The 45,199-nt window shown below is 65.9% G+C and carries 36 protein-coding genes and 5 pseudogenes (1 of these 41 running past the window's edge); 24 read left to right on the forward strand and 17 right to left on the reverse strand.

The features are described from left to right. Both ON32_RS05370 and ON32_RS27575 read right to left on the reverse strand, forming a co-directional pair. Positions 1–352 carry the 5' end (the start) of a cytochrome P450 family protein gene (locus ON32_RS05370; RefSeq protein ID WP_373284275.1) on the reverse strand. It extends 890 nt beyond the left edge of the window, so only the first 352 of its 1,242 coding nucleotides appear in the window; the start codon lies at positions 350–352; its stop codon lies beyond the left edge, outside the window. A 46-nt stretch (positions 353–398) separates the two neighbouring features. Then, positions 399–1,301: pseudogene (locus ON32_RS27575) on the reverse strand (LLM class F420-dependent oxidoreductase). A gap of 59 nt (positions 1,302–1,360) precedes the next feature. On the opposite strand from ON32_RS27575, the pseudogene ON32_RS29870 reads away from it, so the two are divergent. Next, positions 1,361–1,546 (forward strand): annotated as a pseudogene (locus ON32_RS29870) (MerR family transcriptional regulator); the annotation flags it as partial. 200 nt (positions 1,547–1,746) lie between these two features. On the opposite strand, the gene ON32_RS05380 reads toward ON32_RS29870, so the two are convergent. Next, positions 1,747–2,898, reverse strand: coding sequence for a YihY/virulence factor BrkB family protein (locus ON32_RS05380; protein ID WP_083874066.1), 1,152 nt, complete (start codon positions 2,896–2,898; stop codon positions 1,747–1,749). A gap of 133 nt (positions 2,899–3,031) precedes the next feature. After that, complete coding sequence (locus ON32_RS05385) at positions 3,032–3,517, reverse strand: MarR family winged helix-turn-helix transcriptional regulator (protein WP_245550814.1); 486 nt, start codon at positions 3,515–3,517, stop codon at positions 3,032–3,034. Between the two features lie 334 nt (positions 3,518–3,851). Between ON32_RS05385 and ON32_RS05390 the strand changes: the two genes are divergently transcribed. From ON32_RS05390 to ON32_RS05400, 3 genes are all read left to right on the forward strand, one after another. Next, positions 3,852–5,303: a bifunctional lysylphosphatidylglycerol flippase/synthetase MprF gene (locus ON32_RS05390; protein WP_083874068.1), complete on the forward strand. Its 1,452-nt coding sequence runs from the start codon at positions 3,852–3,854 to the stop codon at positions 5,301–5,303. A 714-nt stretch (positions 5,304–6,017) separates the two neighbouring features. Next, positions 6,018–6,470, forward strand: coding sequence for a TraR/DksA C4-type zinc finger protein (locus ON32_RS26860; RefSeq protein ID WP_157224083.1), 453 nt, complete (start codon positions 6,018–6,020; stop codon positions 6,468–6,470). Positions 6,471–6,582: 112 nt separating this feature from the next. Then, a complete protein-coding gene (locus tag ON32_RS05400; RefSeq protein WP_040789158.1) occupies positions 6,583–7,047 on the forward strand; it encodes a hypothetical protein in 465 nt (154 codons plus the stop codon). Between the two features lie 12 nt (positions 7,048–7,059). Here ON32_RS05400 and ON32_RS05405 read toward each other — a convergent pair whose 3' ends face one another. The 6 genes from ON32_RS05405 to ON32_RS05430 all read right to left on the reverse strand — a co-directional run bounded on the left by ON32_RS05405 (position 7,060) and on the right by ON32_RS05430 (position 13,710). Then, the gene (locus tag ON32_RS05405) at positions 7,060–8,427 is read right to left on the reverse strand and encodes a cytochrome P450 (RefSeq protein WP_157224084.1); all 1,368 of its coding nucleotides are present in this window, start codon (positions 8,425–8,427) and stop codon (positions 7,060–7,062) included. A gap of 278 nt (positions 8,428–8,705) precedes the next feature. After that, entirely contained in the window at positions 8,706–9,554 is an 849-nt protein-coding gene (locus ON32_RS05410) for an LLM class F420-dependent oxidoreductase (protein WP_040789160.1), read from the reverse strand. Positions 9,555–9,706: 152 nt separating this feature from the next. Further along, positions 9,707–10,828 carry a CaiB/BaiF CoA transferase family protein gene (locus ON32_RS05415; RefSeq protein ID WP_040789161.1) on the reverse strand — a complete coding sequence of 374 codons (1,122 nt, stop codon included), beginning with the start codon at positions 10,826–10,828 and terminating at the stop codon, positions 9,707–9,709. Then, positions 10,825–11,454, reverse strand: coding sequence for a TetR/AcrR family transcriptional regulator (locus tag ON32_RS05420; protein ID WP_040789163.1), 630 nt, complete (start codon positions 11,452–11,454; stop codon positions 10,825–10,827). The genes ON32_RS05415 and ON32_RS05420 overlap by 4 nt, the downstream gene beginning before the upstream one ends. 1 nt (position 11,455) lies before the next feature. After that, complete coding sequence (locus tag ON32_RS05425; protein ID WP_040789235.1) at positions 11,456–13,054, reverse strand: class I adenylate-forming enzyme family protein; 1,599 nt, start codon at positions 13,052–13,054, stop codon at positions 11,456–11,458. Positions 13,055–13,071: 17 nt separating this feature from the next. Beyond that, positions 13,072–13,710 (reverse strand): nitroreductase family protein, encoded by a 639-nt coding sequence (locus tag ON32_RS05430; protein WP_040789237.1) that lies wholly within the window; start codon positions 13,708–13,710, stop codon positions 13,072–13,074. Positions 13,711–13,853: 143 nt separating this feature from the next. Here ON32_RS05430 and ON32_RS05435 point away from each other — a divergent pair, with 143 nt between their 5' ends. Next, positions 13,854–15,800, forward strand: coding sequence for a flavin-containing monooxygenase (locus ON32_RS05435; protein ID WP_040789165.1), 1,947 nt, complete (start codon positions 13,854–13,856; stop codon positions 15,798–15,800). A 120-nt stretch (positions 15,801–15,920) separates the two neighbouring features. Here ON32_RS05435 and ON32_RS05440 read toward each other — a convergent pair whose 3' ends face one another. Then, positions 15,921–17,369: an amino acid permease gene (locus ON32_RS05440; RefSeq protein ID WP_040789167.1), complete on the reverse strand. Its 1,449-nt coding sequence runs from the start codon at positions 17,367–17,369 to the stop codon at positions 15,921–15,923. A 221-nt stretch (positions 17,370–17,590) separates the two neighbouring features. On the opposite strand from ON32_RS05440, the gene ON32_RS05445 reads away from it, so the two are divergent. After that, positions 17,591–18,292, forward strand: coding sequence for a GNAT family N-acetyltransferase (locus tag ON32_RS05445; RefSeq protein ID WP_040789169.1), 702 nt, complete (start codon positions 17,591–17,593; stop codon positions 18,290–18,292). Positions 18,293–19,160: 868 nt separating this feature from the next. Next, positions 19,161–19,313: a hypothetical protein gene (locus ON32_RS28710; RefSeq protein ID WP_157224085.1), complete on the forward strand. Its 153-nt coding sequence runs from the start codon at positions 19,161–19,163 to the stop codon at positions 19,311–19,313. 89 nt (positions 19,314–19,402) lie between these two features. Here the strand turns inward: ON32_RS28710 and ON32_RS05455 are convergent. Continuing rightward, positions 19,403–20,314: pseudogene (locus ON32_RS05455) on the reverse strand (polysaccharide deacetylase family protein). 431 nt (positions 20,315–20,745) lie between these two features. Here ON32_RS05455 and ON32_RS05465 point away from each other — a divergent pair. The 8 genes from ON32_RS05465 to ON32_RS05500 all read left to right on the forward strand — a co-directional run bounded on the left by ON32_RS05465 (position 20,746) and on the right by ON32_RS05500 (position 29,439). Beyond that, positions 20,746–21,789: a fused (3R)-hydroxyacyl-ACP dehydratase subunits HadA/HadB gene (locus ON32_RS05465; protein ID WP_051132890.1), complete on the forward strand. Its 1,044-nt coding sequence runs from the start codon at positions 20,746–20,748 to the stop codon at positions 21,787–21,789. Between the two features lie 431 nt (positions 21,790–22,220). Next, a complete protein-coding gene (gene mtnA, locus ON32_RS05470) occupies positions 22,221–23,858 on the forward strand; it encodes an S-methyl-5-thioribose-1-phosphate isomerase (RefSeq protein WP_083874085.1) in 1,638 nt (545 codons plus the stop codon). Positions 23,859–23,875: 17 nt separating this feature from the next. Further along, positions 23,876–24,451, forward strand: coding sequence for a 1,2-dihydroxy-3-keto-5-methylthiopentene dioxygenase (locus tag ON32_RS05475; protein ID WP_040789176.1), 576 nt, complete (start codon positions 23,876–23,878; stop codon positions 24,449–24,451). Further along, positions 24,448–25,131: an acireductone synthase gene (mtnC, locus tag ON32_RS05480; protein WP_040789179.1), complete on the forward strand. Its 684-nt coding sequence runs from the start codon at positions 24,448–24,450 to the stop codon at positions 25,129–25,131. Before ON32_RS05475 ends, mtnC begins: the two co-directional genes overlap by 4 nt. A gap of 361 nt (positions 25,132–25,492) precedes the next feature. Further along, on the forward strand, positions 25,493–26,062 hold the full coding sequence (locus ON32_RS05485) for an STAS domain-containing protein (protein WP_373284274.1): 570 nt from the start codon (positions 25,493–25,495) through the stop codon (positions 26,060–26,062). Between the two features lie 94 nt (positions 26,063–26,156). Further along, positions 26,157–27,005: a nucleotidyltransferase domain-containing protein gene (locus ON32_RS05490; RefSeq protein ID WP_051132892.1), complete on the forward strand. Its 849-nt coding sequence runs from the start codon at positions 26,157–26,159 to the stop codon at positions 27,003–27,005. Positions 27,006–27,909: 904 nt separating this feature from the next. Beyond that, positions 27,910–28,401 (forward strand): transglycosylase SLT domain-containing protein, encoded by a 492-nt coding sequence (locus ON32_RS05495; RefSeq protein ID WP_040789245.1) that lies wholly within the window; start codon positions 27,910–27,912, stop codon positions 28,399–28,401. A gap of 402 nt (positions 28,402–28,803) precedes the next feature. Beyond that, entirely contained in the window at positions 28,804–29,439 is a 636-nt protein-coding gene (locus tag ON32_RS05500) for an AAA family ATPase (RefSeq protein ID WP_040789181.1), read from the forward strand. Positions 29,440–29,515: 76 nt separating this feature from the next. Here the strand turns inward: ON32_RS05500 and istB are convergent, their stop codons facing one another. Beyond that, entirely contained in the window at positions 29,516–30,307 is a 792-nt protein-coding gene (gene istB / locus ON32_RS05505; RefSeq protein WP_040789182.1) for an IS21-like element helper ATPase IstB, read from the reverse strand. Beyond that, positions 30,304–31,917 carry an IS21 family transposase gene (istA, locus tag ON32_RS05510; protein ID WP_040789247.1) on the reverse strand — a complete coding sequence of 538 codons (1,614 nt, stop codon included), beginning with the start codon at positions 31,915–31,917 and terminating at the stop codon, positions 30,304–30,306. The genes istB and istA overlap by 4 nt, the downstream gene beginning before the upstream one ends. 218 nt (positions 31,918–32,135) lie before the next feature. Between istA and ON32_RS05515 the strand changes: the two genes are divergently transcribed. Then, positions 32,136–33,416 (forward strand): alpha/beta hydrolase, encoded by a 1,281-nt coding sequence (locus ON32_RS05515; RefSeq protein WP_245550816.1) that lies wholly within the window; start codon positions 32,136–32,138, stop codon positions 33,414–33,416. Between the two features lie 82 nt (positions 33,417–33,498). Here the strand turns inward: ON32_RS05515 and ON32_RS05520 are convergent, their stop codons facing one another. Beyond that, positions 33,499–33,783, reverse strand: coding sequence for a hypothetical protein (locus tag ON32_RS05520; protein WP_040789185.1), 285 nt, complete (start codon positions 33,781–33,783; stop codon positions 33,499–33,501). A 3-nt stretch (positions 33,784–33,786) separates the two neighbouring features. On the opposite strand from ON32_RS05520, the pseudogene ON32_RS30775 reads away from it, so the two are divergent. After that, a pseudogene (locus tag ON32_RS30775) lies at positions 33,787–33,909 on the forward strand (hypothetical protein); the annotation flags it as partial. On the opposite strand, the pseudogene ON32_RS30665 reads toward ON32_RS30775, so the two are convergent. Beyond that, positions 33,864–38,192 (reverse strand): annotated as a pseudogene (locus ON32_RS30665) (cation-translocating P-type ATPase); the annotation flags it as partial. The pseudogenes ON32_RS30775 and ON32_RS30665 overlap by 46 nt on opposite strands. 72 nt (positions 38,193–38,264) lie before the next feature. Further along, a complete protein-coding gene (locus ON32_RS05530) occupies positions 38,265–38,687 on the reverse strand; it encodes a hypothetical protein (RefSeq protein ID WP_040789189.1) in 423 nt (140 codons plus the stop codon). Positions 38,688–39,048: 361 nt separating this feature from the next. Here ON32_RS05530 and ON32_RS05535 point away from each other — a divergent pair, with 361 nt between their 5' ends. The 7 genes from ON32_RS05535 to ON32_RS05565 all read left to right on the forward strand — a co-directional run. Continuing rightward, positions 39,049–40,179, forward strand: coding sequence for a 4Fe-4S dicluster domain-containing protein (locus ON32_RS05535; protein WP_040789192.1), 1,131 nt, complete (start codon positions 39,049–39,051; stop codon positions 40,177–40,179). Next, complete coding sequence (locus tag ON32_RS05540; RefSeq protein WP_083874073.1) at positions 40,166–40,684, forward strand: Crp/Fnr family transcriptional regulator; 519 nt, start codon at positions 40,166–40,168, stop codon at positions 40,682–40,684. Before ON32_RS05535 ends, ON32_RS05540 begins: the two co-directional genes overlap by 14 nt. After that, positions 40,681–41,538 carry an FAD/NAD(P)-binding protein gene (locus ON32_RS05545; protein WP_083874075.1) on the forward strand — a complete coding sequence of 286 codons (858 nt, stop codon included), beginning with the start codon at positions 40,681–40,683 and terminating at the stop codon, positions 41,536–41,538. The genes ON32_RS05540 and ON32_RS05545 overlap by 4 nt, the downstream gene beginning before the upstream one ends. Next, complete coding sequence (locus ON32_RS05550) at positions 41,538–42,311, forward strand: NADH-quinone oxidoreductase subunit B family protein (RefSeq protein WP_040789194.1); 774 nt, start codon at positions 41,538–41,540, stop codon at positions 42,309–42,311. Before ON32_RS05545 ends, ON32_RS05550 begins: the two co-directional genes overlap by 1 nt. Continuing rightward, entirely contained in the window at positions 42,295–43,587 is a 1,293-nt protein-coding gene (locus tag ON32_RS05555; protein ID WP_040789195.1) for a Ni/Fe hydrogenase subunit alpha, read from the forward strand. The genes ON32_RS05550 and ON32_RS05555 overlap by 17 nt, the downstream gene beginning before the upstream one ends. Next, a complete protein-coding gene (locus tag ON32_RS05560; RefSeq protein WP_040789197.1) occupies positions 43,584–44,054 on the forward strand; it encodes a hydrogenase maturation protease in 471 nt (156 codons plus the stop codon). The genes ON32_RS05555 and ON32_RS05560 overlap by 4 nt, the downstream gene beginning before the upstream one ends. Before the next feature lie 254 nt (positions 44,055–44,308). Next, the coding region (locus ON32_RS05565) for a universal stress protein (protein ID WP_083874077.1) at positions 44,309–45,199 on the forward strand (891 nt) is incomplete at its 3' end.

Consider the following 45,199-nt stretch of genomic DNA (forward strand, 5'->3'; position numbering starts at 1 on the left):
GCCGATAGCGGGAATGGGTGGCGCCGTCGCTACGCCGCGCATTCGGCCGCCACTGCATGAGCGGCAGCACCGGACAGTCGGCGGGAACATCACGTTGCCACGCTCGCGGATCGGCCGGAAAATGGTCCGGGTCGTTGAATATCCGTACCGCGGTGTAGTAACCGATCACCAGCGTGGCCGGCACACCCGGCGCCAACTCCACCGGGACCAACGACCCGTATCGTTCTCGCATCGCGCGATAGGCGCCGTGCGGGTCCGCCGCGAACTCGGGGACATACAACGGAATCCGTGGATCGTCGGTATTGATGGGCGACCCATGCGACATCGGGCCGGGTCGATGGTCGGGACTCATCATCGAATGTACTTTAGCCGGGGCTCGGGAAAAGGCCACCGAAAGATCATGAAAATGCCAGTCGTCCCTGTTGTGAACAGCAGCGATTCTCGGACCGGGGCGAGTGCCGGCCGTACCCACGGTCACCTCCTATACCGTGGCGCACATCGGTCAACCGGTCCAGTTCACGCAGCGTCGCATCGCGCGCAAGCACCGAGACGATGCCGAGCAGTGTGCGTGCCAACCGCTCCAGATCACCGGGGCGCGGCCGGAACACTGTCGCGATGACCGGCATCGGTGGTCGGCCGAGGCGGTCGGCGACCCGCCGCAGTTCGATGATCCCTTTCTCCAGTTCGTCCAGCAGAATCCCGACCGGGGCCAACCACCCGTCGGCGTGGTCGAGGATACGGTCGTGCGTGGACGGACCCCAACCGCCCAGCCAGATCGGTGGGCGTGGTTGTCGAATCGGTTTGGGCCAGGAATACAGTGCGTCGAAATCGACGAATTCACCGTGAAATTCGGCCTACTCATTCGTCCAGATCTCCGTCATCTCCGGCAGCCTGTCCCGCTGCAATGCGACCCGGGTTCGGGGATCGGTGCCGTGATTGCGCATTTCCTCACGGAGCCGGCCGACACCGACGCCGAGCTCGAGTCACCCTCCCGACGCCACATCGAGACTCGCCACTTCCTTGGCGAGGATGATCGGGTCGCGTTGAACTACCAGAGTGACCGCGGTGCCGATCTGCAATCGCCGTGTCACCGTGGCGGCGAACGCCAACGAGACGAGCGGGTCGAAATTACGGTGGTAGCCCCGGGGAATATCGCCTCCGCCGGGATAGGGCGTAGTGAAGGTTGTCGGGATATGGGTGTGTTCGGCTACGAACAACGACTCGAAGTCACGTTCTTCCACCGCGCGGGCGAGTTCGCCCGGGCCGATGCTTTCGTCGGTGATGCCGGTGAAGATTCCGATCCGCTGCGGGTACGGTAAACGTTGACATCAGCGTCAAGGTCGAGGTCGAGACGAGCGATATGCGAATAGGCGAACTCGCACAACACGCCGGCGTGAGCACCCGGGCGTTGCGTTACTACGAGCAACAGGACCTACTGACCTCTGCGCGGCACAGCAACGGGTACCGAGTTTTCGATGGTTCCGCCGTGGAGACGGTGCTACGTATCCGGGCTCTTCTGGCGGCAGGACTGTCCACCGATGTCATCGGCCGGGTGCTGCCGTGCACACGAGACAGCAGTCCGCGTATCGAGCCCTGCGCCGAGGTCGTGGCACTTCTGCGGTCGCAGATCGACCGGATGGACGCCCTGGCCGCGGATCTGAACCGTTCTCGCGATCTACTCGCCTCGATCCTTCACGATTCCGGTATGCCCGTCCCGGAGACAGGTGAAGGAACAGGGCCGGTCGCTCACGGCGACCGCCCCGCATTTCGGCCGTATCCGTTCCCGCCGGACGAGCTCACGACACGAGCCGACCATCCACGTCGAGCGGCCCGGACCGCTTCCTTCTCCACCTCGTCGAGCTTGCGGGTGTCACGCGGTTCGGCGAACGGCTGCACGTCCTCGGGCAGCCCCCGAGCGATGGCCTTACCGTGGTCGAGTTCGGCATTGACCTCGGCGCCCAACAACAACGCGATATTGGTCAGCCACAACCACACGAGGAAGATCACCACCCCCGCCAATGACCCGTAGGTCTTGTCGTAGGCGGAGAAATTCGCGATGTAAACCGCGAACAATCCCGAAACGATCAGCCAGATCAGCACCGCGATGACACCACCGGGGCCGATCCATTTCACCCCGCCCTGTCGGGCATTCGGACTGGCCCAGAACAGAATGGCCAGCAGCACCGAGATCAGGACGAACAGCACCGGCCACTTGGTGATGTTCCATATCGTCACCACCGTGCTCCCTACACCGAGAAAGTCACCGAGTTGTCGAGCGACCGGCCCGCTCGCCACCACGATCACGGCGCTGAGCACCAGCAGGATCACCGCGACGAATGTGACACCGACCCGGATCGGGACGGTCTTCCAGATCGGACGCCCCTCCCCGATGCCATAGACGATATTGGAGGCGCGCATGAACGCCGCCACATAGCCCGATGCCGACCACAACGCGACGGCGAGACCGAGGATCGCCCCGAGGCCCGCGCCCTGCTTGTTGGCCTGCGCCTGGGTGATGAGGGTGTGCACGAAATCGGCACTCGAGCCCGGCGCGATCTGCTGCGCCTGGTCCACGAGCGTGTCGGCGGCATTCGGCCCCAACAGGCCGAGTAGCGAAACCAGGACGATGAGCCCCGGCACGACCGACAACACCGCGTAGTAGGTGAGTCCGGCGGCCAGGTCGGTCACATTGTCACGCCGCAATTGCCTGCCCGCACGTTTGACCACCGCGAGCAGCGAGGGCGTCGACAATTCGGCCGGGCTGCTCGGCTCGTCCGGGTCGAGATCCGGCCGGGCTCCGGTGACGGTCGCACGACCTCGTGCCTCGGTGCGGCGCTGCGCATGCGGCGGGGCCACGGCCCCGTCGGGTCGGTTCGATCCGTCGCGCTCTACGGCCATGTCGGTTCGCCTCGCTTACGCACGCCTGTCGGTCACACACGGGGTGGAAACACGACCGCCCTGTACGAGTGGTGCCCGCAGCGGCGGTACCGAAACACTCCTCGACAGGGATACGGATTCCGCCCCGATGTGGTCATGTGCCCGCGATGGAGGCGCCCAACGCCTTCAACGCCGGTATCGCGGCGAGGATATTGCACAGCTCTTCCGCGGACAGACCGGCGAGATGCTCGGTGATCGAGGCGGTCATCCGCCGCTGACGTTCGATCATGTACGCCCGCCCCTTGTCGGTGAGCTCGATCAGCGTCGCCCGACCGTCGGCGGGGTCCTGTTTGCGGCGAACCATTCCATCTTTTTCCAGCACGCTCACCAGGTTCGTCATCGACGGCTGTGTCACACCCTGCAGTTCGGCCAGGGCGGTGATACGTCGCGAACCCTCACGTCGGAGGGTGGACATCGTCGATGTCGCGGTCATGCTCATCTCCCGCGGTTGTTTACGCAGTAGCAGCACGAGCAGCGAATACAACGCCTCGGCGAGCTCGTGCGCAGCGGCATCGTCGCTCGGCGAGTGCCGTTGCTCGGGAAGTGTGGTCGTCACCGAGGTCGAGCTGTCACCATCCACCCCACGAGTCTATTCGACCCGCCATACCATATAGCCAAATCTATATAAATTGGCTATATAAATTGCCTATATAGTTGCGGTATTTCGCCACACCCGGGACACCGTCGAACGTATACTTCGAGTGTTCGTCCAGGTGTCGACAACCGATCCATCTGCGCGGATGTATCCACTCGGACAAGCGGCCCACGCACGGTATCGATACGGGTCGGTTCTATCCGACGACCTGCGTCTTCGCGGCACCGGGACCGTCGGCCCCTGACGCGCTCGGGATACGCGGTCCCCTCGGCCACCGATAGAACATCGAGGCCGGAGGGAGAACCGTCGGGAGGACCACATGGCAGAACGGTCACGGCAGCGAGAACGCCATTACGGGCGAAACCACACAGGAACGCCGCGAGGCAGCGCACCCACCGGCCATCGTGCCGTTGCATTCACCGCCCCACCCGCGGCACGGACGGCGGCGATCACCGCAATTCTGGCGGCCGACCTGATTCTGATCCACGAATCGGATATCACCACCGCCCGGCCCGATCATTCGTGGTTCATCGCTCTCGTCCTGTCCGGACTGTTCGTGGTACGCGGACTACGCCTCCGCCGCCCGATCACGTTATCGCACGTCACGGCCTCGATACTGCTGCTGGCCATCGCGCACACCGCCTACCGGGTACACCACCCCGGTATGGGTTTTCTCCTGCTCGCCGCAACCGGCTGCGTCCTGACCCTGCCGCAGGGCAGCCGGCCACAGCCCGAGCGCCTCGACAGAGTGGTCGAACTCGTCGACCGCACCGAAGGCGACCCGCTGGCTCCCTTCGCCCTGCACTCGTCCAAGGCGTACTTCTTCAACGAACGATCCACCGCGGTCATCGGATACCGGGCCCGCTTCGGTATCGCCGTCGTCGGCGGCGATCCGGTGGGCGACCGCGCCGCATTCCCCGAACTGATCACGGCGTTCTCCGAGTTCGTCGCCGACCACGGCTGGCGAATCGCGGTACTGGGCGCAAGTCCCGAGGTGGCCGAACTGTGGCGGCTACACGCCGTCGAGCAGCGCGGACTGTATCCGATACCCATCGGACACGACGTGGTCCTCGACGTCGAGGATTTCGACCTCGTCGGTCGCCGATTCCGCAATCTGCGCCAGGCGGTGAACCGCACCAGGAACTTCGGTGTCGATACCGAGGTGGTGCACGAATCGGCACTGACCGAGACACAGCGGAACGAACTGCTGGCCATCGTCGATCAATGGGGCAGGGGCAGACAAACCCGCGGCTTTTCGATGATCCTCGACCATCTGCTCGACGGCCGAAATCCGAATATGCTGGTCGTCATCGCCTACGGTCGGGACGGCACCCCGATGGGCTTCCAACGCTACGGCATATCCGGGTATGGGCGAGAACTGAGTCTCGATGTTCCGTGGCGGCGCGAGGACGCGCCCAACGGTCTCAACGAACGCATGATCGTGGATCTGGTCGATTATGCGAAAGCCCACGGCATCCATCGGATCTCCCTGGCCTTCGCGCCGTTTCCGGAAATCTTCGATGCCGGAGAGAGGTCGCGTACCGCTCGGTTGGCCCGCGGCCTGGCGCACCTGGGCGATCCGTTGATAGGACTGGAATCGCTCTATCGTTTCCTGGTCAAGTTCCACGCCCTCGCCGACCGTCGCTATGTCCTGCTCCGCCGACGCGATCTGGTCACGGTCGCCGCGGCCCTGCTCAGCGTGGAGTTCATCCCGCACCGTCGCGGGTATCGACACGAACCCAGGTGTGATCGAATACGATCACACCCCTGATGTTCCGCCCCGCCACCGCATCGTCGAAGCCCTCGTTGATCTCGTCCAACGAATAGCGTCCGGTCACCGGATCGTCGAGGTTCGGCTTTCCACCCCAGGCCATCCGCAACAGGCGCGGCACATCGGTATGGGGGTGCAATGGCCGAACAGGGTTCCCACGATCGTCTTCCGGTAGAGGGTCGGCAGTGATCCCGGAAGCACGACGGTGTCGTCCGCCGTCGAGACGAGCACGATCGTGCCCCCTTGCGCCTGAGGTCGAAGGGCTGCCGGGTCACCTCCACCCGCGCCACCCCCACGGCCACCACGGTGATATCGACCCCGACTCCGACTCCGCCGGTCGACACCCCACAACTCGGCCGTCGATCGCGATCATCGGGCGAAGGTGGAAAGTACTTGCCCGTTGTATCTTGCCCGTTGTATTCGGCCCGGACAACGCCGCCGCGGCGATGATCTCGATCCCCGCCGAAACCCATCAAAGCACTGCCGAAACGGCGCCGGGGAGGCGAATGGAGAAAACGGGCAAACGACGCCCCCATGATTGTGTCGAACGAACAAGCGCAGTCGTCCTTGGCGAACGATCCTGGTCTTGTCAGCGATCATTCGGATGGCGTGGAGGTGGTCCATACGTGGTTGTACCAGGGGCCGCCGACCGGCGGCCCCTCCTTTCCCGACCGCGTCTCGAACCATATTCCGACCACGGCTCTGGAGACCAGGATGATCCACACACACCCCGTCTCACGTGCACGCCTCACCGACCGACTCCCCACACTGCGAGCCGCCTTGCACCGGCAACGCCGCTTCCGGCTGCGACAACTGGCCGAACTCGAAGCCGAAATCGACCGTGCCACACCCACCGACGCCGCCGATACGGCCAGGCACGAGGTCACCGTGAAATTGGCCGCGGCCGCCCGGCAGGCATTGGCCGATATCGAGGAATCCCTCACACTCATCGCCACCGGCCGTTACGGACGTTGCCGCGGTTGCCATGACGAGATCCCGATCCACCTTTTGCAGATCATTCCCACTTCGCAGTGGTGTCTGAATTGTCGACGGGATCTTCCCTCCGACAACGGCGCCCATCGGAGCCCCGGACCACCCCCGGACCGAACCCCCGGGCGGCGCGAGGCGACCTGTCGGCGCCATATGGGAACCCCCGCATACCGTTGACCTGCCGGCGCCCGCACGCGGCTGCGTATCGACGAAACGTCACCGTCCCATGTCCCCGCCGTTGGCGACGCCGGCGAGCAGTCATCGACGCGTAATCGGGGAAGATCGAGCCATGTCGTCAGGTGTGGTTTCGACGTTGGTGACGAGTCTGATGCCTTTGTTGGGCGCCGGACTCGGGGCATCGGCAACGCTATTGGTACAACGAAGTTCGGCACGTCAGTCGAAGCTCGAGTTTCTGGCCAAGAGTCGTCTGGCCCACCGAGAAGAGCTGAAGTCCGCAATCCTCGCCTACTTCGAGACGACGCAGCGGCTACAGGGAGAGCTCGATGCGCGAGAGCGCGGAGACACACCGGATGATTTGAAGCGACTGATCGAAAGTGTCTGGTTGGCGGAGAAACGGGTCGAGATCATCTGCTCGGACCCGTTGCGGGATCGGGTGATCGCCCATGCCCGCGGCCTGCACGATGTGGTCCGCGACCCGGTGGCCCACCCCGATTGGTGGGCCCATTGTCGTCCCTTGCAACACGAGCTGCTGTCGCAGGTGAAAGCAGAGCTCGCACGTGACCACGAGTGGTGAATCGGCGCGGATTCACACACCTGCCCGGGGTTGTTCGTCCCGGACAGGCGGGCACACGATCATCGGCAGCCGGTCGAGTTGCACGGTGGCTGCCGCGATTTGCCGTACCGTCACGCCTGCCACCGGTTCCAGCCGAGCCCGCGCCGCCACCGTTGCCAGAACGGTTTTTGCCTCCAACCAGGCGAAGGGCTCGCCGATGCAGTTGCGATTACCGATACCGAAGGGCTGAAAGGCCCCGCTGCGGGTCATTGTCTTGCGGTACTCCGGGGTCCACCGGTCCGGGTCGAAAATCGCCGGGTCCGTATAATATTTCGGGTCGTTGTGCAAGGTGTACGGCGAATAGATGATCGTCGTACCGGAGGCGATGGCCACCCCACCGAGTTCGATATCGGCTGTGGTCTCGCGCATACCGAGCCAGACCGGGCAATAGCGGCGTAAGGTCTCGGTGACCACTTTCTCCGTATAGACGAGGTCGTGAATATTGTCCGCGGTGACCGGTCCGTCACCGAGAACGTCCCTCGCCTCGCGTTCGAGTTGCTCCCGAATATCCGGCCGCCGCCCCAGCTCGTGGAAGGCGCAGGTCACTGCGTTCGAGACGGTTTCGTAGCCCGCCGCATACATCGTCATGACTTCGTCCCGGATCTCCCGGTCGCCGAGCCCGGAGCCGTCGTCGAAACGGGCCGCCAAGAGCATCGAGACGATATCGCGATGGTCCTGGCCCTGCGTCCGGTACTCGGCAATGATGCGGTCGATGACCTCGACCAACCGCCGTACCCCGGCGTCGAAGGTCCGATTGCGCAGTGGCAGCCGCGCCAACCAGGGCAGCATGGCCCGTTTCGGCATCTCGGCGGCGACAACCGGAAATACCCGCAGCGATTCGGTCACCACCTCCTCGGCGATATCGCTGGAGAACAGCGACCGCGCCACGATTCGCAGGGACAGCGCGCCGAGCTCCTGATCCAGCTCGATCCGTTGCCCCGGCCGCCAGCCCTCGACCATCTTCGCCGCGCTGTCGGCCATGATGTCGATATAGCTCGCGACCTGCCCGCGATGAAAACCCGGAGCCATCAACCGACGATGACGCATATGTTTCGGTTCGGACGAGACGACGATTCCATCGCCCAGCACCGCCCGCATGGCATCGAAGAATGCGCCCTTTTCCACACTGTGCGCGATTTTTCCCCGCAGCAACGGATCCAGCAGCTCCGGCGCGGTCACCACATAGGCATCCTTGCGCCCCAACCTGATTCGAACGATCGGCTCGGAAAGCCGATGTAATTCGGCCAGGAATTCCAATGGTTTGCGCTGCAATCGTATGCCGTGACCGACGAGAGGTCGAGCGCGCGTCGAAGGCGTGCCGACAACTGTGGTTACACTCATCATGAAGTCCTAGGGCGAATTCGAACCATCGGTGAAACACATATCTCCGGGGCGCTCCGCATCGATACGGGTCCCGAAGCAGAGGAGATCTCCACCCCGGTATCCTCATCGGCCGATGTCTCATGGACAACTAGGGAAAACCCCATATATCTCCGGATGCCGGAGGATTTCATGATTTCGTGGCGCACCGGCGGCTCGGACGGATCCGAACGTCGATCCGTCCCGTCCGCGCCGATCGCCCCCTCGCGGTCATGGGGACACGACCCGACCGGCACGGCTCACGAAACCAGCCCGGAATCCCGAATGGCTTCGGCCAATGGTTCCAATACCGCCGGGTCGTGCGGGGGCGGCAGATAGATGATCGCGAGTTCCAGGCCCTCGGCGCCCAATGCGGCGGCCCAATCGATGATCTCACCGTAACCGAGCTGGGGATCCAGTCGTTTCTGCGCCGATAGCGTGATCTCCTTCGGATCGCGGCCGATATCGGCACAGTGAGCTGCCAATACATCGCGTTTGCGGGCGAATTCCTCGACCGTGCCGTTGACGAAGTTCCAGTGCTGGGCGTAGCGGGCGGTGATGCGGAGGGTGCGTTTCTCGCCGTTGCCGCCGATACAGATCGGGGGATGCGGACGCTGCGGGCCCTTGGGTTCGTTGCGAGCGCCGGTCAGTTGGTAGAACTTGCCGTCGAAATCCGTGGTTTCCCGACTCAACAGCTCGATGAGTACCTGACAGGCCTCTTCGAACCGGTCCATGCGTTCGGTGATACTGCCGAGCGGGATACCGTAGGCACCGGATTCCTCCTCGTTCCAGCCGGCGCCGATACCGAGTTCGAGACGACCGGCGGAAATGATGTCGAGGGTGGCGGCCATATTGGCCAGCACCGCGGGATGCCGGTAGTGCACCCCGGTCACCATCGTGCCGAGTCGCAGACGTTCGGTGGCCTGGGCCAACGCGGTCAGCGTGGTCCAACCCTCCATGCACGGGCCGGTGGAGTCGGAGAAGATCGGATAGAAGTGGTCGAAGGTCCAACCGGATTCGTAGATCTCGATATCGTCGGCGGCCCGCCAGACGGCCAACATATCGGCCCAGGTGGTTTCCTGTGGGGCGGTCTTGAACGCGAATCGCATGCCGACAGGCTAGGACTTGGAGCACTCTCCAGGTCAAGTACGGCCCCGGCGCCCTTCGATACCTTCGATAGTGGTGAGCGCCGGTCCGCCGCTGCGTTCGTGGGGTACGACGCCGAAGGATTGCCGGCGCACATCACCTCGGTGGTAACAGGTCACGCAGTGGCGTCCGATGGTCCCGATGTCGGGGCATGCCCCGACCAGGTGTCGAGCACGGCGGCCAGATCACCTGTCACCGCTGGGACGGGTATCGCGGGCTCGGATCTCGAGAACCGCGGAGCCGGCGCGGGCTGGGTGTGCCCGCCGACGGTGAGGTAGCTGTTCCGCTCGCGCGCGTATTCGTGGGCGGTGGCCTCATCGAAATCGAGAACCGGTGTGACGCACGCGTCGACGCCGGCGAAATGCTCCTGCCATTCGGCGCGCGTCCGGCCCGCGAACCGTTGCGCGAGTACCCCTCGGATGAGTGACCAATTCGCCCGATCCCAGCGATCGGGCAGATCCGTGATGTCCAAGGCGGCGAGCAGGTTCCGCCAGAACACGTCCTCCAACGCTCCGACGGCCATGAATCCGTCCGCACACCGGTATGTCGAGTAGAACGGCGCCGAACCGTCGAGGAGATTTCCCTGCTCTCGCGGCATCCAACGGCCGGCAGCCTTCCACGACCACTGGAGTTGGGCGAGTATGCCGACGCCGTCGGTCATCGCGACGTCGAGCACCTGTCCGCGTCCGGATCGGGTGCGTTCGTGCAGGGCGGCCAGAACACCGACGACCAACAGCATCGATCCGCCGCCGAAGTCGGCCACCAGGGATAGTGGTGGCACCGGCGGTAGACCCACCGGGCCCATGGCGTCGAGCACCCCGGTCAGGGCGAGGAAGTTGATGTCGTGACCGGCGTCGTGGGCGTGTGAACCGGTCTGACCCCATCCCGTCATTCGCGCATAGATGAGCCGGGGAGCGATTTCGGCGAAATCCCCGGGTCCCAGACCGAGTCGTTCCATCACCCCCGGGCGGAAACCTTCGACCAGCACATCCGCTCTCGTGATCAGATCGCGTACCCGACGGATATCGTCGTCGTCCTTCAGATCGGCTTCGACGACACGCCGACCACGCCACAGACCGACGTCGGCATCGGCCTTCCCGTCGGGCGCCGGCACACCACCGGGACGACGTATCTGCACGACATCGGCCCCGAGATCGGCCAGTATCATGCACGAATGCGGTGTCGGCCCGAGTCCGAGCATCTCGACGACACGCACTCCGCGCAATGGTCCGCTCATGCGCCGGTCTCCCGATGATGCAGAATTCCGCCGATCACGAAATCGATGTAGTCCGAGACCAGTTGGTCGACATCGTGATCATCGCGAAGCCACCAGCTGATGCCGTTCATGAGGTCGAGCACCGCAATGGCGGCCTGCATCGGATCCCGCACCACGAACGCGCCCGCCGCGGCACCCGCCGCGATGACATCCCGGACCCGGCGCTGATAGTACTTTCGATAGTCGGCGATCACGGCGAGATGCTCGGGCAGCAGTGCGGACAACTCTCGGAGCGCGACGAGATGCTCCACCCGATGCGCCGCCAGATGCCGGATGTGAACCTCGACGAGTCGGGCGAGCCTTTCGGCCGGCGCACCCTCCGCGTCGAGCAACAGCAGGTGCTGTTGGGGATCCTTCGTCATCCGCAGCGCGATCGCGTAGAGGATTTCCTCTTTCGAGTGGAAGTGGTTGTAGAGGCTTGCTCCCTTGATCCCGACCGCGCGGGCGATATCGCGCATACCGGCGTTGTTGTAGCCGTGCTCGGCGAAGTACACGGCGGCGGCTTCGATGATCTCGTCGCGTTTGATCCGGGCACGCGGGGGGTTGTCGGCAACCGCACTCGTACGCGCCGTGGCGGCGTCTTTCACCTCAGTCCTTTCCGTAGGCCCTGCGCAGCTCACGTTTGAGCAGTTTTCCCTGCGGGTCGGTGGGCAACTCCTTCAGGAGATGCACCGCCTTGGGGACCTTGTACGATGCCAGATCCGCACGGCAGTACTCGCGAAGCGCCTCGGCGGTCACCGTGGTGCCCTCACGAAGCACCACGAACGCGGTGACGGCTTCCGACCAGTAGTCGTCGGGCAGCCCGACCACCGCACAGCGGAGGACATCGGGATGGGCCTGGACGACCCGTTCGACCTCTTGCGAGGACACATTGAACCCGCCGGTCTTGATCATGTCCTTCCGCCGATCCAGGAAGAACAGGTTGCCGTCGTCGTCCACGCGCACGATATCGCCGGTGTGCACCCAGCCGTCCGCCAGCACCTCGGCGGTCCGTTCCGGGTCCTTGTGGTATCCGACCATGACCGAGGGCGTTCGGCAGAGCAACTCACCCTCACCGGCGTCGTTGCCGTCGGCGTCGACCACCCGCACCTCCAGGTGACCCACCGGTTTTCCGATCCAGGCCGGATCTCGATCGGGTATGTCCTCGAGTCGACGGAACCACCCCACCGACCCCAACTGGGTCAGCTCGGATTGCCCCCAGTAGGTCCCCCATATCGATTCCGGGGTCGCCTCGGCCCACGCATCGATGGCGAACGGCGATACCTGGCCGCCGTAGGTGAGGCACCGGCGTACCGTGCCCGCGGTATCGGGGCCGAAATCCGGATGGTTCGCCAATGCGATGAAGAACGTCGGCGTCTGCGCCAATACCGTGATGCGCTCGGCCCGGATGATCCGCAGCGACTCACCGGCCTCCAGGGAGGCGGGCAGGACGAGTGTTGCACCCAGCAGGGTCAACGAGGTGAGCGATCCGATGCCCGCAATCGTGTGGAAAGGCATGACGTAGAGCCAGACGTCATCGGGCAGACACCGCAACCCCCAGGTGTATGCCGGAGCGGTGGAGATCAGGTAGTTGCGATGCGCGATCTCCACGCCCTTGGGGGCCGCCTCGGTCCCGCTGGTGTAGACGATCATCGCCAGATCGTGTTCGTCGACCTCACAGTTCGGCTCCGCGTCGGAGGCCTCGGCGATGAGCGCCGAATAGGACTGCCACCGCGGGTCCGGCGAGTCGTCGACGACGATGACCCCGGCGCCGGCACTTTCGGCGATCGGACCGGCAAGCGACGCGTACTCGGCGGTGGTCACCAGGACCGCGGGTTCGAGATGGTCGATCTGCTGGGCGATCTCCCGTTCCCCGAAGAGGAAATTGATCCCCGAATAGATTGCGCCGATCTTCAACGCCCCATAGTAGGCGACCACGGTCTCGACCCGATTTCGGCTCATCACCGCCACTCGATCGCCACGGGTCACCCCCAGGCGCAGGAGTGCATTCGCGAACCGGTTGGCGAGCCGATTCAGCTCACCGTAGGTGGTCGCGCGGCGCTGCCCCTCGGGGCCGTACGAGACGATCGCAAGCTTGCGCGCATGGGAACGGCCGAGTCGTCGGAGCTGGTCACCGATGGTGGCCCGTCTGAGTACGGCTTCCTGCTCCGGTGTCGGTCCAGAGTGTGTCGTCGTGTTCGTGGTCATCGTGTCTCCGGCGCCGCTCATGCGAACATCGGGGCGTCGAAACGATCCAGGAAGGCGATTTTCTCCACCGGCATTCGGGTGAGTTTGCGGGGGAAACCGTCACGGGGATATCCGACGGCGATATGGGCCGCGGTCAGATATCCGTCGGGAATGCGCAGGAGTGCTTTGACCTCGGGCTCCGCGGCGCACAGCAGAGTGGTGAGGGCCGAGGCCACACCTTGTTCCCGAAGCGCCAGTGTGAGGTTCTGGACGCTGGGATAGATCGATGCGCCGCCGACCACGCTGAGCCGGCCGAGTTCGTGGTCGGTGGGATGGAGGCCCTCGATTTCGGCGCAGGCCACGATGATGACCGGAACCTCGCCGAGGTGGTGGGCGAAGTGGTTCGCGCTTTCGACGGTGGCCGGCACCGCACCGACATTTTTGACGCCGGCGACCACGGCGGCGTAGTAGGCCTCCCAGTAGGGCAGATACAGCTCCGCCAGCCGCTTCTTGGTCGCATCGTCCCGAACCACCACCCAGCGAACCGGTTGGCGATTTCCGCCCTGCGGTCCGAACCGCGCGTCGTCGAACGCCCGGTACAGCACTTCGTCGGAGACGTACTCGTCGGTGAAGTATCGGCAGGTCCCCGTCGACCGCATTGCTTCGCTGAGTTCCATCACAACCTCCTGGTTCACATCAGCTAACAGCAGTTAGCATGACTTCGGTCACACTCCCAGAGGTAATCCCACTTGTCAATAGGTAACCATTCGCCTGTTTTCCGCCCTTGACTTCATTTAACTAACAATGGTTAGTATCGTTCATGACCTCGAATTCGGAGCAGAGCGCAGCGGAGCCCGATATCGCCCGGCTTCGACACGCCGTAGCGGCCGGGAACATCCCCACCCTCCTCGCGGTGCTGGTCGAGATGACCGGGGACGACCGTTGGTTGACCGACCGCTACCGCCCCACCCGCAGCCGCGGCATGGACGACAACAGCACCGGAGGACTTGCCCCGGAAATCCAGGAAGAGATCCGCGAAGCGGTGGTCGAGGCCGTCCTGGCATGGCACGAATCGGGGTGCCCGCCTCGCAGACCGGCCGACGAGCAGTTGGTGACCACATTGATGAACTTCACCGCCGGCGAGACCGTCCCGCACGAATTCGGTCCGATGATGACCGAGATCGTCCGGGGCACCGAACACACCGTCTCGGTCGACTCCGATGTGAGCGCATTGTCCGCCATCGTGATCGGCGCGGGTATCGCCGGCATGTTGATATCGGTGCGGCTGGCGGCGGCCGGCATCCCTCACCTCATCCTGGAGAAGAACACCGAGGTCGGCGGTTCCTGGTGGGAGAACACCTATCCGGGGGCCGGGGTGGACACACCGAGTTTCCTCTATTCGATTTCGTCGTTCGACCACAATTGGTCGACCCACTTCGGCAAACGCGACGAGGTACAGGAGTACCTGTCGAGATACGCCGACGAACACCGCATCCGGGAGCGGATACGTTTCGGTACCGAGGTCGAATCGGCCGCCTACGACCCCCGGGCCCAACAGTGGACCGTTACGGCCATGGATGCCGATGGGGACCGTACCGAGTTTCGCGCCCGACTGCTCATCAGCGCGGTAGGCCTGTTGAACCGCCCCAAGATCCCCCCGCTCGAAGGTCTCGACCGTTTCGAAGGGCCGCTCTTCCACTCGGCCCGATGGCCGGCCGAACTCCGCACCCCGGGCGCCCTCCACGGCAAGCGGGTGGCGATCATCGGCACCGGCGCGAGCGCGATGCAGATCGGACCGGCGATAGTGGACGAGGTCGAGTCGTTGACCGTCTTCCAACGTTCGCCGCAGTGGATCGCCCCCAATGACGACTATTTCACCCCGGTGGGCGAGGATATCCACTGGCTGATGGACCATATACCGGGATACCGACAGTGGTATCGGGCCCGTCTGTCGTGGATTTTCAACGACAAGGTCCACCCCTCGCTCCAAGTAGACCCCGAATGGTCGGTGGAGAACGAATCGATCAATGCCGTCAACCACGGCCATCGCGAGTTCTACCTGCGTTACCTCCGTGAGCAGCTCGGCGACCGGGACGACCTGATCCGGGCGGCGACCCCGGACTATCCCCCGTTCGGCAAACGGATGCTGCTGGACAACGGGTGGTTCGCGATGCTGCGCCGACCGCATGTCGAACTCGTGCCGCAGGCCGTCGACGAGGTCACTTCGAGCGGTGTGATCGACGCGACCGGTACGAAGCGGGACTTCGACATCATCGTCTTCGCGACGGGCTTCCACAGCGACCGTTTCCTCTATCCCATGGATGTGCGCGGTCGTAGCGGACGATCGACCGTCGAGACCTGGGGAGAACACGACGCGTACGCCTATCTGGGTATCACCGTTCCCGACTTTCCCAACCTCTTCATCCTGACCGGACCGAATACGGCCCTCGGTCACGGCGGGAGTTTCATCAGCATCCTCGAGTGCCAGGTTCGCTATATCACCGACCTGATCAGGATCATGGCCGAGGAGAAACTGGGCGCCATCGAGGTCCGCCACGATGTGACCATGGCATACAACCGCGCGGTGGACGAGGCCCACGCGCGCATGGTGTGGACCCATCCGGCGATGAACAACTGGTATCGCAATGCGGACGGCCGCGTGGTCGCGGTCCTACCGTGGCGGATCATCGACTACTGGACCAGAACACGATCGGCCGACCCGGACGATTACATTCGCGAACCGATCACCGAGGTGTCGCTGCCGTGACCCGCCCGGTATCGCGCCGCTGTTGAGCACGCTCGGAGCATCGGAGAACGAACCCACACACCGCGCCACCACCGATGCACACCGGTCGAACTCGATACCCGATCCCGCCCCTCTCGGCGCTCAGGCGGGTCGGACGCCGACCTCGTTCTCCCCTTCTGGGTCGGTGTGTGCCAGCGCGGAGTGGGTGCGGGAGTACGTGAAGTAGACGACCAGGCCGAGCACCAGCCAGACCGCGAAACGCACCCACGTCTGCCACGGCAGCGACCAGATCAGATACACCGAGAAACCGATGCCCACGAGCGGCACCACCGGCATCAACGGCAGTCGGAACTCCCGAGGCACGTGGGGTCGCCGGTAGCGCAGCACGGTCACCGCGACGCTGACCACGATGAAAGCCATCAGAATGCCGATATTGGTCAGCTCCGCCACGGTGTCGATGGGCAGCAATCCCGCCAGGATCGCCGCACCGCAGCCGACGATCCAGGTGACCCGGGTGGGCACCTTGCGGGTCGGATGTGTTTTGGCAAACCACTGCGGCAGCAGCCCGTCGCGACTCATCGCGTACCACACGCGGGTCACGCCCAGCATGAAGGTGAGTACCACGGTGATGATGCCGACGATGGCGCCGATCGCAATGATATTCGCGACCCCCGGCATACCGACCGAATCGAACGCGGTGGAGAAACCGCTGGTCGGGCTGATCTCGGTGTAGTGCTGCATACCGGTGAGCACCAGCGTGACCAGCACATAGAGCACCATGGCGATGCCCAGCGAGTACAGGATCGCCTTGGGGAGATGTTTTTTCGCCTCGATGGATTCCTCGGCGGCGGTGCTCATGGCGTCGTAGCCGAAGACCGCGAAGAACACCGTCGCCGCCCCGGTCCACACCGCGCCGACACCGTAGGGGAAATACGGCGAGTAGTTGGCGCTGTCGATATGGAATGCCCCCAGCGCAATGATCAGCAGGACGATCGAGACCTTGACGACCACGAAGAAGGTCTCGAACCGGCCGACGCTGCGAATACCGCGCGCCAGCACCCACGCCGTGCCCAAACAGAACAGCACGGCGAACACATCCACCCGGTGACCGTCGCCGGTACCGGGCGCGCCGAGCATCCACTGCGGCAGCTCGATCCCGACCTGGTCGAGCAGGAAGTTGAAATAGCCCGACACTCCGATGGCCACCACCGCGGCGACCGCCACGTACTCGAGCAGCAGATCCCAGCCGATGAACCATGCCACCAACTCGCCCAACGCGACATAGCCGTATGTGTAGGCCGAACCGGCCTTGGGCACCATACCGGCGAATTCCGCGTAACACAGCGCGGCGCAGGCGCTGGCCACACCGGCGATGAGGAACGAGATGAGCACCGCCGGTCCGGTGGTCTTGTTCGCCACCGCACCGGCGAGGGCGAAGACACCCGCGCCGATGATGCCGCCGACGCCGATCGCGGTCAATTGCCACAAACCGAGGTGCCGGGACAGGCCCTGTTCGGTGGTGATGTCGTCTTCCACCTCATCCAGGGGTTTGCGGCGCAGCAACTGGTCGCGCAAGGACGTCGACGACATGGGGTGACCTCTCTTCTCCGCGCTCGATGCGCGCGCGGGGACGCAGCGACGGCGGGGCGAATGCGGAATCGGCGAGGTGTCGCATGAAGTAGCCATACCACCGGTCACCGTGGGGCGCAGCCCCTCGACCGGCACGGAACCGGGGCGGAGCCGATGCACGGCGGCCCGGCACGTCCCGGCATACTCGGGAGGTGGCATACGACGGAAGGTGCGACACGACGATGAGCCGGGACACCGGCGTGCTCGACGACCCGGTGTGGGAATCACTGCGCGGCCATCACGCACACCTCGCCCGCCGACTCGGCCGGGCCGTCGCCTATCTACCGGGAGTCGCGACCTTCGCCGCGGTATCACCCGACCCGGGCCCGGAAGAGTGGGGCGATCTGGCGCGGCTGCTCGGTCGGGGTGAACTCGCCGATATGTTCTCCTACCCGGCCGCCCCACCACCCGACTGGGAACCGGTCTTCGCCCTCGAGGGCCACCAGATGATCCGGCCCGACGACCACCTACCCGAGAACCCCACCGGCGGGACCGCCGTCGAAGTGGTCGAACTGGGTGCGGACGACGTGCCCGAGATGCTCGCCCTCATTGCCCGGACCCGACCGGGACCGTTCTGGCCACGCACCCACGAACTCGGCACCTACCTCGGGATCCGGGACAACGGCATCCTGGTGGCAATGGCGGGCGAACGACTCCGACCGCCGGGGTGGACCGAGATCAGCGCCGTGTGCACCGCGCCCGAAGCGCGCGGGAAAGGTTACGCCGGCCGCCTGGTCGAGGCGGTGGCCACGCGGATCACAGCCCGCGGCGAACGTCCCTTCCTGCACGTGGCCGCGGCGAACACCACGGCGATCACCCTCTACGAGCGGCTCGGTTTCCGCGCCCGCAAGCGAGTGACCTTCCGGGGATTCCGAATCCCGTAACGTTTCCTGCCCGGCCCGCGCTCACCTGCCAGGGCACTCTCGATTCCCGGATTCGGGCACCGGGACGCGCCGAGTTCGGTTTCCGGTCGAGGCATGAATCTCGCCGCACCGGGGCTCCGGAACCGTGAGGCGCCGGATACCCCTCGAAAACTGCTACTGCTGCTGCCACCACAACTGGAATTACCGCCCCAACAACTACTGTCGTGGCGATGGTGTTCGCCACCATCGTTGTGCGGTTGATCGAATCCGCTGGGCAGACCGACCCCACCTGCCACCCAGAACCGACCCGCGAGATTTCTGCCGTAATATTCGCTGTCTCTTCCGTTTTCGTCGTATTCGGCGGCGGGAGGCGGCAGATACGGCCCGGGGCGCAAGCTGGTGCGAACTATCGCGGTGATGATCGGCGTCATCATGACGAGCAGCACTGCGAACACGATGCGCAAACCGATGAGTGCGCCCATGTCGGGACAGTAGCGACATATCGGCGCATTCGTATAGTGAATCGTGGTGAACTCCGGATTCCTTCGGTCCCCGAACGGTCCCCGAAGCACGATATCGACCCGAAAACCGTACGCGCCGCCGTCGACGCATTGGAACTTCCCGAGGCCGTCTAAAAAACCTACCCCTTGCGGCCACGGGATCTGATCGATGCCGACCGGGTCGCGGCCATCGAGGCCGAGCCGGCACGCGTGCGGCGGTGACATCCTCCGCGAAGATTCGCCCGCTCGTGCCGATGATTGTCGGGAGGTTTCCCGGTGGGCAATACCGACCGGTCACAGGTGAGATCCCCCATCCTCGAGCGAACCGGCACCGGACGGTCATCTCGCTCCTACGCTCTCGGCTACACCGAGCACGAAAGGAGACCCGGGTGGCCGAACACCGCCATATCGATATCCGGGACGAACACGAGGAAGCCGAACCGGATGAGTTCCGGCACAAGGTGATAGAGATCATCGGCCCGGATGGCCGGACGATGCGGTACCACCTGTTCCGGTCGCCGGACGCGCGCCCGCGGACGTGACACCGATGGGTCGGTTCCGGCCGCCGCCATCGGACGTGCCAGGTCGTACCGTGCCGAACCGGGACCGCCGGACCCGGTTCACCCATGAATCAGCGACCGATACATTCCGGCCGATTCGGCCGGCCGAACGGATAGCGTTTCCTGAATTCCTCGGCGGCCTCGGCCATGGTGACGAACTCGACCCCGTCGAACGAGGCCCAGCGGTCCAGCAGTCGCTCGAGCATGAGAAGCACCTGCGGCCGCCCGGACACATCCGGATGCAGGGTCAGCGGGATGACGGCGTAGTCCTACTCGCGGCGCACCCAATCGAACTGATCGTTCCACATCTGTTCGATATCCCGAGGGTTGACGAAGTCGTGCGAGTTGGGATGCTCCTTGATGAACATCATGGGTGGCAGGTCGTCGAGGTACCAGTTACCACAGAATTCGACCAGATCGATTTCCCGGCCGGCTTCGAGCGGCCGCATCCAGTGCGCGGCCGGTTCGGAGGTGTCGATGGGCGTCCATCTGTCACCGACCCGGGCGTAAAAGGGGACGAAGTCGTTGTAGTTCTGGGAATGGTCGTAGGGGAAGCCGAACTCGGCGAGGATCGAGGCGGTGTGCCCGCTCAGCTCCCACCACGGCGCGACATGGCCGCGGGGCGTCGGCCACAGAGCCGGTCGATGAGTTCCACACTCTTCGACATGACATCGTGTTCCTGCGCGAAGGTGAGGGAACGCGGGTTCTGATGGCTGTAGCCGTGGGCGCCGATCTCGTATCCCGCGTCGACACATATCCGTGCCGATGCGGGAAAGATCTCGATGGAGTGCCCCGGCCAGAACCATGTGCTCGTGATTCCGCGGCGCTCGAGCAATCGGAGCACACGCGGAACACCGAACTCGCCGGCGAAAAACCCCGCGCTGGATGTCGTTGGGTGAATTCCGACCACCGTAGGAGCCGAGCCATCCGACACAGGAATCGACATCGACCCCGATGGTCACCTGGACTTTCTTTCCCGTCATGCGCGACTTCCTTTTCCGAGCGACGGCCGGGACGAACCGATAACACAGGGCCTCGACCGCACCGGAACCCGGATGCAGCCGAGGGCGACGACAACACCTGCCCGGAGCAGGAAATTCGTGAACGACGGGTATAAACTCACGGTGGCTCCCGGGGCCTGTGCGGGAGATCGTCCCGATGCTCTTGTTCCACGAATCTTTCACCGTCGACCGGCGAGGACGGCCCGTAGAAGGGAGCGCGTATGCAGAGCTCGACGCCATTTTATTCGGATGTCCGGTCGCGTTACGACTCGTCCGATTATTTCCTCGCCCTCTTCTCGGAATCGACTCACCCGTACGGCGGCACATACCCCGAATACAACGATATGCCCCTCGGGGATGATCGTCTCGACGTCGCGCAATTCGATCTCATCGGAAAGTAACGGCAGGTACCCGTGCGAAACATATCTGTCGAGAACAACTCCGGTAGCGCCCTCGCGGAAGCACTCGCCGGACGCATGTATCGACTTTCCGGCACCTATGAGGTGGAACGGGAAAAGGTCCGCGAATTCGCCCGGGCGATCCAGCTCACCCACCCGGCGCACTATCGGGAAAGCGCCGCCGCCGAGCTCGGGCACTCCGGGCTGGTCGCACCGTTCACCTTCACCGCCGTGCTCGGCGCTCGCGCGCAGCGGCGCATGCTCGAAACGATCATCGACGATGCACGGTCGGGGCAGATGCTGCACACCGAGCAGCGGATACTGGCGCACCGTCCGGTCCGCGTCGGCGACCGGTTGTCCTGCCTGATCGGTTTGGAGAGCTATCGGAGCAGTCACGGCCAGGACCGGCTGATCTTCGCAAGCGTGATCGTCGACCGGACGAACACGCCCGTGCAGACGGGATGGACCACGGCGGTGACATCGTCCGATGCCTCGCGGATCGATATCATCGGGCCGGCGGCGGAGGCCATAATGGCCCGGGGCGGTGAGTACCCCTCGGCGGACAACGAACTGCTACCGGCCGAGGGCGCCCTGAGCGATTATCGGGCCGCCGTGCCGAACGAATACATACCCCGGTCGACCCGCTCGTTCGACAGCGTGGCCGTGGGCGACCGACTACCGCCTCGGTGCATCCGGTTGGCTCGCGGCGATCTGGTGAACTATGCCGGGGTCTCGGGCGATCCGAACCCGTTGCACTGGAGCGACCATATCGTCGCCTTGGCCGGACTCGACAATGTGGTCGCGCACGGGATGTTGACGATGGGTTCCAGCACCGAGATGTTGACCTGCTGGGCGGGGGATCCCGGTGCCCTGCGGGAATACGATGTGCGGTTCACCAGCCCGGTCTTCGTGCCCTCCACCATGCCGGCGGAGCTCCACATCGCCGGTACGGTCAAATCCCTCGACCCGGAGCAACGCACCGCAACCGTCACCGTCTCCGCCGAATCGGCGGGCAAACGAGTCCTCGGACGGGCGGTCGCGACCATCCGGTTGCGTTGACACCGAGGTAGAAACCCGAACACCGCGCCCCGAATACCCCGTTTCGGCGATGAGCCACGATCCGCTACGAAGCGGGCCCCGAGCACGCCGCACCGGAAGACCTACCCCGGTGGATATTCGATTCCACTGCCGTTCGTGCTTCTGTGCCGCTTCCGGTCCGCGGAGTGAGAGCGAGGATTCGGCGCTTCGAACACCCGGTACTGCCGAAGGCGTGATATCGGATCTCGAGCTGCTTCCCGTGATTCCCGGGCAACCCACCAGGGCGGTCCGACACTCCGGCGCGGACCATACCCATACCCCGAATCGACGTACCGATATCGGGCTCCACCTGTGAAGGACACCGAGTACCCAGCCGGGTATCGGCCGGCGGGGCCGATCGGATACCGTTCGCCTCGCAGTATGCAGTTCTTCGCGATATAAGGATGCGCCCGATGGACGACAGTTCCTTGGTCTGGGACGTCGATGCGCTGGTCACCATCGACCAGCGCGGACTGCCACACGAGGTGCGGAAACTGCGCCTCGGCACGGTGGACGAGATCATCGAGGCCATCGAGACACTGGCCATCCGCGGCGCACCCGCCATCGGAATAGCGGGTGCGTTCGGCGTGGTCATCGCCACCGCTGCGCACACCGTCGACGATGTCGTCGACGAGGCCCGAGTACAGGCCGAAGCCGATCGCATCGCCGCGGCGCGGCCGACCGCGGTGAATCTGGCGTGGGCCGTCGAACGGGTCCGCACCCGGGTGGCCGCGGGCGCGGACGCGGTACTCGCCGAAACCCTGGACATGTTGTCCGAGGACGGCCGGGTCAATCGGGCCGCCGCCATGCACGCGGCCGACCTGGTGCAACGGCTGTGCGCGGATCGACCACTGCGGGTGTTGACCCACTGCAATACCGGCCGCCTGGCGACCAGCGCGTTCGGGACCGCGATGGGTGCGTTACGAGTGCTGCACGAGCGCGGCGCCATCGAGAATGTGCTGGTGGACGAGACCCGCCCGCTGTTGCAGGGCGCCCGGCTGACGGCTTGGGAGCTGGCCGAGGCCGGTATCCCGCACCGATTGATCATCGATTCGGCCGCCGCATGGGCGATGGCCACCGGCCGGGTCGACTGTGTGGTGGTCGGCGCGGACCGGATCACCGCCAATGGCGATGTGGCCAACAAGATCGGCACCTACGCCGTCGCGCTCGCCGCCCACCGCCACGGCATTCCGTTCGTCGTGGTGGCGCCGGAATCGACTCGGGATCCGAATACGGCCACCGGCCGCGATATCGTCGTGGAGGAGCGCGCCGCGAGCGAGGTGACCGGTTTCGGCGGCGTCGCGACGGCTCCCCCGGACACCGAGGTGTTCAACCCGGCCTTCGATGTGACGCCGAGCGAGCTGATCACCGCGGTGGTCACCGAGAACGGCGTGGTGTACGGCGCAGGGAGTGAATCCGTTTCGACACCCCGCGGCGAACTCGCCGCCCTCGCCGCACAGCTCTACCACCGGGGCTGGATGCCGGGCACGGCGGGCAACCTGTCGGTGCGTGACGGCGCGACCGCGGTGATCACCGGCAGCGGACTGTCGAAGGGCGAGCTGACGGCCGAGGACATGGTGGTCGTCTCCCTTACCGACTCCACCCCACTGCCCGGCCAACGGCGCAAACCTTCCGCCGAGACCACCATTCACACCGCGGTGTACCGCACCACCGCCGCCGCGGCCGTCGTGCACGTGCACTCGCCCTTCGCCACCGTGCTGGCGACCGGATCGGGCGCGGCCGAACGGAAAACCACCCTGCGTATCACCGATTTCGAACTCATCAAGGGGCTCGGCTCCACAGACCCGACGGCAATCGATATACCGGTGTTCCCCAATTGGCGTGATGTTCCGCGTATCGGCGCGGACATCGAGCGCTATCTGCGGGCGAATCCCACCGCACCACCCGTGTTGTGTATTGCCGGACACGGCATCACCACATGGGGGGAGAATCTTTCCCGGGCACGCGATCGCGCCGAATGCCTGGAGGCCCTGTGCGAGCTGGTGGTTCGCAGCGGCCGCAGGCAGGCCTTCGTCGACCCCACCGAGTGACTCGAGATTGGAACGACATGACCCTGCTTCAGGTGATGGCCGCCGACAATGCCGCCGATGTGCGGGTTCGGACGACCGATGACTCCGTGATCACCGCCGAACTCGCCGCGCACGGCATAACCTTCGACCGCTGGCCCGCCCTCGACGATGCCACCGTGACGTCCTCGGACGATCTGCTGGCCCACTACGCCGACCGGATCGCCGAGCTGAACTCCTCCGGCCGTTACAAGCACATCGATATCGCGCGCCTCCACCCGGACGACGCGAACCCTGAGTGGCCCGCGATCGCCGAACAGGCCCGCCAGAAGTTCCTGAGCGAGCACCGGCACGCCGAGGACGAAGTGCGCTACTTCGCCGCGGGTCGCGGCTGCTTCTACCTGCATCTGAACGACGAGGTGCTCGCGGTGGTGTGCGAGGCCGGCGATCTGCTCTCGGTCCCTGCGGGCACCCTGCACTGGTTCGATATGGGAACCCGGCCCGATTTCATCGCCATCCGCTTCTTCGAGGAGGAGGACGGCTGGATCGGCGACTTCACCGGCGACCGGATCAGTGAGGGTTTCCCGACCCTCGACGAGCTGCTCACCGCATCGTGACCCGGGCGATAGTCCTCGATATCGAGGGCACCACCAGCCCGACCGCTTCCGTGCGCGAGGATCTTTACGGCTATACCCGCGACCGGCTGCCACGGTGGCTGGCCGAGCACAGCACCGAGGCGGCGGCGCCGATCCTCACGGAGGTCCGGAAACTGGCCGGTCGCCCGGATGCCGACACCGCCGAGGTGGCCGAGATCCTGCGCGGGTGGCTGGACACGGATGTGAAGGCCGAACCGCTGAAGACCGCGCAGGGATTGATCTGCCACGAGGGCTTCCGCAACGGCGCCCTGCACGGCGAGTTCTTCCCCGATGTCGCACCTGCGCTGACCGAATGGCGGGCCGCGGGGCTGACACTGTACGTGTACTCGTCGGGTTCGGTGCGCAATCAGCGCGATTGGTTCCACTTCGCGCGTGGCGGGGAACTCGGCTCGTTGATCAGTGGATACTTCGACCTGACCACCGCGGGACCGAAGCGGGAAATCACATCCTACGAGACGATCGCCGACCGGGTCGATGTGCCCGCGGCCGAGATTCTGTTCCTCTCCGACCACCCGGAGGAACTCGACGCAGCCCTCGCGGCGGGATGGTCGGTTATCGGGGTGCATCGCCCGGGCGAACCCAATTCGCCGCGCCCGCCGCACCGATGGGTCGATTCCTTCGCCGAGATCGACCCGACCTGACCTCGGGTCCGGGTCCCGCCGCCGGGCGCCCGGTCCGGGCACGCATACCGGTCGCCCCACCGCCCGGGCGGTGGGGCGACCGGCGCGAAGGACCGGCCCGGAGGTTCACCCGGGTCTTCTGCGCGGACCTCGATGGCCCCGCCATGGCATCGAACAGTTCGTGAACAGGCCGGATGACGATGTGACCGAGGCGCGGACCGATGAGCAGAACCGTGGTACCGGCAAGAGCGGTGCGGTGACATCGGCGGATAGGCTACGATGACGGCAAGGGATCACGCATTTGCCCCGAGGGCAGGCCTTGAAAAATTAGGGCCGCGTGACCATGATGCCGTAGAGCATCTCGATCCGATTCGAGTGCGTTATGAATCCCCATACCGGGTTCTCGTCTGTTCCATCTATTTCTGCTCCATCCACCACCTCGTCGCCGGCCAGGTCGCCCGAGGACCAACTGACCTTCCGAATCCGCCGCCGCGGCGACATCATCGTGATGTCGGCACGTGGCGAAGCGGATGCATTCACGCTGTCGCTGTGGCGACAGAAGGTGCGCGAGGCCGCCGATGCGGCGGCAGCCGCGTGCGGTGCACTGATCATCGATGCCACCCGGCTCGATTTCCTCTCGCTGCGCACCCTGGCCGCATTGGCCGAGGACGCGGATACCTACCTGCGCGACGGTATCGAGATATGCCTGGTCACCATGGACCTCCGCATCGCCCGTCTCGCCTGCTGCGATACCCGAACCGCCCGCCTGCCCATTCGCTCGACGGTGGTCGCCGCGCTGACCACGCTGCAACTGCACAAGCGGATCATCCCCGTGACCGGCCCGGCCACTCTCGTACCGGGCATTGTGGACCGCCCCGAGGGAGTCGAGAATCCGGTGCGCCGGACCCGCCCCTTGTCCGGCACGGTGAAATCGACCTTGACATGTGCCTGATTTCCCCGACACCGCGTCCCGACTTCATCGTCGGACCGGTGGCGGGCACGCACCCGGTCCACCCGGCACCGGGCCGCACCCGGATACTGATGGCATGTCGCGTCCCGACGTTGACACCCCACCACTGCCCGTAGAGTTGCGCCCGTACCTGGGGGAGCTCGTTCGACGAACCCGCAGTGTGTGCGGGACCGACCTCATCACCGTCTGCGTGGTGGGTTCCATAGCGCTGGGGGATTACCGACACGATCGCAGCGATGTGGACGTCGTGGTGGTCGTCGCCCCTTCGCTTCCCGACCATGCCCTGCGTGACCTCGCGACAGCACTGGGCCATCCCGCCCTGCCTTGTCCCGCGACCGGACTGGAGCTGGTGGTCTACGGAGCGGATTTCACCGCCCGGCCCTCCGCCGAGGCCGGTTTCCTGCTCAATCTCAATACCGGCTCGCTCCTGCCGAATCGCGCCGACTTCGATACCACGCGAGCACCGGCCTTTTGGTTCGTCATCGATAGATCCATTGCGTTGCAAAGTGGTCGTCTCCTCTACGGAAAGCCGATCGATCAGGTCATGACGGCCCCCTCACGCCGCGATCTGGTCTCGGCGGTTCTCGATTCGGTCCACGAACACTCCGACGCGGATGGTCACCTCGCCGATAATCGGGTACTCAACGGCTGCCGTGCCGTGGTTTTCTGCCGAACAGGGCGCTGGATGGCCAAACGGCACGCCGCCCGGATGATCGCCGACTCCGAAAGCGCCTTCCGCCCGCTGGTCACCACCGCGCTACAGAGCTTCCGACATCCTCGTTCGATCCCGTCGCCCGTGCTGCCCATGGCCGAGGTGCGCGCGTTCCTGGGTTGGGCCCGGGAACGGGTCGCGGAAACCATCGAGGCAATCGACGTCGGGGGCGCTCCCCCGCACCCATCGCCATCGGCCGCACCGACGACATAGCCCCACCTTCTCCCATACCGCCCTCCCGCTGCGTGGGCGACTCGTTCGCACAACGCGCTGAACGTGGTGGCACAACTGTCGAGGGTCTCGGTGGACGCTTCGTCGGTGACCGCCGGCGGCGGTATCGGTCTCGGCGGTCGAAAAGTTGGCCCGCCGGTCACCCACGATGTTTCGCTACCGGAATCGACCGAGATCCGGCCGACCGGCTCCCCACCGTAGCCCACCGGATGCGTCCCTGTTCCGATGTCGCCGACATGATTCTGGTGTCGAAACCGGATCTCGGTTGTTTTCCCCACGGACACAAGTGGATTGCCGAACCCACCTCTCCCCAGAGCCGGATCGTATCGAAGATCACAAACAATGCGTTACCGAACAACCCTAATGATCAATTACCGGCAATTCCACATCCAGCCCCGCCATTGCCGACTTTTCGCTATTTGGGTTATTCGTTCGTGATCGGATGGCAATATCGACAGATATTCACTATTTGTGATCCAAATCACTGTTTATTGCGAAACACCTGGTCAGTTGGTTGATATTCGAGACGAAAATCGCCATCCAAGATCGGTAATTCTTTTCTTTAACCATTGGTTCATCCTGCGTTAAACAAGCGTGATCAGGCTGAGATCGGTCGCCAGAGACCTGGGAAACCAGTAACACTCCCGTGACCGGATTTCCTCCGGACACGACAGCGGTACGCGAGAAGCGCCGATCCGGCCCATTCCCGCATCGCATCGCCAGGGATTCGATCGCCTGGCTTCACAACGAAATCCGAAAACAGCACACGAACCGATTCGGGCGAACTCCAACCGAACGCCCGCTGTCGATCCGCGCTGCCTCCTCGGGCCGGATCGCCGCACGACAGACGCACGACAGACGCACGACAAAGGAACTGATCTCGCAAATGCCTGCCTCACACATTTCTTTCCGTCGCCGCTCGTTCCGTAATGGCGCAGCCCTCGCGGCCGCTTTCGGCGCTCTCGCCCTGGGCCCCTCCGCCGCAGCCGCGGTGGCGGACGACGGCGCCCCGGCACTGTCGTCCCAAAGCGTGCAGCCCATATCGTCCTCCGCACACGGAAACAACCTCGACGGATGGATCAACCAGGCCCTCGCCATCATGCGTGCGAACGGCATTCCGGGCAGCTACGACGGCATCTACCGCAATGTGATGCGTGAATCCGGTGGCGACCCCCATGCCATCAACCTGTCGGACTCCAATGCCGCCGCGGGCACCCCCTCCAAGGGGCTACTCCAGGTGATCGACCCGACCTTCAACGCGTACCACGTCGGCGGCACCGCCTTCGATATCTGGGATCCGGTCGCCAATATCACCGCGGCGTGCAACTACGCGGCGAACCGCTACGGTTCCATAGACAACGTTTACGGGGCCTACTGAGCGCACCGACCCCTCGAACCGGCTCTCCGACGGATTCCGTCGGAGAGCCGGTTCGGTCACCCGGTTTTCACCACGGCGGGATCGGGCCCCTGTTCCCGCCCGAGAGCCGCGGGCCGCGGTCACCCATGAAGGGTCGAACGAACACATCCCATGCGGTGAGCGCACACCCCGCACACGGGCATTGCGCACTCGCATACTGGACGATATGTCATGGACCGGGTGGCTTTGGTCGTGAAATCTGGCAGCGTTTTGTCGTGAATCTCGGCATCGTTGGGTGGGTTCCGGTCGGGATCGTGTGCATGAAAATGAACACCACCCGACCCTCTCGTCCGGTGCAAGGGCGGACTGTCACCGAACCCGCTGTTCACCGGCCGGTGCTCGGTTCATGGTTAGGGTGGGGCCATGTTGCTTTGGATCAACGGCCCTTTCGGGGGTGGTAAGACCCAGACTGCGTTCGAGCTGCATCGGAGGCTGCCCGGCAGTGTCGTGTGCGATCCGGAAATGGTCGGCTATGGGCTGCACCGGATGATGCCGCGGAGGCTTCGTGCCGACTTCCAGGACTATCCGAGCTGGCGGCAGGGCGTGTTCGAGGTGCTGGATCATGTGCTTCGCGAGCACGACGGTGTGGTGATCGCACCGATGACAGTTGCCGAACCTCGATACTTCGCCGAGACAGTCGGGCGGTTGCGGGAGACGGGACACGACGTGCGGCATTTTGCGTTGCTGGCCCGTCGAGAAACAGTTCTGGATCGCCTTCGCGATCGCGGACTCGGTCTCGCCCCCGTCCTGCGCGCAGTCGGTCAGGGTGATCTGTTGCTGCGTGCAGAACAGTTCGCTGTGGACAGACTCGACTTCTGCCTCGAGCAGCTGAGCAAGCCTGAGTTCGCCGACCAGATCTGGACCGACACGACGCCGGTGGCGTCGGTAGCCGACCGCATTGCCGAGTCGGTCGGTGTGAGGCTGGCGCCTGCCACCGATGGTCGGCTGCGTGGCAGGATTCGCCGTATGGCCGTCACCGTTCGTAACGCCCGTTTCTGAGTCGAGGTAATCGGGCGGGATCGTCTGCGCGAGAACGGAAAGCACCCGACCGGCGTGTCGGTCGGGTGCCATCGTTTCAGTTCTGTTTGGCGCGAGTGCTGGCGAGTCGGTAGGAGTCGGTGCCGGTTTCGATGATGTGGCCGCCGAAGGTGAGTCGGTCGACGATCGCAGCGCAGAGGCGGGGGTCGGTGAAGGTTTTGGTCCAGCCCGAGTAGCTGTCGTTGGAGGCGATCGCGACGGAGTTCTTTTCCTCGCGTTCGGTGAGGACCTGGAACAGTAGTTCAGCGCCGCGGCGGTCGAGTTCCATGTAGCCGAGCTCGTCGATGCAGAGCAGATCAACCCGTCCGTAGCGGGCGATCGTCTTCGACAACTGTTTCTCGTCGGCGGCTTCGACGAGTTCGTTGACCAGCTTGGTGGCCAGGGTGTATTTGACCCGGAAGCCCTTCATCGCGGCTTCGGTGCCCAACGCGATGAGCAGGTGGCTCTTGCCGGTGCCGGAGTCGCCGATCAGGCAGAGCGGCAACCCTTTGCGGATCCAGTCGCAGGTGGCGAGGGTGTTGATCGCGGCGGCATCGATGTTGGGGTTGGCTTCGAAATCGAAGGCCCGCAACGACTTGTCCCGAGGGAACCCGGCCCCGCGGATGCGGCGCTCGCTGCGGCGCCGGTCTCGGTCGTCGCATTCGGCGAGCAGCAACTCGGCAAGATAGGCCCGGTAGGACATCTGCTCACGGGTCGCGGTCTCGGTGATCTCGCTGAACTGGCCCCGGACTGTCGGTAGCCGTAGCACTCGGCAGGCTTGATCGATGGCCGCCTCGGCCGCCTGCTCGGTCAATCCATGACGTCGTCCGATCGCGGTGGTGGCGGTCATCGAGTGCCTTTCTGAGCTCGTGGGAGACGGAGAAGCTGGTCGTAGTGATCGACAGTGGGCAGCGGCCGGTCATCGGGTGGCAGGTGCGCGAGCCGCCGAGCGGTCAACGAGGTGATCACCTCGGTCGACGGCGCGTCGAGGTCGACCGCTGCGGGTGCGGTCGGCGCTGTTTCCTGGATCTTGCGGGCCTCGAGGGCGACCGCGTCGGCGGTCAGCGCCCCGGACCGCAGGGCCGCTGCGAGCGCGTCGACGAGCAGGTCATGGGAAAGATTGCGCTGCAGCAACAGCACTTCGATCAACGCGCGGGTGCCGTGCTGATCGCCATGAGCTTTGCGCGCGGCGGCCCACCAGGCTTCGTGGATCGGGGTGAACTTGCCTGCCGCTCGGGCCTGTTCGAGTGCCGTCGCGCCGGGCAAGGCGCCGGGTTTGCGCAGCAATCCTTCGAGGTAGTGGTCGAGTTCCAGGCGCGCCCCGCCTTTGGCGCAGAGCCGTTCGTGGCGGGCGATCTCGGCGTGGCCGTCGTAAACGACCAGCTCTGAGGCATGCAGCAGAACCCGGACAGTTCGGCCGATGAACCGGACTGGGACCGAATACTTGTTGGTGCGCACCGAGATCTGGGCATAGCGGTCGACGCGCATGCTGAACCAGCGGCCGGTCTCGAATTCCTCGGTCGGTAACGGAAGGAGCAAGGGCTTCTCGGCGGCGAACATCTCACCGATCGTGCGGGGTCTCGACCCGATCCGCCGCCCGTCATCAGCGCTGTCCCAGGCGTCGATCATCGCGTTGAGCTCGGCGATCGAGTCCACTTCCGGGACCGGGACCAAGTGGTTTCGCCGGAACCAGCCGACTTGGCCCTCGACGCCGCCCTTCTCGTGAGCGCCGTCGATGCCGGGCTTGCAATAGAACGGCTCCAGGCCCAGATGGGACCGGAACACCGTCCAGCGTTCGGCCTCCACACGGGCCCGGGTGAACCCCAGCACCTGCGCGACTGCCGAACGCAGGTTGTCGTAGCGGACCTTCCCGAACGGGACGCCGCTGAGCACCCGCATGGCATGCAGGTGACCCTCGAAGAACGCTTCTTGACCAGCCGACAGGGATGCCCGGTGGACGGCCTTGCCGGAGAACGACATCCGGAAACAGAACAGGTAGCAGGTGACCAGTTCACCGCGGAGCCAGACCGAGATGTCACCGAAGTCGACCTCGGCTTCCTCGCCGGGCCGATGAGTCTGAGGGATGAACACGTTGACCGGCCCGCGGCCATGTTCGGCCAGGATCTGCGGTTTGCGTTCGCGGACGTAGCGGCCCAGTACCGAATACGACACCTCGGTCATGCCGCACTCGTCGATGAGTCGCTGATAGATCCGTGTCATGGTGTGGCGTTGCTTGCGTGGCGCGGAAAGGTCCGCGACCAGGACCTCGTCGATGAACTCGGTGAACGGCTCGATCTTGGACCCTCGCGGGGTGTAGTCCTTGCGCTCGGCCGGCCAAGCAGTACCCATGGCCAGCTTCACCGTCCGGAATCCGACCCCGTGCTTGCGTTGGATCTGTCTGTTCGACAACCCGTCCCGTGCGTCACGCCGGATCGCTGCGAACAGCTCCGCCCGCGACATCGCCATCAACAACCCCTCGTCCGAGCGGTGTCCACTCAGACCGGACGGCCTCAGCGGTGAAGCACGCACATCGTGCCACCGCGACCGTGCTGGTGGTGTCAGAATTCGCGAACACGAAAATCTCGCTCGCGCAGGTGGTGTCGAGATTCACGCACAACTGGTGTCCAGGTTCGCGACCAAAACCAACCGGGCTCGTCGATGCGGTGCTCGACCTGCGGGTGACGACAACCGGAGCGATCCTGCTGTTCGTCGTGGTCACGACAGTGGGTCTGACCACGCTCAGCGCATGCCGGCGGCCCCGCTGGTTCCCGGCCGGACTCGCCACGGCGGTGGCCGCGACCGTGACGACGGTGGTATCGACCGCCGTGTTCGTCGAGAAGGTGTGGCAACCTTTCCCCGACCACCTGCCCTGGACCGTCTACACCTGGTCGGGTGCGGCGGTGCTCGCCATCGCGTTGCTCATCGGTCGATGGTTCGTGCGCCGGCGAAACCGGCCGATCGTCGCCACCGGGCTCGTAGCGGCCGCGACGGCGGTGGTGCTGTGCGCCGCCGGCGGAACCAACGCGGTGTACGACGCGTATCCGACGGTGCGTGCGGCCCTCGGCATCGGCGAATACCGCACCGTACCGTTCGACGCCGCACTGGCCCCGAGATCTGACCGGCATCCACTGCCGCCGGGAAAATGGCGGGCCCCCGTCGATACACCGGCGACCGGGGCGGTGGCGAAAACCGCCATCCCGGCCACCGTCTCCCGGTTCCCCGCCCGGGAGGCACGGATCTATCTACCGCCGGCGTATTTCACCACCCCACGACCCGACCTGCCCGTACTCGTGCTCCTGGCCGGGCAGCCCGGCAGTACCGACGACTGGCTCATCGGTGGCGGACTCACCGACACCATGGACGCCTATGCCGCCGCACACCAGGGGTTGGCACCGATCACCGTCCTCGCCGACGACACCGGGGGCCCGTTCGCCAACCCGCTGTGTGTCGACTCCCATCTCGGGAACGTCGCCACCTACCTGTCCGTCGACGTACCGGAGTGGATACGCACCCACCTCCAGGTCGATCCGAACCCGCGGGCGTGGGCCGTGGGCGGTTTGTCCTACGGCGGCACGTGCGCCCTGCAACTGGCCACCACCCGGCCCGACGTCTATCCCACATTCCTCGACATGTCAGGGCAGGCAGAACCGCTTCTCGAGGATCGAGCCGGCACCATTCGGAAGGTTTTCGGAGGCGACGCCGAGGCATTCGCCCGCAACAATCCCGCGGAGCTGCTGAAACGCAATCGCTACCCCGATTCGGCCGGGGCGTTCGTGGTGGGTCGCGACGACACCGAATACCTGGGTGATCTGGAGCGGCTCACCGTCACGGCACGTGCCGCGGGGATGGACGTCCACCTCACCGAATTGCCCGGTGGGCACAGCTTCGCCGTGTGGTCGGCCGGTCTCGAGCAGGAACTGCCGTGGCTCGGCCGACGGTTCGGTCTCGATATCTCCTAGCACCCCATCTCCTGGCACCCCGTCCGCGGCCCGAAACACACTCGACGACCGGCCCGGGGCGGCTCGACTTCCGGTGGGACCGCTAAGCCTCCTCGAGGGCCTCGCCGATCTCGTGGGCGACGCGATCGTGTTCGTTGCGCACCAGCCAATGACCGGCCGCGAGAGCCAATGCGACGGGCCATTCGATGATCTCCGCCGCGGCCAACGCACCGAGGGCTCCGTAGTACGCCAACTGCTCGGGCCGAGGTATGCGCGTCCGACCGACCACGGGCAGATCCACCGTGAAACCCCGCGCGTTCGATACCCGACCGACAGCATTGCGCTGACTCGTTCGTGATTTTTCGGTCACTTGTCGCCTCCCGGTCATGGCGTGTTCGCGAATTCGACGCCCGGCAACCGCACTGTGTCGGGTGTGAAGAGAACTGGTGTGGGCATCGACTCGGATCCGTTGGCAGGAGTGCTTACGCGGGTGCTGACCGTGCCCTTGCGTGAGCTGTACGCGGTGTTGTGGCGCTGGGGAGTCATCGAGGTCGTCGACTGATCGTCCCGGCGTCGCCCGATCACGGCGAGCAGGCGCGGGGCAACCGCGGCGAAGGTCGTCGCGACAGCGGCCGTCGACAGGGCCTGCCACCAGCCGATCGGTCCCAGTGGTGTGCTGCCGAGCAGTTGGCTCACCCCCGGCGTGCCGATCAGCGCGCCGAGCACCAGTAGTGAGCCGACCACGGTGGCGATCACCAGCGGGCTGTGCGAGTCGAGCAATGTCTGCCCCAATTGCGTCGCGACCAATGCCGCCAGTGCCACCGTCGACGCGCGCCGGCGCCGACCCGTCAACCTCGCCATCACCCACGCGACCGTCGCGGCGGCGGCGGTCGTCGCACCACGCACCGCCACCGTCCGCCACACCGCGGCCCCGTCGGGTCCCCGTCCGGTATAGCGCGGTTTCCCACGCGGCGGACCGACCGCGAGAGCCGCGGCGGGCAGCGCATCGGTGAGGATATTGACCACCAGCAATTGCCGGGTGTTCAGCGGCGCTCGGCCGGTGAGTGCGGTGCCGGCGATCATGAAGGCCACCTCGCCCGCGTTACCGCCGAGCAGGACGGCCACGGCCGCCTGCACCCGCCGCCACAGCTGTCGACCCTCGTCGAGGGCGGCGGGCAGAGCGCGTATCCGCCCGTCGCGCAGTACGATCTCCGCCGCGGTGCGAGCCGGATCGTTACCGCCCGCGGCCACCCCGATACCGACGGTCGCGGCGCGGATGGCCGCCGCATCGTTGGAACCGTCGCCGACCATGGCGCACACATGACCCAGCCGCTGGATCGTCGCCACGATCTGCACCTTGTGCTCGGGCGACATCCGGGCGAACACCCGCCTGCTGCGCACCACCTGTTCCTGCTCCCGCCGGGACAGCGCCTCCCATTCGGGCCCGCTGATCACCTGATCCTCGTCGACACACATCCCCACTTCGGCGGCGATCGCGGTAGCGGTCACCGGGTGATCACCGGTAATCACCCGCACCCCTACACCTCGGTCGGCCAGTTCGGCCAGCACCTCGGCCGCCTCCGCGCGAGGGGTATCCGACAAACCCAGCAACCCGACGAACCGCATCCCGCCACCGCACAATTCGACGAAGGCGTCGGTGTCGTCCCGCACCGCGCGGGCCTGTGACCGGGAGAGGTGTCGGGTGGCGACGGCGAGCACCCGAAGTCCCTCGGCCGCCATCTTGCGCACCTGCCGCTGCACTTCCTCGTCGACGTTCACGCAGGCCGCCAGCACGCTCTCCGGCGCCCCCTTGAGCGACAGCCGTTCCCCGCACACGCTCGCCGAGAACGAACGTCCCGATCGGAACGGCAGATGCGCCATCGGCTCGCCTCGGTCCAGGTGCCGCCCGGCCTCGGCGATCGCGCGGTCGGTCGCGTGTTCGTGCGGCTCGCCGTGAGCGAACGGCGTGGCCCGAACCGCGTGTCCGAGCACCTCGTCGTCGGAGCATCCGCCGGCGGCATACACCCTGGCCACCCGAAGTCGGTTCTCGGTGAGGGTTCCGGTCTTGTCGAAGCACACCACATCCACCCGGCCGAGGGCCTCGACCGAACGCGGATTGCGCACCACCGCGCCCGCGATGGTCAGTCGCCGCGCCGATGCCTGCTGAGCCAGTGTCGCGACCAGTGGCAATCCCTCCGGAACAGCGGCGACACCGACGGTCACACCACTGGCGACCGCCTGCCGCAGATCGAGCCGACGCAACAGTCCGAGCGCGGTGACCAGTCCCCCACCGACAAGGCCGAACGGCCACGCCTTGGCCGTCAGCTCCTCGAGCCGGGCCTGTAAACCGGTGGTCGAACCGTCCACGTGGGGGATCGCGGCAGCGCGACACGCCTGCGTCCGTTCGCCGACCGCGGTGACGATCGCCACCGCTGTGCCCGCCACCACCGTGGTGGTGGCGTACAGCATGCAGGCGCGCTCGGCAACGGGCGCAGCCGGAGTGGCCTCAACCTGCTTGGGCACCGGTAACGACTCCCCGGTCAGCGACGACTCGTCGACCTCCACGGCGTTCGCGCGAGTGAGTCGCGCGTCGGCGGGCACCACCTCACCGGGCCGCACCTCTATGACATCACCCGGACGCAGCTCGGCTGCGTCGACCATTACCGAATGGCCCGCCCCGACCAGCTTGCGGGCCGGTGTGCCCTGGACCTCCGGCAGTCGCCGGAACAATCGTTCGGACCGGATCCGTTGGGTAGCCGCCAGGACCGCGTTCCCGACGAGTACCGATCCGACCAGGAACGCGTCGACGGGCGAGCCCAACACCGCACCTGCCACGGACCCCACGGCCAGGACCGGAACCAACGGGTCGGACAGTTCCTCACGCATCGCGCCGGCAAAATCCCGCACCACCCGACGCACCGGGTCGACGGTCGATCGCGCGAAGCGGACCAAGGACGCCGGCCGGACATCCTCACGCCCTGGGACCGGCCGTGGTGGCCGCAGTACCCGACGCACCTGCTCGACGGACATGGCGTGCCACTCGTGCGCGCTCTCCCCGGGCGGCGGCGGAACCCGAAGCGCTTCGCCCGCGAGCCGGTATCCCATCCACACGCCGGCGGCGGCCCCGACGGTGACCGGGGCCATACCACGACCCCGTACGCCGGGCACCATCAGCAGCCCGCTCAGAAGAGATGCCCCGGTAGCGATTTCGACACCGCGCTCACTGGCTCGGCGGGCCGCCGGCAGGGCGTGCACGATCCGCCACACGACCTCCAGATCCTCGACGAGCACATCGGCGTGCCATGCCGGCCCACCCGCGCCGACGCCGATCGCTATATCGGCGTCGGCCAGCGCCTGCGCCGCCGAACCCGAGACCATCGCCACCGTGCGCCCCTGTTGCTGCAACCGGTGCACCGTACGGGCAAGCGCGTCGTCGAGGCAGCCATCGACGGGATGGAGGTCGTCGAACGACGAACGCAGATCGTCGAGCGTGTCGACCTCGACCGACACCACCTCGACACCGCTGCGCCGAGCTTCGCCGAGCACCGCCGTCGCCAGAGGATGATGCGCGAACCGCACCGATACCGCGCCGCCCCCGCCATCACCGGACATCGATGGCGCCACCTGCTGCCATCCGGGCCGTAACGCACCGCGGTCCAGTTGGTCCTGTGCCCACTCCCAGACCGTCGCCCGTTTTCGCTCGGAGACGTCGCGGATGCGGGCAACCCGCAATTGCGCACCACACAGTGTCCGCGGGTCGAACACCACCGCATCGACCCGATCGAGTCGCCGGAACGCCCGAGGCCGCAAGGTCAGCGCACCGTGCCTGTCGGCCAGACCACGGGCGAATGTCGCGGCGAACAGCTCCCGGCTGGTATGGGCCGCCTTGGGCGCCGCAGCCACGACGGCGGCAGCGGCGGTGTCGAGGTCGGAGGCGAGAAGACCGACCGCCGGCGCGGCAACCGTCTGCACCTTTCCGCTGCGCTCCCCATGACGCTCTATCGGTCCCGGCGGCAGCGGGCGCGGCCGAACACCGGGCCGGACCCCATCGATACACGTGGCATGCGCCGCCAACTCGGGTTCGCGGCGGTGCCAGACCGCGGCCGCGGCACGGGTCTCGGCGACTTTCGCGAGGTGCACACACAGGTCGACACCGAGTGACGCCGGTAACTGGGTGGCGGTGTGCGCAGCGGCCGTGGCCAGCGCCATCACCGTGTCGGTGGCACCCGCGCCGACCCGCTGTTCGACGGCGCGCCGCAGCCGCGGCTGGCCGGCGACGAGCGAGACAACGGCATTGAGGCCCGCCGGCAACCGCCGCAGACCGACCACTCGGCCGGCCAGGGCGACCCCCAGACCGACCGCGTTCGTCGTCACCGAGAGCAGGCCGGCGGCCAGTACCGCGCCTTCGGTGGGCAGATCGACCGGTACTCGACCGGTATCCGAGCACCCGTTCTCGGCGGCGGTCACCACATCGCACAGTTCGTCGACGGCTACCGTGTCGTCGACTTCGACGACAACACGCGACAGCGGGTGGTTGAGCGTCGCCGAGATCACCCCATGGTGTGCGCGGAGTGCTGCGAGCACCGCGGAACCCACATCGCGGTCCGGATCCCGGTCGGACAGGCCACGCACTTCGATCCAGCAGCGCCCCGCACCCCGCCAACGGCGCCGGATCGGCCTACCGCCGAAAAGCTCCGATGCGGCGGCGGCGAGCGATTCGACCATCCACCCGACGGATGGGGTGGGCGGCAATACGCTCGCACGCTCGATCCCGATGGCCGGCGCGGCACGCCGCATCCCCCTGTCGAGAACACGCAACGGCGCCGATACGGAGGCCCGTATCACTCGGTTCGGTCGCACCGGCGGCCGCTATCGCTCGCTCGGCGTGCGCCGCGACCGGGCCGCACCCTTACGCGTGGCCGGCCGGTCGTCCGCGTCACCCGGGGCGGGTGTTCGATTGCCTTCCGGAAGAGATTCGGGACGTGCGGCGCTGTCGGGTTCGGTCGCCGATTCCGACCGCCGACCGAGCTGCCGGACCACCAGGGCGGCACCGCCCACACCGAGGAGCACGGGCCAGTCCACCAATCCCGCGGCGCCCACCGCCGCCATGGTCAATACGGCCGCCGGTGTCGAGTGGCTTCCCTTGACCAGCCCGCTCTTCACACCGGACGCGGCGCCCTGTATGCCGCCGATGACGCCGTTGACAGCGGCGCCGCTCACCGCCCCGGCCGCAGCCGTTGTTGCGTCGGCCGTCCGGGTGATCACGCCCACCACGCCTTCGGAAATATTCATGGCCGCTCCGTCGCGTTCGCCGGTTGGAAACCATGCAGCAAATCGCAGTATACCGCCGGGTATGTATATGTCGTGGGAAGCGACGAGGAGCGTCCGCCGACTTCCCGAACCCGAATTTCACCCCGATTATCGGGAAATATCGCACGAATTCGGCATACGAACTCGCATGATCCCACCGGCGCGTCGTCGCCCGACGAAGCGGTTCGAGCCCGCCGTCCTTCGACCGACTCACGCACATCGGAAAACCGTCGGCAATCGATCCGCTCGGGCACGATGAGGACTTTCGCCCCTGCCCGCCCATCCGGCCGAGTGGCCAGACTGGAGATCGATCGACTCCTTCACGAACGAACCGAGGTTCGCCATGACTCCCGGCGACAGCATGGTCATCGACCGCACAGGCCTGAACCGCCTGGTGGAGGTACTCGCAGAGCAGGGGTATCGGGTTGTCGGGCCGCGACTGCGGGACGGGGCCATCGTGTTGGACGAACTCGATTCAGGAGCGCAACTGCCCGACGGATGGGGGGTGGAGGCAGAACCGGGTCGATATCGGGTTCGGCGCCGCGACGACAATGCGGTATTCGCGCACTCGGCCGGACCGGGATCGTGGAAACAGTTCCTGCATCCACCGCGCCGCAAGATCTGGGACATCACCCCGGATATGCACGCCGAACCCACCGACGACACCCTGCCGCGCTATGCGTTCCTGGGGGTGCGCGGCTGTGATCTCGCCGCCATATCGGTTCTCGGGCAGGTGCTCGAAGGCGCCGATCACGCGAGCCCCTCCTACGCGCATCGTCGTGGTCTGTTCGTCGTCGCGGTCAACTGCACCGAACCCGGCGGAGTGTGCTTCTGTGCTTCCATGGGCACCGGACCGGCGGTGTCACCGGGATACGATCTCGCCCTGACCGAGCAGATGGACGAGGACGGGCATCGGTTCCTCGTCGATGTGGGCAGCGCGGACGGTGCCCGAGTGCTCGCCGATGTCACCGCGCGCGCCGCGACCGACACGCAGATCGCGGCGGCGCGTACGGCGGTATCGGCGGCCGCGGACCGAATGGGGCGGGCGATGCCCGAGATCGATCTGCGGACGCTGCTGCGCGATTCGCGGGAATCACCGCACTGGCAGGATGTGGCGAGCCGCTGCTTCACCTGCGGTAACTGCACCATGGTGTGTCCCACCTGCTTCTGCACCACATTCGAGGACGTCACCGATCTCGAGGGCGAGCACGCGCAACGATGGCAGCGGTGGGCGTCATGTTTCGAACTGGACTTCTCCTATCTGCACGACGGCAGTGTGCGACAGTCGGGAGAAAGCCGGTATCGGCAGTGGCTCGGCCACAAACTGAGCACCTGGTACGACCAGTTCGGCACATCCGGTTGTGTGGGATGCGGTCGGTGCATCGCATGGTGCCCGGCCGGTATCGACCTGACCGAGGAAGTGGCCCGACTCGCGGAACTCGCCGCCGAAACCACCGACAATGCCCACCGTTGACGAACTGGCCGCCTTCCCGCGGCTGACCTCGCTGAACCGGACGGACCTGGCGGTGCTGGCCGAGCTCGGACATACAGTGTCCTTCTCCGCCGGGCAGCGGGTGCTGGTGGAGGGTGGGCCGGCCGACCGGTGTCTGCTGATCCGAACCGGTCGGGTGGTGTTGGACGCCCAGGTGCCCGGTCGGGGCGATGTGGTGATCCAAACGCTCGGCGGCGGTGATCTCCTGGGCTGGTCCTGGTTGGTACCGCCGTACCGGTGGCATTTCGGCGCGCAGGCGACCGAATCCGTCGACGCCGTCGAATTCGACTCCGCCCGCCTGCGCGAGGCCGCCGAGACCGACCCCCGATTCGGTCGCGCGCTGACCATGATGCTGTTCGAGGCACTGCTGGAACGACTACAGGCCACCCGGGCCCGGCTGCTCGACCTCTACCGCAATCCACACGAGGGGAACGAGAAACCACACCGGGAAACGCACCGCGCCGGCCCGGATCGGAGCCACCCATGAGCGTCGACATCATGCCCCACTCCACTCCGATCCCCGGCGACACCATGCTCCCGTATCGGGTCACGAACCGGATACCGCAGACTCAAGACACCACCACACTGGTGTTGGAGCCGCTCGATCGCGCGGCACCGCGGTTCCGGGCCGGCCAGTTCATGATGCTCTACAGCTACGGGGTGGGTGAGATCGCGATATCGATCAGCGGGGACCCCACCGCCCGCGGTACCGCCCTGGAGCACACCATCCGCGCAGTCGGCGCGGTGAGCACCGCCTTGCGGAACACCCCGGTCGGTGGGGCGGTGGGGGTACGCGGTCCGTTCGGTGTGGGGTGGGATCCGGAATCGGCGATCGGTCGGGACCTCGTGCTGGTGGGGGGTGGGGTCGGTTTGGCGCCGCTGCGTCCGGCGGTGCTCGGCGTGCTCGCCGCCCGCGACGCGTATCGCCGGGTCGTTCTGGTGACCGGGGCCCGGACCCCGGCCGACATACTCTTCCGCCGCGATCAGGACGACTGGGAGGCCGACGATCGGATCGAACTGCATCGGACGGTCGACCATCCCGCGCCCGGCTGGACCGGGCCGATCGGTTTCGTCACCGAACCGCTGGCGCGGCTGGCCCCGGAGCCCGGTCGCACCACGGCGTTCCTGTGCGGACCGGAACCGATGATGCGCTTCTGCTCCCGGACACTGTTGGGCAAGGGAGTCGCCGCGACCGATATCCGGGTATCGCTGGAACGGAATATGCAGTGCGGTATCGGCCGGTGCGGCCACTGCCAGTTGGGTCCCCTGTTGGTCTGCCGAGATGGCCCGGTCGTCGACTACGCCGTCGCCGGACCCCTGTTGGCCGTGCAGGAGTTGTGATGGACGCCCCGACATTGGCGGTGTGGAAGTTCACTTCCTGCGACGGCTGCCAACTCACTTTTCTCGACTGCGAGGACGAGCTGTTGACACTGGCCGGCCGGATACGCATCGTCCACTTCCTGGAGGCGTCCAGCGCGGTGCAAGCCGGACCCTACGATGTGTCCCTGGTGGAGGGTTCAATCACCACCCCGCAGGAGCGGCGGCGCATTATCGAGATCCGCGCGCAGTCCCGGATCCTGGTGGCAATCGGGGCATGCGCCACCCATGGCGGAATTCAGGCGCTGCGAAATTTCGCCGATATCGCCGAGTTCGCCTCCGTGGTGTACGCCGATCCGCAATACATCGACACCCTCGCCACCTCCACCTCGATCTCGGAACACGTGCCGGTGGATTTCGAGCTGCGCGGCTGCCCCATCGATCGCCGTCAGCTCCTCGAAACGCTCACCGCTTTCCTGGCCGGACGCACCCCCGATCTCCCGAACACCAGTGTGTGCACCGAGTGCAAACGGCGCGGCACCACCTGCGTGATGGTCGCCGACGGTATCCCCTGCCTCGGGCCGGTCACCCAGGCCGGGTGCGGTGCCCTGTGCCCGGCCTATCACCGCGGCTGCTTCGGCTGTTTCGGACCGATGGCCAAACCGAATGTCGGTGCCCTCCTGCCCATTCTGCGCGTCAACGGTATGCCCGCCGACGAGGTCGACCGGGTATTCGCCACCTTCGCCGCCGCCGAACCGGATTTCGCGGACAGGGATTCGGATGAGTCGCCGCGGTAGAACATTGCAGGTCGGCGCGTTGGCCCGAGTGGAGGGCGAAGGCGCGCTGCGGATCACCGTCACCGACGGGACGGTGGAACGCGCCGAACTGAACATCTACGAGCCGCCGCGGTTCTTCGAAGCGTTCCTACGGGGCCGCGCCTACACCGAACCGCCGGACCTCACCTCGCGCATCTGCGGTATCTGCCCGGTCGCCTATCAGGTCAGCGCGTGCAATGCCATCGAACAGGTCTGCGGAATCGAACTGGACCGACCACTGGCCGACCTGCGCCGCCTGCTGTATTGCGGGGAGTGGATATCCAGCCACTGCCTGCACATCCACCTGCTGCATCTACCCGATTTCCTCGGCTACCCGGATGCGATCGCCCTCGCCGCCGACCACCGCGACCTCGTGGAGCGGGGGCTGGCGGTGAAAAAGGCGGGCAATGCCCTGCTGGAACTCATCGGCGGTAGGGCGATTCACCCCATCAATGTGCGGGTCGGTGGGTTCTACTCCGTTCCCGAACGCGCCGACCTGATCCCTTTGGCCGAACAACTGCGCCAGGCACTCGACCATGCCATCGACACCGCGCGTCGGGCCGCCGACTTCGACTTCCCCGACCTGGAGCTCGACCCCGTACCGCTCGCCGCCACCGAGCCGGACCGATACGCCATCGAATCCGGACAGGTGCATACCGGCACCGGAGCGTCCTTTCCGGCAGCCGAATTCCCCGCCCACGTGGCGGAGCAGCAGGTGCCGCATTCCACCGCACTGCACGCACGACTCGATGGCATCCGCTACCTGACCGGACCGATGGCCCGCTACACCTTGAACTCCCGGCGGCTTTCCCCACTCGCCCGTCAGGTCGCCACCGAGATCGGACTCGGGGACGAGTGCCGCAATCCGTTTCGCAGTCTCCTGGTCCGCGCCGTCGAAGTCGTCTACGCCCTCGACGAGGCCCTTCGGCTCATCACCGCCTACGAGCGTCCGGCCCGCCCCTCGGTACCCACATCACCACGCGCCGGGGTCGGTCACGGTATCAGCGAGGCACCGCGCGGATTGCTCTACCACCGCTATGACATCGATGCCAACGGCCTCATTCGTTCCGCCACCATCATCCCCCCGACCTCGCAGAACCAGGATGCGATCGAAGACGCGCTGCGACGGGTCGTCACGACCGGCCTCGACCTCGACGATGCCGCGCTCACCGCCGTGTGCGAGCGCACCATCCGCAACTACGATCCGTGCATCTCCTGCTCGGCGCATTTCCTCGCCCTCGATCTGGTGCGTCGATGACCGGTGCCCGAGCCGCCGTCGCCGCCGTCGGCAACGAATACCGCGGCGACGACGGGGTGGGTCCCATCGTGGTTCGTGAGGTGGTGAAACTCGACCTTCCGGGGGTCGTGGTGACGTGGTGCGACGGCGAGCCCGCCGCGTTGTTGGACGCCTGGAGCGGAGTCGATCTCGCCGTCGTCGTGGACGCGGTGCTGTGCGCCCCCGCCACACCGGGCCGGATCCACCGAACCACCATCGATACGGTCCCCGCCGGCGCGCAGGTCACGAGCTCGCACGCACTCGGCGTCCCGGAGGCGTTCCTGTTGGGTCGCGCCCTCGGCCGGGTTCCGCACGCACTGGTCGTCGTCGCCGTCGAAGCGGCCCGTTTCGACCTCGGCGCCGGACTGTCCGCCCCCGTCGCCGCCGCCGTCCCCCAGGTGGTTCGCACGGTGTGCACCGAACTGTGCCGACTCGACCCACCGGCATGAGATCCGGTGGTGTCGACCCCGGACGACATCGGGAAATCGGAAGGGATGCCACAGGGCACCTCGCCGATGACCTTCGTCTCTGGCCGAGGCCCGGTGGTTACGTGCATGCTCGCACACACCGGGCCCGTATCGGTCTATGACACCACCGCGAAGGCTCGGGCCGCCGGTCGCCGCCGACCGAAACCCACGCCCGGGGGGTAGAGCGGGCCGAAAGCGACCACGGTTCGAGCTTCGAAGGGAAGGGATTTCCGAGGATGCCTCCACCGCACGCCCCCGCCGATATCGCCGAATCGCGCGCGGCGACCTCACCGGAACTCGATCCACCGATCGTTGCCGCCGTGGACGGTTCCGCGACCTCGTACCACGCGGCGGTATGGGCTGCGGTGGACGCGAAACTGCGGGGCTGCCCGTTGCAGATCATCACCTCGGTCGCCGCACCAGGGGCCTTCGGTCCCGGCCCGGCCGGACAACGGCTGCGCGCCGAAGGCGAACGGGTGCTCACCGCCGCCCTCCGGGTGACCCGGACGGCGGTGGCCGGGGAGACCGTTACCGTCGGCACCCGGATGGTCGACCGACCGATCGTGCCCGAGCTGATCGAACGCTCATCGCATAGCCGCATACTCGTGGTGGGCAACCGTGGCCTCGGTGCCTACCGGCGCGAACTGCTCGGCTCGGTGAGCTCGGCGGTTATCCGGTACGCGCACTGCCCGGTCGCGGTCGTCTCCTCCGCGGTGGCGACGGACCCCGACTCGGCGCACAAGCCGGTTTTGGTCGGGGTGGACGGAACCGACAACAGCATGCCCGCAATTCGAGTGGCCTTCGAGGAGGCGTCGTGGCGCGGAGTCGGCGTGGTCGCCCTGCACGCCTGGGACGACACCGACGAGACCCATTCCCCGGCGAAGGGCGGGAGCGCTGCGCGACAGCAGGAGGAAGAACTGCTCGCCGAATGCCTCGCGGGATTCGGCGAACGGTATCCGGACGTTTCGGTCCGGCAGATCCTGGTACGGGATCGCCCGGCGCGATCCCTCCTCGCCGCGGCCGAGGACACCCAGCTCATCGTCACGGGCAGCCACGGCCGCGACAGTTTCACCGGTATGCTGCTCGGCTCCACCAGCGCCGCGCTGCTGCCCTTGGTGAAATGCCCC

Source organism: Nocardia paucivorans NBRC 100373, from assembly GCF_000308675.1.
Lineage (GTDB): Bacteria > Actinomycetota > Actinomycetes > Mycobacteriales > Mycobacteriaceae > Nocardia > Nocardia paucivorans.

Coding starts and splice junctions, on each gene's coding strand:
- ON32_RS05380 (WP_083874066.1), bottom strand. CDS start 2,898: ATGGCCGTAGAGCGCGACGGATCGAACCGACCCGACGGGGCCGTGGCC.
- ON32_RS05390 (WP_083874068.1), top strand. CDS start 3,852: ATGGCAGAACGGTCACGGCAGCGAGAACGCCATTACGGGCGAAACCAC.
- ON32_RS26860 (WP_157224083.1), top strand. CDS start 6,018: ATGATCCACACACACCCCGTCTCACGTGCACGCCTCACCGACCGACTC.
- ON32_RS05400 (WP_040789158.1), top strand. CDS start 6,583: ATGTCGTCAGGTGTGGTTTCGACGTTGGTGACGAGTCTGATGCCTTTG.
- ON32_RS05405 (WP_157224084.1), bottom strand. CDS start 8,427: ATGAGTGTAACCACAGTTGTCGGCACGCCTTCGACGCGCGCTCGACCT.
- ON32_RS05410 (WP_040789160.1), bottom strand. CDS start 9,554: ATGCGATTCGCGTTCAAGACCGCCCCACAGGAAACCACCTGGGCCGAT.
- ON32_RS05415 (WP_040789161.1), bottom strand. CDS start 10,828: ATGAGCGGACCATTGCGCGGAGTGCGTGTCGTCGAGATGCTCGGACTC.
- ON32_RS05425 (WP_040789235.1), bottom strand. CDS start 13,054: ATGACCACGAACACGACGACACACTCTGGACCGACACCGGAGCAGGAA.
- ON32_RS05430 (WP_040789237.1), bottom strand. CDS start 13,710: ATGGAACTCAGCGAAGCAATGCGGTCGACGGGGACCTGCCGATACTTC.
- ON32_RS05435 (WP_040789165.1), top strand. CDS start 13,854: ATGACCTCGAATTCGGAGCAGAGCGCAGCGGAGCCCGATATCGCCCGG.
- ON32_RS05440 (WP_040789167.1), bottom strand. CDS start 17,369: ATGTCGTCGACGTCCTTGCGCGACCAGTTGCTGCGCCGCAAACCCCTG.
- ON32_RS05445 (WP_040789169.1), top strand. CDS start 17,591: ATGAGCCGGGACACCGGCGTGCTCGACGACCCGGTGTGGGAATCACTG.
- mtnA (WP_083874085.1), top strand. CDS start 22,221: ATGGACGACAGTTCCTTGGTCTGGGACGTCGATGCGCTGGTCACCATC.
- ON32_RS05475 (WP_040789176.1), top strand. CDS start 23,876: ATGACCCTGCTTCAGGTGATGGCCGCCGACAATGCCGCCGATGTGCGG.
- ON32_RS05485 (WP_373284274.1), top strand. CDS start 25,493: ATGAATCCCCATACCGGGTTCTCGTCTGTTCCATCTATTTCTGCTCCA.
- ON32_RS05490 (WP_051132892.1), top strand. CDS start 26,157: ATGTCGCGTCCCGACGTTGACACCCCACCACTGCCCGTAGAGTTGCGC.
- ON32_RS05495 (WP_040789245.1), top strand. CDS start 27,910: ATGCCTGCCTCACACATTTCTTTCCGTCGCCGCTCGTTCCGTAATGGC.
- ON32_RS05500 (WP_040789181.1), top strand. CDS start 28,804: ATGTTGCTTTGGATCAACGGCCCTTTCGGGGGTGGTAAGACCCAGACT.
- istB (WP_040789182.1), bottom strand. CDS start 30,307: ATGACCGCCACCACCGCGATCGGACGACGTCATGGATTGACCGAGCAG.
- istA (WP_040789247.1), bottom strand. CDS start 31,917: ATGTCGCGGGCGGAGCTGTTCGCAGCGATCCGGCGTGACGCACGGGAC.
- ON32_RS05520 (WP_040789185.1), bottom strand. CDS start 33,783: ATGACCGGGAGGCGACAAGTGACCGAAAAATCACGAACGAGTCAGCGC.
- ON32_RS05530 (WP_040789189.1), bottom strand. CDS start 38,687: ATGAATATTTCCGAAGGCGTGGTGGGCGTGATCACCCGGACGGCCGAC.
- ON32_RS05535 (WP_040789192.1), top strand. CDS start 39,049: ATGACTCCCGGCGACAGCATGGTCATCGACCGCACAGGCCTGAACCGC.
- ON32_RS05540 (WP_083874073.1), top strand. CDS start 40,166: ATGCCCACCGTTGACGAACTGGCCGCCTTCCCGCGGCTGACCTCGCTG.
- ON32_RS05545 (WP_083874075.1), top strand. CDS start 40,681: ATGAGCGTCGACATCATGCCCCACTCCACTCCGATCCCCGGCGACACC.
- ON32_RS05550 (WP_040789194.1), top strand. CDS start 41,538: ATGGACGCCCCGACATTGGCGGTGTGGAAGTTCACTTCCTGCGACGGC.
- ON32_RS05555 (WP_040789195.1), top strand. CDS start 42,295: ATGAGTCGCCGCGGTAGAACATTGCAGGTCGGCGCGTTGGCCCGAGTG.
- ON32_RS05560 (WP_040789197.1), top strand. CDS start 43,584: ATGACCGGTGCCCGAGCCGCCGTCGCCGCCGTCGGCAACGAATACCGC.